Source organism: Mycolicibacterium iranicum (genome assembly GCF_002101705.1).
GTDB classification, from domain to species: Bacteria; Actinomycetota; Actinomycetes; order Mycobacteriales; family Mycobacteriaceae; genus Mycobacterium; species Mycobacterium iranicum.
This window is the reverse complement of the sequence record NZ_LQPC01000045.1, coordinates 1-57671: the sequence shown is the minus strand read 5'-3', so window position 1 is coordinate 57671 and position 57671 is coordinate 1. Positions and strand designations below refer to the sequence as shown.

Annotated in this window: 41 protein-coding genes and 1 pseudogene (1 of these 42 running past the window's edge); 20 read left to right on the top strand and 22 right to left on the bottom strand. The window is 67.6% G+C overall.

What is annotated here, in order from left to right; all coding sequences use genetic code 11:
* The 9 genes in view from AWC12_RS20995 to AWC12_RS20955 are tightly spaced (at most 52 nt apart) and all read left to right on the top strand, a layout consistent with a single transcriptional unit that may run on beyond the window.
* Positions 1 to 644, top strand: partial view of an HNH endonuclease signature motif containing protein gene (locus tag AWC12_RS20995; protein ID WP_085176779.1) — the 3' end only. 1078 nt of this gene lie to the left of the window's left edge; the window shows 644 of its 1722 coding nt (coding positions 1079-1722); its start codon lies beyond the left edge, outside the window; the stop codon is at positions 642 to 644.
* Positions 645 to 687: 43 nt separating this feature from the next.
* Positions 688 to 1086, top strand: a complete 399-nt coding sequence (locus tag AWC12_RS20990; protein WP_036463539.1) for a GtrA family protein — start codon at positions 688 to 690, stop codon at positions 1084 to 1086.
* 20 nt (positions 1087 to 1106) lie between these two features.
* Positions 1107 to 2495 (top strand): decaprenylphosphoryl-beta-D-ribose oxidase, encoded by a 1389-nt coding sequence (locus tag AWC12_RS20985; protein WP_085176791.1) that lies wholly within the window; start codon positions 1107 to 1109, stop codon positions 2493 to 2495.
* Complete coding sequence (locus AWC12_RS20980; protein WP_085176777.1) at positions 2496 to 3278, top strand: decaprenylphospho-beta-D-erythro-pentofuranosid-2-ulose 2-reductase; 783 nt, start codon at positions 2496 to 2498, stop codon at positions 3276 to 3278.
* Complete coding sequence (locus AWC12_RS20975; RefSeq protein ID WP_085176775.1) at positions 3278 to 5140, top strand: galactan 5-O-arabinofuranosyltransferase; 1863 nt, start codon at positions 3278 to 3280, stop codon at positions 5138 to 5140. Before AWC12_RS20980 ends, AWC12_RS20975 begins: the two co-directional genes overlap by 1 nt.
* A gap of 4 nt (positions 5141 to 5144) precedes the next feature.
* Positions 5145 to 8372 carry an arabinosyltransferase domain-containing protein gene (locus tag AWC12_RS20970; RefSeq protein ID WP_085176773.1) on the top strand — a complete coding sequence of 1076 codons (3228 nt, stop codon included), beginning with the start codon at positions 5145 to 5147 and terminating at the stop codon, positions 8370 to 8372.
* Between the two features lie 52 nt (positions 8373 to 8424).
* Entirely contained in the window at positions 8425 to 11691 is a 3267-nt protein-coding gene (locus tag AWC12_RS20965; protein WP_085176771.1) for an arabinosyltransferase domain-containing protein, read from the top strand.
* A gap of 32 nt (positions 11692 to 11723) precedes the next feature.
* Positions 11724 to 14933, top strand: coding sequence for an arabinosyltransferase domain-containing protein (locus tag AWC12_RS20960; RefSeq protein WP_110808705.1), 3210 nt, complete (start codon positions 11724 to 11726; stop codon positions 14931 to 14933).
* Positions 14930 to 15808: an MBL fold metallo-hydrolase gene (locus AWC12_RS20955; protein WP_085176769.1), complete on the top strand. Its 879-nt coding sequence runs from the start codon at positions 14930 to 14932 to the stop codon at positions 15806 to 15808. Before AWC12_RS20960 ends, AWC12_RS20955 begins: the two co-directional genes overlap by 4 nt.
* Here AWC12_RS20955 and AWC12_RS20950 read toward each other — a convergent pair.
* The 15 genes from AWC12_RS20950 to glf all read right to left on the bottom strand — a co-directional run bounded on the left by AWC12_RS20950 (position 15805) and on the right by glf (position 39949).
* The gene (locus AWC12_RS20950; RefSeq protein ID WP_085176767.1) at positions 15805 to 17208 is read right to left on the bottom strand and encodes a serine/threonine-protein kinase; all 1404 of its coding nucleotides are present in this window, start codon (positions 17206 to 17208) and stop codon (positions 15805 to 15807) included. The genes AWC12_RS20955 and AWC12_RS20950 overlap by 4 nt on opposite strands.
* Before the next feature lies 1 nt (position 17209).
* The gene (locus tag AWC12_RS20945) at positions 17210 to 18112 is read right to left on the bottom strand and encodes a DUF4331 family protein (protein ID WP_085176765.1); all 903 of its coding nucleotides are present in this window, start codon (positions 18110 to 18112) and stop codon (positions 17210 to 17212) included.
* A gap of 72 nt (positions 18113 to 18184) precedes the next feature.
* Complete coding sequence (locus AWC12_RS31180; protein WP_085176763.1) at positions 18185 to 20080, bottom strand: YncE family protein; 1896 nt, start codon at positions 20078 to 20080, stop codon at positions 18185 to 18187.
* Between the two features lie 338 nt (positions 20081 to 20418).
* Positions 20419 to 21993 carry an acyl-CoA carboxylase subunit beta gene (locus tag AWC12_RS20935; RefSeq protein ID WP_024444086.1) on the bottom strand — a complete coding sequence of 525 codons (1575 nt, stop codon included), beginning with the start codon at positions 21991 to 21993 and terminating at the stop codon, positions 20419 to 20421.
* Positions 21990 to 27404 carry a polyketide synthase Pks13 gene (pks13, locus tag AWC12_RS20930; RefSeq protein ID WP_085176787.1) on the bottom strand — a complete coding sequence of 1805 codons (5415 nt, stop codon included), beginning with the start codon at positions 27402 to 27404 and terminating at the stop codon, positions 21990 to 21992. Before pks13 ends, AWC12_RS20935 begins: the two co-directional genes overlap by 4 nt.
* 55 nt (positions 27405 to 27459) lie before the next feature.
* Positions 27460 to 29349, bottom strand: a complete 1890-nt coding sequence (fadD32, locus tag AWC12_RS20925; RefSeq protein WP_024444088.1) for a long-chain-fatty-acid--AMP ligase FadD32 — start codon at positions 29347 to 29349, stop codon at positions 27460 to 27462.
* 136 nt (positions 29350 to 29485) lie between these two features.
* Positions 29486 to 30496, bottom strand: a complete 1011-nt coding sequence (gene culp6, locus AWC12_RS20920; RefSeq protein WP_085176761.1) for a carboxylesterase Culp6 — start codon at positions 30494 to 30496, stop codon at positions 29486 to 29488.
* Positions 30497 to 30514: 18 nt separating this feature from the next.
* A complete protein-coding gene (locus tag AWC12_RS20915) occupies positions 30515 to 31003 on the bottom strand; it encodes a DUF732 domain-containing protein (RefSeq protein WP_412098595.1) in 489 nt (162 codons plus the stop codon).
* A gap of 35 nt (positions 31004 to 31038) precedes the next feature.
* Complete coding sequence (locus AWC12_RS20910; RefSeq protein WP_024444091.1) at positions 31039 to 31920, bottom strand: alpha/beta hydrolase-fold protein; 882 nt, start codon at positions 31918 to 31920, stop codon at positions 31039 to 31041.
* A gap of 143 nt (positions 31921 to 32063) precedes the next feature.
* A complete protein-coding gene (locus AWC12_RS20905) occupies positions 32064 to 33113 on the bottom strand; it encodes an esterase family protein (protein WP_024444092.1) in 1050 nt (349 codons plus the stop codon).
* A 252-nt stretch (positions 33114 to 33365) separates the two neighbouring features.
* Positions 33366 to 35339, bottom strand: a complete 1974-nt coding sequence (gene aftB, locus AWC12_RS20900; protein WP_272937894.1) for a terminal beta-(1->2)-arabinofuranosyltransferase — start codon at positions 35337 to 35339, stop codon at positions 33366 to 33368.
* On the bottom strand, positions 35317 to 36246 hold the full coding sequence (locus tag AWC12_RS20895) for a decaprenyl-phosphate phosphoribosyltransferase (RefSeq protein WP_024444094.1): 930 nt from the start codon (positions 36244 to 36246) through the stop codon (positions 35317 to 35319). Before AWC12_RS20895 ends, aftB begins: the two co-directional genes overlap by 23 nt.
* Before the next feature lie 28 nt (positions 36247 to 36274).
* A complete protein-coding gene (locus tag AWC12_RS20890; protein WP_085176759.1) occupies positions 36275 to 36814 on the bottom strand; it encodes a phosphatase PAP2 family protein in 540 nt (179 codons plus the stop codon).
* Positions 36807 to 38747: a glycosyltransferase gene (locus AWC12_RS20885; RefSeq protein WP_085176757.1), complete on the bottom strand. Its 1941-nt coding sequence runs from the start codon at positions 38745 to 38747 to the stop codon at positions 36807 to 36809. The genes AWC12_RS20890 and AWC12_RS20885 overlap by 8 nt, the downstream gene beginning before the upstream one ends.
* Positions 38744 to 39949, bottom strand: a complete 1206-nt coding sequence (glf, locus tag AWC12_RS20880; protein WP_085176755.1) for a UDP-galactopyranose mutase — start codon at positions 39947 to 39949, stop codon at positions 38744 to 38746. The genes AWC12_RS20885 and glf overlap by 4 nt, the downstream gene beginning before the upstream one ends.
* A gap of 266 nt (positions 39950 to 40215) precedes the next feature.
* Here glf and AWC12_RS20875 point away from each other — a divergent pair, with 266 nt between their 5' ends.
* A complete protein-coding gene (locus AWC12_RS20875) occupies positions 40216 to 41157 on the top strand; it encodes a hypothetical protein (protein ID WP_085176753.1) in 942 nt (313 codons plus the stop codon).
* A gap of 131 nt (positions 41158 to 41288) precedes the next feature.
* Positions 41289 to 42902, top strand: coding sequence for an N-acetylmuramoyl-L-alanine amidase (locus AWC12_RS20870; protein WP_085176751.1), 1614 nt, complete (start codon positions 41289 to 41291; stop codon positions 42900 to 42902).
* Here AWC12_RS20870 and AWC12_RS20865 read toward each other — a convergent pair.
* From AWC12_RS20865 to AWC12_RS20850, 4 genes are all read right to left on the bottom strand, one after another.
* Positions 42899 to 45649 carry an AAA family ATPase gene (locus tag AWC12_RS20865; RefSeq protein ID WP_234814110.1) on the bottom strand — a complete coding sequence of 917 codons (2751 nt, stop codon included), beginning with the start codon at positions 45647 to 45649 and terminating at the stop codon, positions 42899 to 42901. The two genes, AWC12_RS20870 and AWC12_RS20865, sit on opposite strands and share 4 nt — an antisense overlap.
* Positions 45650 to 45720: 71 nt before the next feature.
* The gene (locus AWC12_RS20860) at positions 45721 to 46533 is read right to left on the bottom strand and encodes a Cof-type HAD-IIB family hydrolase (RefSeq protein ID WP_085176747.1); all 813 of its coding nucleotides are present in this window, start codon (positions 46531 to 46533) and stop codon (positions 45721 to 45723) included.
* A complete protein-coding gene (locus tag AWC12_RS20855; protein WP_085176745.1) occupies positions 46530 to 47267 on the bottom strand; it encodes a lysophospholipid acyltransferase family protein in 738 nt (245 codons plus the stop codon). The genes AWC12_RS20860 and AWC12_RS20855 overlap by 4 nt, the downstream gene beginning before the upstream one ends.
* A gap of 4 nt (positions 47268 to 47271) precedes the next feature.
* Positions 47272 to 48027, bottom strand: a complete 756-nt coding sequence (locus tag AWC12_RS20850) for a lysophospholipid acyltransferase family protein (protein ID WP_024444103.1) — start codon at positions 48025 to 48027, stop codon at positions 47272 to 47274.
* 36 nt (positions 48028 to 48063) lie between these two features.
* Between AWC12_RS20850 and AWC12_RS20845 the strand changes: the two genes are divergently transcribed.
* The 3 genes from AWC12_RS20845 to AWC12_RS20835 are packed head-to-tail and all read left to right on the top strand — an operon-like array spanning position 48064 to position 50739.
* Entirely contained in the window at positions 48064 to 48783 is a 720-nt protein-coding gene (locus AWC12_RS20845) for an aminoglycoside 3'-phosphotransferase (RefSeq protein ID WP_024444104.1), read from the top strand.
* A gap of 50 nt (positions 48784 to 48833) precedes the next feature.
* Positions 48834 to 50387, top strand: coding sequence for a Rieske 2Fe-2S domain-containing protein (locus tag AWC12_RS20840; RefSeq protein ID WP_024444105.1), 1554 nt, complete (start codon positions 48834 to 48836; stop codon positions 50385 to 50387).
* 1 nt (position 50388) lies between these two features.
* Complete coding sequence (locus AWC12_RS20835; RefSeq protein ID WP_024444106.1) at positions 50389 to 50739, top strand: hypothetical protein; 351 nt, start codon at positions 50389 to 50391, stop codon at positions 50737 to 50739.
* On the opposite strand, the gene serS is transcribed toward AWC12_RS20835, so the two are convergent.
* A complete protein-coding gene (gene serS / locus AWC12_RS20830) occupies positions 50736 to 51995 on the bottom strand; it encodes a serine--tRNA ligase (RefSeq protein ID WP_085176743.1) in 1260 nt (419 codons plus the stop codon). The two genes, AWC12_RS20835 and serS, sit on opposite strands and share 4 nt — an antisense overlap.
* A 121-nt stretch (positions 51996 to 52116) precedes the next feature.
* Here serS and AWC12_RS20825 point away from each other — a divergent pair, with 121 nt between their 5' ends.
* From AWC12_RS20825 to AWC12_RS20815, 3 genes are read left to right on the top strand one after another with little or no spacing between them, the layout of a single operon-like run.
* Positions 52117 to 53505 (top strand): septum formation family protein, encoded by a 1389-nt coding sequence (locus AWC12_RS20825; RefSeq protein ID WP_024444108.1) that lies wholly within the window; start codon positions 52117 to 52119, stop codon positions 53503 to 53505.
* A 4-nt stretch (positions 53506 to 53509) separates the two neighbouring features.
* Entirely contained in the window at positions 53510 to 53860 is a 351-nt protein-coding gene (locus AWC12_RS20820; protein WP_024444109.1) for a metallopeptidase family protein, read from the top strand.
* A gap of 59 nt (positions 53861 to 53919) precedes the next feature.
* Complete coding sequence (locus tag AWC12_RS20815; protein ID WP_024444110.1) at positions 53920 to 54129, top strand: hypothetical protein; 210 nt, start codon at positions 53920 to 53922, stop codon at positions 54127 to 54129.
* Here the strand turns inward: AWC12_RS20815 and AWC12_RS20810 are convergent.
* The gene (locus AWC12_RS20810; RefSeq protein ID WP_024444111.1) at positions 54109 to 54801 is read right to left on the bottom strand and encodes a histidine phosphatase family protein; all 693 of its coding nucleotides are present in this window, start codon (positions 54799 to 54801) and stop codon (positions 54109 to 54111) included. The two genes, AWC12_RS20815 and AWC12_RS20810, sit on opposite strands and share 21 nt — an antisense overlap.
* Entirely contained in the window at positions 54798 to 55718 is a 921-nt protein-coding gene (gene pheA / locus AWC12_RS20805) for a prephenate dehydratase (RefSeq protein ID WP_024444112.1), read from the bottom strand. Before pheA ends, AWC12_RS20810 begins: the two co-directional genes overlap by 4 nt.
* 112 nt (positions 55719 to 55830) lie before the next feature.
* On the opposite strand from pheA, the gene AWC12_RS20800 reads away from it, so the two are divergent.
* The 3 genes and pseudogenes from AWC12_RS20800 to AWC12_RS31380 form a co-directional block, all read left to right on the top strand.
* Positions 55831 to 56631, top strand: a complete 801-nt coding sequence (locus AWC12_RS20800; protein ID WP_024444113.1) for a DUF2470 domain-containing protein — start codon at positions 55831 to 55833, stop codon at positions 56629 to 56631.
* 28 nt (positions 56632 to 56659) lie between these two features.
* Positions 56660 to 57451 (top strand): CPBP family intramembrane glutamic endopeptidase, encoded by a 792-nt coding sequence (locus AWC12_RS20795; protein ID WP_412093717.1) that lies wholly within the window; start codon positions 56660 to 56662, stop codon positions 57449 to 57451.
* A gap of 18 nt (positions 57452 to 57469) precedes the next feature.
* Positions 57470 to 57671, top strand: a pseudogene (locus AWC12_RS31380) (hypothetical protein); the annotation flags it as partial.

Below are 57671 nucleotides of genomic sequence, written 5' to 3'. Positions count from 1 at the left end.
TGCCGGCAACCCTGTTCGCGGCGATGCTCGAGCGCGGCAGCACAGTGCGCGCCCTGGTCCACCCCGGACAGGCCGGGCCAGAATGCGGCCGTTTCCCCTCGCGGGCCCTGGCCGCTTTCGTGCGCTGCCGCGATCTGACCTGCCGCTTCCCCGGGTGCGACAAACCCGCCACCGAAGCCGACATCGACCACACCGTCGCGCACCCCGTCGGTCCGACGCACGCCTCAAACCTGAAGTGCCTGTGCCGTTTTCATCATCTCCTGAAAACCTACTGGGGCGGGCCCAACGGCTGGCGCGACCGCCAACACCCCGACGGCACCATCGTCTGGACTGCGCCCAGCGGCCACACCTACACCACCCACCCGGGCAGCAGACTGCTCTTTCCGATGCTGTGCCTGCCCACCGCCACCCTCTGGAGCGGCGATCCACCCCAGGTCCCCGACAGCGCGCACAAGAACGACATGATGCCCCGGCGCACACGCCCCCGAGCACAGACACGCGCCGCCTACATCGCCGCGCAACGACTGCGCAACCGCACCGAACGCCTCACCCACAACGCCCTGGACAACGGCGAAGTCCCTCCACCCGATTACGACTTCACCACCGACCCCCGCGAATACGGCAACGATCCACCACCGTTCTGAACGTGGATCGTCACAGTAAGCTGCGCGGGTGGCCGAGCCCCCGATGTCACCGCAGCTGAGCCTGAAGACGCAGATCTGGCGCTTCGTCGTGACCGGTGGCCTGTCTGCGGTCGTGGACTTCGGCCTCTACGTGCTGCTCTACAAGGTCGCCGACCTGCAGCCCGACGTCGCCAAGATCCTCGGCTGGATCGCCGGGACGACCACGGCCTACCTACTCAACCGTCGCTGGACCTTCCAGGCGCCGCCCAGCACCCGACGACTGGTCGCCGTCTGGGCGCTCTACATCACCACGTTCGTCGTCCAGGTCGGCCTCAACCACCTGCTCCTGCGCGCGTTCGACTACTCCGCGACCGGCGTCGTCGTCGCATTCGTCATCGCCCAGGGCACCGCGACGGTCATCAACTTCATCGTCCAACGCGCGGTGATCTTCCGGTTGCGGTGAACCCGGTACCCTCTGTGACGATGTTGAGCACCGAGTTTCCGACCACCGCGAAGCGGCTGACCGGCTGGGGCCGCACCGCTCCGTCCGTCGCGCAGGTGCTGTCGACACCGGACCCCGAGGTGATCGCCGAGGCCGTCGCGCGGGCCGCCGAAGAAGGACGCGGAGGCAGGGGCGTTCTTGCCCGCGGCCTGGGCCGCTCCTACGGTGACAACGCCCAGAACGGCGGCGGCCTCGTCATCGACATGAATGCGTGCAACCGCATCCACTCGATGGACGCCGACAGTCACCTCGTCGACGTGGACGGCGGCGTGAACCTCGACCAGCTGATGCGCGCTGCCCTGCCGCTGGGCCTCTGGGTCCCGGTCCTTCCCGGCACCCGTCAGGTCACCATCGGCGGCGCGATCGCGTGCGACATCCACGGCAAGAACCATCACAGCGCCGGAAGCTTCGGCAACCACGTGCGCTCCATGGACCTGCTCACCGCCAACGGCGAGATCCGCACCATCACCCCCGAGGGACCCGACCGCGACCTGTTCTGGGCCACCGTCGGCGGCAACGGGCTCACCGGCATCATCCTGCGGGCCACCATCGAGATGACGCCCACCGAGACGGCATATTTCATCGCCGACGGCGACGTCACCGCGAGCCTCGATGAGACCATCGCCTTCCACAGCGACGGCACCGAGGACAACTACACATACTCCAGCGCGTGGTTCGACGCCATCAGCCCGCCGCCGAAGCTCGGCCGCGCAGCCATCTCCCGCGGATCGCTCGCCACGATCGACCAGCTACCCAAGAAGCTGCAGAAGAATCCGCTGAAATTCGATGCGCCGCAACTGCTCACGTTCCCCGACGTGTTCCCCAACGGACTGGCCAACAAGTACACCTTCGGGCCGATCGGCGAGCTGTGGTACCGCAAGTCGGGCACCTACCGCGGCAAGGTGCAGAACCTGACGCAGTTCTATCACCCGCTCGACATGTTCGGAGAGTGGAACCGCGCCTACGGGTCCGCCGGGTTCACTCAATACCAGTTCGTGGTACCCACCAGCGCCGTCGAGGAATTCAAAGCGATCATCGTCGACATCCAGCGCTCCGGCTTCTATTCGTTCCTCAACGTGTTCAAACTCTTCGGACCGGGAAATGAAGCACCGCTGAGCTTCCCGATCCCCGGGTGGAACGTCTGCGTCGACTTCCCCATCACCGCCGGGCTCAACGAGTTTCTCAACGGCCTCGACAAGCGGGTCCTCGAATTCGGTGGCCGCCTCTACACCGCCAAGGATTCCCGCACCACCGCCGAGACCTTCCACGCCATGTATCCCCGCATCGACGAGTGGATCGCTTTGCGCCGCAAGGTGGATCCCGACGGCGTCTTCGCCTCCGACATGGCCCGACGACTGGAGCTCCTCTAGATGGTTTTCGATGCGACCGGCAATCCCCAGACGATCCTTCTCTTCGGCGGCACCTCCGAGATCGCCCTTGCGATCGCCGAGCGCTACCTGCGCAACGCCCGCGCCCGCGTGATCCTCGCTGATCTGCCGAACCACCCCCGCAAGGACGCCGCCATCGCGCAGTTGCACGCCGCAGGCGCCAAGGCCGTCGACTGGATCGACTTCGACGCCCTCGACACCGACAGCCATCCGGCAGTCATCGACGCGGCTTTCCACGATGGGGACGTGGATGTCGCCGTCGTCGCGTTCGGCCTGCTCGGCAACGCCGAGGAACTCTGGCAGGATCAGCGCAAGGCCGTGCAGATCGCCGGGATCAACTACACCGCAGCGGTTTCCGTCGGTGTGCTGCTCGGCGAGAAGATGCGCGCGCAGGGCTCCGGCCGCATCATCGCGATGAGTTCGGCAGCAGGCGAGCGCGTGCGCCGGTCGAACTTCGTCTACGGCTCCACCAAGGCCGGCCTCGACGGCTTCTACCTCGGCCTCGGAGAAGCGTTGCGGGAGTTCGGTGTTCGCGTTCTCGTCATCCGGCCCGGTCAGGTGCGCACGACGACGACGATCGAGCACTGGAAGTCCACCGGCGCCAAGGAAGCCCCGTTCACCGTCGACAAGGAAGACGTCGCCGAACTCGCGGTGACGGCGTCGAACAAGGGCAAGGAGCTGATCTGGGCCCCCGGACCGTTCCGGTTCGTAATGATGGTGCTGCGCCACATCCCGCGCCCGATCTTCCGCAAGCTGCCTATCTGATGCGCACAGCGCTGGCCGTTACAGGCCAGATGGTCGCCGCCACGGCCGTCGCCGCCTTCGTCGCGGTCGTCAGCTTGTTCGCCATCGCCCGCGTCGACTGGCCGGCGTACAACTCGTCCAATCAACTGCACGCCCTGACCACCGTCGGCCAGGTGGTCAGCCTCATCGGGCTTCTCGCGAGCGGCATCGTCTGGCGCAGGGGCAGGCAACTGATCGCCCGCATCGCCGCGGTGCTGTTCCTGTCCGCGTTCTCGGTCGTCACGCTCGCGATGCCCCTGGGCGCCACCAGGCTCTACCTGTTCGGCATCTCGGTCGATCAGCAATTCCGCACCGAATACCTGACCCGCCTCGCCGACCAGCCCGGCCTGCACGACATGACCTACATCGGCCTGCCGCCGTTCTACCCCGCCGGCTGGTTCTGGATCGGCGGCCGGCTCTCGGCGCTCACCGGCACACCCGCCTGGGAGATGTTCAAACCGTGGTCGATCATCTCGATCACGATCGCCGTCGCGCTCGCATTCGTGCTGTGGGCGAGCATGATTCGCTTCGAGTACGCGCTCGTCGTCGCCTCGACCACCGCGGCGGCGGCACTGGCATACTCCCCCGCCGAGCCGTACGCGGCCATCATCGCCGTGCTGCTCCCGCCCGTGTTCGTGCTCGCGTGGTCAGGGCTGGGCGGACGCACCCGCGCCGGCGGGTGGGCCGCCGTCATCGGCACCGGCATCTTCCTCGGCATCGCGGGCCTGTTCTACACACTGCTCTTCGCCTACGCCGCATTCACCCTCGCAATCATGGCGGTGCTGCTGGCCGCGGCCCGCCGGCACTGGGACCCGCTGCTGCGGCTGGCCGTCATCGCCGTCATCTCCGGGCTGATCATGCTCATCACCTGGGCCCCGTACCTGCTCGCGGCGGCGCGCGGAACCCCGGCCGAATCCGGCACCGCACAGCACTACCTCCCCAAAGACGGCGCTGAACTGTCCTTCCCGATGATGGACTTCACCCTGCTGGGCGCGCTGTGCATGCTCGGCACGATCTGGCTGGTGGTCCGCGCGCGCAGCTCGACAAGAGCAGGCGCGCTTGCCGTCGCGGTGCTCGCCGTCTACGCGTGGTCACTGCTGTCGATGCTGACCACACTCGTGGGCACCACGCTGCTGTCGTTCCGCCTGCAGCCCACGCTGACGATCCTGCTCGCCGCCGCGGGCGCGTTCGGCTTCATCGAGGCCACCCGCATGGTCGCGGCCCGAGTCACCCAGCCCAACGCGCGCCGCGTCGTCGCCGTCGCCACGGCGGTCGGCTCGGTAGGCGCCGTCACCTTCGCCCAGGACATCCCCGACGTGCTGCGCCCCGACATCGTCGTCGCCTACACCGACACCGACGGCTACGGCGAACGAGCCGATCGGCGGCCACCCGGGGCAGAGCAGTACTACCGGGAGGTCGACGCCCGCATCCAGGACATCACCGGCCGGCCGCGCAACGAGACCGTGGTCCTGACCGCCGACTACAGCTTCCTGTCCTACTACCCGTACTACGGCTTCCAGGGCCTGACGTCTCACTACGCCAACCCGCTCGCGCAGTTCGACCAGCGCGCGGGCGCGATCGAGAGTTGGCAGATGCTCACCACTGCCGACCAGTTCATCGAGGCGCTCGACACGATGCCGTGGGAGCCGCCGTCGGTGTTCCTGATGCGTCGCGGCGCCAACGACACCTACACGCTGCGCCTGGCCGAGGACGTCTACCCCAACCAGCCCAACGTGCGGCGATACCACGTCGCCCTCGACGACGCGCTGTTCGACGATCCACGCTTCGACGTGTCCACCGTCGGACCGTTCGTGCTGGCCATCCGCAAGCCAATTACCATCTAGCCCCGTGGTCGAGCAGCCGAGGAACCACCGCACCGCGCGCCTGATCGCGATCATCGCCGGGCTGCTCGGTACCGTGCTGGCCGTCGCCACCCCGCTGCTCCCGGTCAACCAGACCACCGCGCAACTGAACTGGCCGCAGAACGGTGTGCTTCAGAGCGTCGACGCCCCGCTCATCGGCTACGTCGCCACCGATCTCGACATCACGATCCCGTGCAGCGCCGCGGCGGGCCTGGACCGGCCCGGCCGCACCGTGCTGCTGTCCACTGTGCCCAAACAGGCCCCCAAGGCCGTCGATCGGGGCCTGCTCATCGAGCGCGTCAACAACGACCTGCTCGTCATCGTCCGCAACACCCCCGTGGTCAGCGCGCCCCTGGACCAGGTGCTCAGCCCGCAATGTCAGGAGTTGCGCTTCACCGCGCACGCCGACAAGGTGACCGGCGAGTTCGTCGGCCTGCAGGCCGAACCCGACGTCAACGATCAAGAAAACCCGGCTCAGCCGCGCGAGCCGCTGCGCGGCGAACGCGGCGGATACGACTTCCGGCCCCAGATCGTCGGCGTCTTCACCGACCTGTCCGGCCGCGCACCCCCCGGCCTGGAGTTCTCGGCCACCATCGACACCCGCTACAGCAGCTCGCCCACGGTGCTGAAGCTGCTCGCGATGATTCTCGGCGTCGCGATGACGATCGTGTCGCTCGGTGCGCTGCACGTCCTGGACAGCGCCGACGGACGACGCCACAAGCGCTTCCTGCCGCCCCGCTGGTGGTCGATGTCCCCGCTGGACGGGCTCGTGACGGCAGTGCTGGTGTGGTGGCACTTCGTCGGGGCCAACACCGCCGACGACGGCTACATCCTCACGATGGCGCGGGTCTCCGAGAACGCCGGCTACATGGCCAACTACTACCGCTGGTTCGGCACCCCCGAGGCGCCGTTCGGCTGGTACTACGACCTGCTCGCGCTGTGGGCGCACGTCAGCACCACCAGCGTGTGGATGCGGCTGCCGACGCTGCTGATGGCGCTGGCCTGCTGGTGGGTCATCAGCCGCGAGGTGATCCCACGGCTCGGCTCGTCGGTCAAACACAGCCGCGCCGCGGCGTGGACGGCGGCGGGCCTGTTCCTTGCGTTCTGGCTTCCGCTCAACAACGGCCTGCGTCCCGAACCGATCATCGCCCTCGGCATCCTGCTGACGTGGTGCTCGGTGGAGCGCGGCGTCGCGACCAGCAGGCTGCTTCCCGTCGCCGTCGCCATCATCATCGGCGCGCTGACACTGTTCTCCGGACCGACCGGCATCGCGGCCATCGGCGCGCTGCTGGTCGCCATCGGACCCCTGAAAACCATTGTGGCCGCCCATACTTCGCGCTTCGGTTACCTCGCGCTGCTGGCGCCCATCGCCGCGGCGGGCACGGTCACGATCTTCCTGATCTTCCGCGATCAGACGCTGGTGGGCGAGCTGCAGGCCAGCAGCTTCAAATCCGCCGTAGGCCCGAGCCTGGCCTGGTTCGACGAACACGTCCGCTATTCGCGGCTGTTCACGACCAGCCCCGACGGTTCGGTGGCACGGCGGTTCGCCGTCCTCGCCGTCCTACTCTCCCTGGCCGTCGCGGTAGCGATGACGTTGCGCAAGGGCCGAATTCCCGGCACGGCCGCCGGTCCCGGACTGCGCATCATCGGCATCACCGTCATCGCGTTCCTCGCCATGATGTTCACGCCCACGAAGTGGACCCACCACTTCGGTGTGTTCGCCGGCCTGGCAGGCTCCATCGGCGCGCTGGCGGCCGTCGCGATCTCCGCGGCGGCGATGCGCTCACCGCGCAACCGATCCGTCTCTACAGCCGCCGTGCTGTTCGTGACGGCATTGTCGTTCGCGACGGTCAACGGCTGGTGGTACGTCTCCAACTTCGGCGTTCCGTGGTCAAATGCCTTCCCGGAGTGGAAGTTCGGCTTCATGACGGTGCTGCTGGGCCTGTCGGCCGTCGCACTGCTGGTCGCCGCATGGTTGCACTTCTCCGGCCGCGACAAGCCACCACCACCGGGCACCCAGCCGCTGTGGAAGCGGATCGCCCAGTCGCCGTTGGCGATCGCCACCTGGGCCCTGGTGATGTTCGAGGTGGTGTCGCTGACCGTGGCGATGGTCGGCCAATACCCGGCGTGGACCGTCGGCCGGTCCAACCTGCAGGCACTGACCGGCAAGACCTGCGGGATGGCCGAGGACGTCCTGGTCGAACAGGACGTCAACGCCGGCCTTCTGTCGCCCGCACGCAACGTACCCGTCGGCGAGGCACTCGGCGACGTCACCGCGGAAGGCTTCAGCCCCAACGGCATTCCGTCGGACGTCTCTCCCGACCCCGTCAGCGAAGAGCCGGGCGCGGGCAACTTCGCCGACAGCGACAGCGGCGTCGTCACCGGCAGCGAGGCCGGCACCGAAGGCGGCACCACTTCGGCTGCGGGCGTCAACGGCTCCCGAGCACGCCTCCCCTACGGCCTGGATCCCGCCCGCACGCCGGTGATGGGCAGCTGGCGCAGCGGCACCCAGCAGCCCGCGTTCCTGCGGTCGGCCTGGTACCAGCTGCCTGCCAGCTGGAGTGAGCAGGATCGATCCGACTCGCTGCTCGTCGTCGCGGCGGCGGGACGCTTCGACCCGGGCGAGGTTGTCGTGCAGTGGGCCGGCCCCGACGGCGAACCGTCGGGCAACCTCAGCTTCGGCGACGTCGGCGCCGCACCGGCGTGGCGCAACCTGCGGGCGCCGCTGTCGTCGATCCCGTCCGACGCGACCCAGATCCGACTGGTCGCCACCGACGACGACCTGAGCCCCGACCACTGGATCGCCGTCACGCCACCGCGCATCCCCGAACTGCGCACGCTCCAGGACGTCGTCGGTTCGACCGACCCGGTTCTGCTGGACTGGCTCGTGGGGCTGGCCTTCCCGTGCCAGCGCCCGTTCAATCACCGCAACGGCGTCGTCGAGGTGCCGAAGTGGCGGATCCTGCCCGACCGGTTCGGCGCCGAAGCCAACTCGCCGGTGATGGACTACCTGGGCGGCGGTCCGCTCGGCATCACCGAGCTGCTGCTGCGCGCGGTGACCGTGCCGACCTATCTGAAGGACGACTGGTTCCGCGACTGGGGTGCGCTGCAACAGCTCGTGCCGTTCTATCCCGACGCCGAACCGGCCCGGCTGGATCTCGGCACCGCAGAACGCAGCGGACTGTGGAGTCCCGCGCCACTTCGCCTGAGCTAGACCCGGCACGCCGAGACCGTCGGCATAGGAACGTCGCCTACCATCGAGCCTCGTGCCTGCCCCGACCGCCCGACTCGTCGCCGTCATCGCGGGGCTCGCCGGGCTGGTGCTGTGCGGGCTCACGCCGCTGCTCCCGGTCAAGCAGACGACGGCCACGATCATGTGGCCACAGTCGGGCGGGCCCGACAGTCAGACACAAGCGGTCAACTCCGACGGGTTCGTCAGCGACATCACCGCGCCGCTCGTCTCGGGCGCGCCCCGCGCCCTCGACGTGACGATCCCCTGCGCGGCCATCGCCACGCTGCCCGAGGACGGCGGTCTGGTGTTCTCCACCAACCCGCCCGGCGGCATCGACGTCGGCCGCAACGGGCTGTTCGTGCGCGCCAACGCCGACGTCGTCTACGTCGCGTTCCGCGACACCGTCGCCGCGGTCGCGCCCCGCGAGGCGGTGGACTCGGGTGCCTGCAGCGAACTCCGGGTCTGGGCCAACGTCGGCGCGGTCGGCGCCGACTTCGTCGGCATCCCCGGCGCCACCGGCACCTTGGCACCCGACAAACGTCCGCAGGTGTCGGGGGTGTTCACCGACCTCGAGGTGGCACCTGATGCCGGGGTGAACGCCCGCATCGACATCGACACCCGATTCATCACCACCCCGACCGTGCTGAAGCTGGCCGTGATGGTGCTCGGGGTGATCTGCGTCGTCGCTTCCATCGTCGCGCTCGCGATGCTCGACCGGGCCTGCAGCCGACGCGTACCGCGCGAGGTTAGGCGCCGCAGCCGCGCCGGACTGTGGACGTGGCTCACCGACGCCGCCGTCATCGGCAGCCTGCTCATCTGGCACGTGGTGGGCGCACCGTCGTCCGACGACGGCTACAACACCACGATCGCCCGCGTATCCGACGAGGCGGGCTACATCGCCAACTACTACCGGTACTTCGGCGCCTCGGAGGCGCCGTTCGACTGGTACCAGAGCGTCCTCGCGAATATGGCGTCCATCAGCACCGCAAGCGTCTGGCTGCGACTGCCCGCCACAGCCGCGGCGATAGGGACCTGGCTGATCCTGTCGCGCTGCATGCTGCCCCGGCTCGGCAGGCGGCTGTCTGCCAACCGCGTCACAGTGCTCACCGCAGGTGCGGTCTTCCTCGCGGCATGGCTGCCGTTCAACAACGGTCTTCGGCCCGAGCCTTTGATCGCGTTCGCCGTCGTCGCGGTCTGGATGCTCACCGAGACGACGTTGCGCACGCGCCTCCTGTGGCCGTTCGCGGTCGCGATCGTCGTCGCCGTCTTCTCCGTTACGCTGGCCCCGCAGGGCCTCGTCGCCGTGGCGCCGCTGCTCGTCGGGGGGCGTGGGGTGACGCACATCGTCTCCGTGCGCCGTGCGGCCGACGGTCTGATGTCGGCACTCGCCCCGTTCGCGGCGGCCGCCTCCCTCGTCTTCGTCGTCGTGTTCCGCGACCAGACCCTGGCCACCGTCGCCGAGTCCGTGCGCATCAAGTACGTCGTCGGACCGACCGTGCCCTGGTACCAGGAATTCCTGCGCTACTACTACCTCACCGTCGAAGACAGCGTCGACGGCTCCCTCACCCGGCGCTTCTCGGTGCTGATCCTGATGCTCTGCCTGTTTGGCGTGATCGCGGTGCTGCTGCGCCGCGGCAGCGTTCCCGGCGCCGTCAACGGTCCGGTGTGGCGGCTCGTCGGCGCCACCGCGATCGGGCTGCTGTTGCTGACCCTGACACCGACCAAATGGGCGGTGCAGTTCGGTGCGTTCGCCGGCCTTGCCGGCGTGCTCGGCGCCGTTACCGCGTTCGCGTTCGCGCGCGTCGGCCTGCACAGCCGACGCAACCTCGCGCTGTACGTGACGGCGCTGCTGTTCGTGCTCGCGTGGGCGACCTCGGGCATCAACGGCTGGTTCTACACCGGCAACTACGGCGTGCCGTGGTTCGACAAGCAGCCTGTGATCGTCGGCTACCCGGTGACGACGATCTTCCTGGTGCTGGCCATCGCGTGCGGCCTGCTGGCGGGCTGGCTGCACTTCCGCATGGACTACGCCGGACACACCGAGGTCGCCGACACCGGCCGAAACCGGGCGCTGGCCTCCACCCCGCTGCTCGTCGTCGCGGTGATCATGGTGGTGCTCGAGCTCGGATCGATGCTGAAGGCCACCGCCGGGCGCTACCCCATCTATACGACGGGGTCTGCCAACATCAACGCATTGCGGGGCTCCGGCTGCGCGATGGCCGACGACGTCCTCGTCGAGGCCGACACCAACGCGGGCATGCTGGCACCCGTCCCGGGCCAGCGGTTCGGCGAGTACGGCCCCCTCGGCGGCGAGGACCCTGTCGGCTTCACCCCCAACGGCGTCAGCGACACCCTCGAGCCCGCCGAACCCGTGGCCGCCAACCCGGGCACCGTCAACTCCGACGGACCGGTCGACAAACCGAACATCGGCGTCGGCTACGCGGCGGGCACCGGCGGCGGATACGGCCCCGAAGGCGTCAACGGCTCGCGGGTGTTCCTGCCGTTCGGGCTCGACCCAACCACCACCCCCGTGATGGGCAGCTGGGACGAGAACACCGTGGCCGCCAAAGCGACGTCGGCGTGGTACCAACTGCCGCCCCGCAGCCCCGACCGGCCCATCGTCGCCGTCGCCGCGGCGGGCGCGATCTGGTGGTACAACGAGGACGGTTCGTTCAACTACGGGCAGTCGCTGAAACTGCAGTGGGGCGTGCACCGCCCGGACGGGTCCTACCAGGAGCTCAACCAGGTCGACCCGATCGACATCTTCCAGCAGAAGGCGTGGCGCAATCTGCGTTTCCCACTGTCCACGGCACCGCCGGAGGCCAACGTGGCGCGCATCGTCGCCGACGACCCGAACCTGTCCGAGGACCAGTGGTTCGGGTTCACACCCCCGCGCGTGCCCGTGCTGCAGACCGCCGGCGAGTTCCTGGGCCGCGACACCCCGGTCCTGATGGACATCGCCACCGCCGCGAACTTCCCGTGCCAACGCCCGTTCGCCGAGCACCTCGGGGTGGCCGAGCTGCCGCAGTACCGGATCATGCCGAACTTCAAGCAGATCGTGGTGTCGTCGAACCAGTGGCAGGCCGCCGAGGACGGCGGGCCGTTCCTGTTCATCCAGTCGCTGCTGCGGACCGAGTCCATCCCGACCTACCTGGACGGGGACTGGTACCGCGACTGGGGATCGCTGGAGCGCTACCTGCGTGTGGTGCCCGCAGACGAGGCACCCGACGCGGTGATCGAGGAAGGGTCGACACGAGTGTTCGGCTGGAGCCGCGGCGGACCGATCCGGGCCCTGCCGTGAACGAAGAGAACGGCAGCAAAGTCGCAGGAGCCGTGAACGAAGAGAACGGCAGCAAAGTCGCAGGAGCCGTGAACGAGCGTGCGAGCGACGTAAGGATTGCGCGCCTGGTCGCAACGATCGCCGGCCTGCTCGGCTTCGTGGCCGCGGTCGCCGTCCCGCTGCTGCCGGTCACCCAGACCACGGCGACGCTGAACTGGCCGCAGAACGGGCAGTTCGCGAACGTCACCGCGCCGCTGATCTCGCAGGCTCCGGTCAGCCTTGAGGCGACGATCCCGTGCAGCGGCGTCGGCGACATGCCCGCCGACGGCGGACTGATCCTCGGCACCGCACCCGAGCAGGGTCGCGACGCCGCGCTGAACGCGATGCTGGTCACCGTCAGCGAAGAGCGCGTGGACGTGATCGTGCGCAACGTCGTCGTCGCCAGCATCGAACGTGAGCGGGCCGCCGGATGTTCCGACCTGCGCATCACGTCCACCATGGAGGGGACCTACGCCGAATTCGTGGGCCTGACCCAGGACGACGGCACCCCGCAGCGCACCGGGTACGCCGACCCGAACCTGCGGCCCGCCATCGTCGGCGTCTTCACAGATCTCGTCGGCCCTGCCCCGCCGGGACTGTCGTTCTCCGCCGACATCGACACCCGGTTCACCACGCACCCGACCGCACTCAAGCTCGCCGCGATCCTGATCTCCATCGTGTGCACCGTCATCGCGCTGCTCGCGCTGTGGCGCCTCGACCGGCTCGACGGCAGGCGGATGCACCGCCTGATCCCGACGCGCTGGCGGACGTTGACCGCCGTGGACGTGACGGTGCTCGGCGGGTTCGCGATCTGGTACGTCATCGGAGCGAACTCCTCCGACGACGGCTACATCCTGCAGATGGCCCGCGTCGCCGACCATGCGGGCTACATGTCGAACTACTTCCGCTGGTTCGGCAGCCCCGAGGACCCGTTCGGCTGGTACTACAACCTGCTGGCCCTGATGACCCATGTGAGCACCGCCAGCCTCTGGATACGGCTGCCCGACATGGTCTGCGCGGTGGTGTGCTGGCTGCTGCTCTCCCGCGAGGTGCTCCCCCGACTCGGGCCCGCCGTGATCGCCAGCCGCCCCGCCCTGTGGGCTGCGGGCCTGGTGCTGCTGGGCGCGTGGATGCCGTTCAACAACGGGCTGCGCCCCGAAGGTCAGATCGCCACCGGGGCGCTGATCACCTACGTGCTGATCGAGCGGGCGGTGACCTCGGGCCGGCTCACACCCGCCGCGCTCGCCATCACCACCGCCGCGTTCACGCTCGGCATCCAACCGACCGGGCTGATCGCGGTCGCCGCGCTGGTCGCCGGCGGACGTCCGATTCTGCGGATCGTGATGAGACGAAGGCAAAGCGTCGGATTGTGGCCGCTGCTCGCACCGCTGCTCGCGGCAGGCACCGTGATCCTGGCCGTGGTGTTCGCCGACCAGACCATGGCAACGGTGTTGGAAGCGACCAAGATTCGCACCGCGATCGGCCCGAGCCAGGAGTGGTGGACCGAGAATCTGCGCTACTACTACCTCATCCTTCCGACCACCGACGGCGCGATCGCCCGCCGGGTGGCGTTCCTGTTCACTGCGCTGTGCCTGTTCTCGTCGCTGTTCATCATGTTGCGGCGCAAGCGCGTTCCCGGTGTTGCCCGCGGGCCCGCGTGGCGGTTGATGGGCGTCATCTTCGCCACCATCTTCTTCCTGATGTTCACCCCCACCAAGTGGATCCACCACTTCGGCCTGTTCGCCGCGGTCGGCGGCGCGATGGCCGCGTTGGCGACGGTCCTGGTGTCACCGCTGGTGCTGAGGTCCGCGCGCAACAGGATGGCGTTCCTGTCCGGGGTGATGTTCGTCCTTGCAATGTGTTTCGCCTCCACCAACGGCTGGTGGTACGTCTCCAACTTCGGTGCGCCCTTCAACAATTCGGTGCCGCAACTGGGCGGGGTGACCGCAAGCGCGGTGTTCTTCGTGCTGTGCGGCATCACCGCGCTGTGGGCCTTCTGGCTACATCTGCGCAACAAGCAGCAGTCACGCGTCGTCGACGTGCTCACCGCGGCACCCATCCCGATCGCCGCCGGATTCATGGTGCTGTTCATGGTGGCGTCGATGGCGATCGGCGTCGTGCGCCAGTACCCGACCTACTCCAACGGCTGGGCCAACATCCGCGCGCTGGCCGGCGGTTGCGGCCTCGCCGACGACGTCCTCGTCGAACCCGACTCCAACGACGGCTTCCTCACGCCGGCACCCGGACGGTACGGCCCCCTCGGGCCGCTCGGCGGGACCGACCCGACGGGCTTCTCCCCCAACGGTGTTCCCGACCGGATCATCGCCGAGGCGATCCGGCTCAACAACCCGCAGCCGGGCACCGACTACGACTGGAACCGGCCGATCAAGCTGTCACGGCCCGGCATCAACGGCTCGACAGTGCCGCTGCCCTACGGCCTCGATCCCGCCCGCGTCCCGGTCGCAGGCACGTATTCCACGGAGGCGCAACAGGAGAGCCGCCTAGCGTCGGCGTGGTACGAACTGCCACCCGCCGACGAGGCGCACCCGCTCGTGACCATCACCGCGGCAGGCACCATCACGGGTACCAGCGTCGCCAACAACGTCACCACCGGGCAGACCGTCGAGCTCGAATACGCCACCCGCGGCCCCGACGGCACCCCGGCGCCCGCTGGCCGCGTCACTCCCTTCGACATCGGCCCCACCCCGTCGTGGCGCAACCTTCGCTACCCGCGCTCACAGATCCCTGACGACGCCGTCGCGGTGCGGGTGATCGCCGAGGATCTGTCTCTGGGACAGGGTGATTGGATCGCGGTGACGCCGCCGCGGGTTCCCGAGGTCCGATCCGTGCAGGAGTACATCGGCTCCACCGAGCCTGTGCTGATGGACTGGGCGGTCGGGCTGGCGTTCCCCTGCCAGCAGCCGATGCTGCACGCCAACGGCGTCACCGATATCCCCAAGTTCCGCATCTCGCCGGACTACTACGCCAAGCTGCAGAGCACCGACACCTGGCAGGACGGCATCAACGGCGGCCTGCTCGGGATCACCGACCTGTTGTTGCGCGCGTCGGTGATGTCGACCTACCTGTCCAACGACTGGGGCCAGGACTGGGGTTCGCTGCGCCGCTTCGACACGATCGTCGACGCCGAACCGGCGCAGATCCAGCTCGGCGAGACCACGCATTCGGGGCTCTACTCACCCGGGTCGATGCGCTTCCAGCCGTGAGCGATTCGGTGAGGCTCGGCCGCGCCGTGCTGTCGCGGGTGGTCGAGACGCGAATCCAGCTTCGGACGGCGCTGTTCGGTGAGACGCCACCAGAAGCCTGGCGGGACAACGCAGAACTGCTCGAACCGCTGTTCTGGGACCGCGGCGCCGACGAGTGGAAGATCGTGATGCAAACGTGGGTGCTGCGGGTCGACGGGCTGACCGTGCTGGTCGACACCGGCGTCGGCAACGACCGCGACCGCCCGCACATGCCACCGCTGGATCACCTCGACACAGGGTTTCTCGATGCGCTGGCCGGTGCCGGTGCGCGACCCGAGGATGTCGACGTCGTCATCAACACCCACGTGCACACCGATCACGTCGGATGGAACACGCGCCTGGTCCATGGCACCTGGGTGCCGACGTTTCCCAATGCCCGCTACCTGATGCCCGAGCTGGACTACCGGCACTTCGCCCCCGGCGGCGCCGGTGACCGGGAACAGATGCGGATTGTGTTCGCCGACAGCATCATTCCGGTCGAATCGCAGATGGAGCTCTACTCAGGCGATCACCAGGTCAGCGAATCGCTGTGGCTGCGTCCCGCCGCGGGCCACACGCCGGGATCCTCGGTGGTGTGGCTGGATGCCGGAGTGCCCGCGGTGTTCGTCGGCGACCTCACCCACTGCCCCATCCAGTTGCCGCGCCCCGACGATCCGTGCGCGTTCGACGAGAATCCCCACGAGGCCGCGGTCACCCGCAACCGCGTCCTGACCGAGGCGGCGCGGCGCCGCGCCGCAGTGATCCCCGCGCACTACCCAGGGCCCGGCGGTGCGACTGTGGTCGCGCGCGGAGACGAGTTCATCGTCGACGACTGGCTGGGACTGCCCGCGATCTAGCCCGTGGACTGCTGGTTGTCGTTGGCGCTGGGATCGGTGTTCTCCTGCAGGATGTCGTCGTGGCAGTCGGCCTGGTTCTGCCCCGTCTGCTCCATGCACACCAGCACCGGCGTATCCGGTGGCGGTGAACCCTCCACCGGTGCGGGGGTGCTGCTCGGGTGCGGAATCTCGCCCGGGTAGAGCGACCACAGCGGTTCACCGGACGACGCCAGCCGGGCACAGTAGGCCGGCTCACCGCTTTCGGTGATGCCCGCCCCACCGAGGGTCGCACAGTCCGCGCCGACCACCACGACCGGCAGCGCGACCGCCCCCGACGGCGCCGCACTGGACGTGGGCTCCTTTGCTTCCGAACGGATTTCGTCTTTCTCGAACACCGCGAGCAGGACGACCGCAGCGACGGCCACCAGGGACAGAACGAGCGCCGCGACGACCAGGATGCGACCCCGGGCCCTGCTGGAGGCCGCCCCCGACTTCGACGGTGCCTTGGCGTGCCGAGGGGCCGCGGCGGCACCCGCGTGCCGTGTCGCGTCCGGGTCGTCGAGTGCACCCTGCTGGATCGCCGCACTGCGGTTGGCCAGCGCGCGCGCGAAATCCACACACCTGTCGAACCGGTCCGCCGGCGACTTCGCCAGCGCCTTCTCGAAAGCCTGGCCCAGGCCCGACAATTCGGGCCGGTGCACCGCGATCGACGGAGGCTGGGCGGTGAGGTGCTGGCTGATCACGATAGCCGGATTGGAATGCTGGAACGGCGGAGTCCCGGTCAGCAATTGAAAAGCGGTGGCGGCCAACGCATATTGATCGGCGCGGCCGTCGATACCCTCATCGGCGGTCAGCTGTTCGGGCGCCGAATACGCCACCGTGCCCACCGTCATGTTCGTTCCGGTGAGCGCGCTGACCTCCCCCACGCGGCGGGCGATCCCGAAATCCGCCAGCATGATCCGCTCGTTCTCGGTCTCCGGGTCGGCGATCAGGATGTTCGCGGGCTTGACGTCACGGTGCAGCAGCCCGCGCTGATGAGCGTAGTCGAGCGCCTCCCCGACGGCGATGACCAGCCGGATCACCAACGCCGGCGGCATGCCGTTCGGATACCTCTCGGCAAGAAGACGCGCCGCATCGGTTCCCTCGACATGGTCCATCGAGATCCACAGCCGGCCTTCGAATTCCCCACGGTCGTGCACCTGGACGATGTGCGGGTGCCACAGCGACGCCGCGATGTCGGCCTCCCTGTTGAACCGCTCGCGATACTCGCTGTCGGTCGACACTGCCGCCGACAGCACCTTGAGCGCGTCGTAGCGGGGCAGCCTCGGGTGCTTGGCCAGATAGACCTCGCCCATGCCGCCGGAACCCAACATCCGCGAGATCGTGTAACCCGAGATCACCTCGCCGTCGCTCAACGGCATATCAACGCGGCGGAGCGAGGTAGGGGAACTCGGGGAGCAGACCGGACGGCGCGTGGAAACCCGGCAGTCCCTTCTTCCCGTTGGTCAGGAACTTGGACCGGAAATCGGCGACGTCGTCGGTCAGCGCGCGGCCGTTCGGATACCGGGCCGGCTTGGACGGGTTGTAGGTCAACACGTCCGGCAGCGTGCCCTCGGACTCGATCGCATCGATCGCCTCGTTCCTGGAGTAGCCACCGGTCTCGGCCATCAGCTCGATGAGATGGCCCATCCAGTGCGCCTGGTCCCGGTTCGGCTCTCCGGAACTGAATTCGGCAAGTTCGTCATCGGTGCCGAAGAACCCGCTGATCCACGGGTGGGCGGCGCGGTCGGCGTGCACCCATTTGCCGTCCTTGACCAGACTGCAACGGGCCCACAGGCGCACGTCGGGCTCGGCGCCGAGATAGGTGGTGGGCAATTCCACGGCCATCGCGATGACGTTGGAGTCCGGAAACGACGGATCGCTGCGCGCTCCGGCGAAGAACACGAACGCGCCGCCGCGGGACCGCCAGACGTGCGGCTCGTCGTCGAAGGACACCTCGACGCCGCCGAAGATCTCCGACCCCGACGCGGAGTCGACGCGCGCCTCGGCCTGAAGACCGAGCCGGACGTCGACCCGCTGCCGACCGTCCACCACCTCAGAGAATACGAAGTTGAACGCGATGTCGTTGCGCAGATCGCCGTCGTTGTCGATGCCGATGCGGTAGACCGCACCGGGATACAACGCGTCGGCCTTCGGGTTCGCCGTCAGGATCAGCGTGGTCCGCGCGGAGTCGTTCGGCGACTCGAACACGAACAGATCGCACAGGTCCAATCGTGAATCGCCGAGCGGGGCATCCCGCCTCAGCCCGGTGAAGTCAGTCGACACAGGCCCTATTCAATCGCACCGACCGTCGGTTAGTGAGCCAGCCCCGGCGTTTCCGCGGAACCGGCCACTCCCTCACACGTTGACAAGCACGGTTCTCGCTCGCCGCTCCCACCAGGTGTCGATTATCCAGTCAGCGATCGAACCACCAACGTTTGCCACAGCGTCACCGAAAACCTTATTGATCTTCGTCAGCTGTCGCCCGAACGGAATCAGGCCGATCAAGTCGTTGACGATATCCCCGATCTCTTCGGTGAAATCGTCGGCATCTCTCTTGTTCCAGGCGTTGACCGCCTGTCCCAGATCGATCACCAGGCTAGCCGCGTTGAGCAGACTTCCCACGCCGGGAATGAAGCCGGCCCAGAACGTAAAACCCTCCCATATCGTCTCTATCTTCTCTTCGACGCTGGGCTCCTCCGGCTCCTCCGGCTCCTCCGGCTCCTGCGGCTCCTCGGGCTCTTCCGGTTCCTGCGGCTCCTCTGGTTCCTCACCGTGGGAAACGCCCGCATCGAGCACAACGAGACCGGCACTGCCGATGACGTACAGATGGGTGCCGTTCGGGCTGACGATGATGTCAGTCGGGTACGTGCCGACGCCGGACAGCACGGTGTTGACGATCGTCTTCGTCGCGGTGTCGATAACCCAGACGCCGCCGGTGGTCCCGTCGTCCCCGACCACGTAGACACGTGACCCGTCAGGGCTCACAACCGCTTCCCACGGCGTAAAGGCCCCCAGCTCGATCGGCGCACCGACCACAGTCCGAGTGGCCGTGTCTATGACCCAAACCCCTCGGCCCACCAACTCGCCGGAGGTGTTGTCGAAGGTTCCGCGGGTGGGCACGTAAAGCCTCGAGCCGTCGGGGCTGACCGCCACACCCTCGGGATCCCAACCCACGGAGATCGGGGTGCCGATGACGGAGTTGGTGCTCGTGTTGATCACCGACACGACGCCGGCGCCGTATGTCCCGATGACGGTCCCGGTCACATATAGGCGGGAGCCGTCTCCGCTGGCCGCCATGGCCAGTGCCGGATGCGGGAGCTCGATTGTCTTGACCAGCTTGTTGGTTGCGGTGTCGACCACCGCCACGCCGTACTTTCCCGTCCTGAAGTCGGTAATTTTTGCCACGTAAACGCGCGAACCGTCACGGCTGACAACGACGTCACCGACCATGCCCTCGAAGCTGATCGGTGTGCCGACGGCGGTACCGGTGGCGACGTCGATGACCGACAGTGAGCCGCCGTTGATCGTGCCGTCGTGATAGTTCGTGGCATATACGCGTCTACCGTCCGGGCTCACCCCTAGCCCGAATCCCAACCCGCTCAACGGTATCGGTAGACCAACGGTGGTGTTTGTGGCGGTGTCGACCACCGACAGAACGGCCTTTTGCGACGCGTAGTCATAGCTGATCACATACACGCGCGTGCCGTCGGGACTCACCGTCACACTGCTCGGGGAGCCAACATCGGTGACGGTCGTGATAACTGACGGGTCCGGTGTTCCGGCGGACGCTACGGTCGCAGCGACCGCCCCCGCGGATGTGTCCTCGTCCACTTTCCGCCCGGGAGCCTCGCTAGCGAACTTGGCGCGCGCCGCACCAGCGGTCAGTACATTTGCAGCAACAACGGTTGGCGAAGCGGGTTCGTCGAGCAGATCCGCCGCGGACGCGTACTCCGAGGTCCCCTCGACCGAGACCGTTGCGAGTCCCACGTCTTCGCTGGCGGACTCGGCGTCTGCAGCCTCCTCGTCGTCGAAGGTAACGGATTCCTCGTCGTCGACCGCCGCGTTGACCTCTGTCCGAGACTCCAGGTTGACCTCACCTTCAACCTCGGCGTCGGGATCGTCAGCGTCTACGTCCTCTGAATCATCTGATTCCGCTGCGCTCTTGTGGCTTTGTCGTACCTCCGGCGAGGACGTCGGCGAGGAATTGGTCTCCGACGTGGAATCCGACGGCGAGTCTTCGGCGCTGGCCACACCACATCCCGTCACCACCGCGATGCCGAGGCCAAACGTGACTGCGCCGGCTCCCAGCCATGCGTAGGGCTCTCGACGGTGCGTCGTCTTCGCTCGGTGCCGGCCGCGCGGCCTCGTGGATGAACTTGCCCGAGACCTCGTCAACTCATAGTTGGACACCCGCGAAATACCCCCAGATCTTGATCAGCGTTTGCCGAGGAGGCCCCGGCAGGTCCCGGCAGCAGCGAGACAACGATTTTTACCACGCCGTCACCCGACTCGGTGGTCCTGACGAAGCAAATCAGACGTTCGGCTTACGCCGGATTACCGCAAATCAAGAAATCGAGGAAAGTCCTTCGCTAGATGGGCGTCAGGCCGTGCTTACGCTGCACGCGGTTGATCTGCTTGTCCCGCAGCAGTCGCATGCAGTTGCGCAGCAGCAGCCGGGTCTGATGCGGCTCGATGACACCATCGATGAAACCTCGCTCAGCGGCGATCCACGGCGTGGCCAGGCTCGTGTTGTAGCCCTCGATGAAGTCGGCACGGATCTTCTGCACCTCGGGGGCGGTCGGATCGGGGAACCTCTTGACCAGAAGCTGGGCCGCACCTTCGGCGCCGATCACCGCGATGCGGGCGGTCGGCCAGGCGAAGTTGAAGTCCGACGTCAGCTGCTTGGATCCCATCACGGCGTACGCGCCGCCATAGGACTTGCGGATCGTGATCGTCACCTTCGGCACGTCGGCCTCGACGACGGCGTTGAGGAAGCGGCCGCCGCGCTTGATGATGCCGCCCTTCTCCTGCTCCACACCGGGCATGAAGCCGGGGGTGTCCACGACGAACACCAGCGGAGTGTTGAACGAGTCGCAGAACCGGACGAAGCGGGCCGCCTTGTCGGATGCCTCGTTGTCGATCGCGCCCGACATGTACATCGGCTGGTTGGCGAGGATGCCGACGGGACGGCCGTCCACCCGGGCGAACGCGGTGATGATCGCCGGTCCGGACTGCTCGCCGACCTGGAAGACGTCGCCGTCGTCGAAGATCCGCAGCAAGATCTCCATCATGTCGTAGGCCTGGTTGTCGGCGTCCGGCACGATCGCATCGAGCTCGAGGTCGTGCGGGGTGACCTCCGGCTCCAGCCCAGGGTTGACGATCGGCGGATCGTCGAACGTGTTGCCCGGCAGGAAGCTGAGGTAGTCGCGCACGTACTGGAACGCCGCGGCCTCGGATTCGACGACCTGGTGGATGTTGCCGTAGCGCGCCTGCGCGTCCGCGCCACCGAGTTCGTCGAGCGTGACGTCCTCGCCCGTGACGTCCTTGATGACGTCGGGGCCGGTGACGAACATGTAGCCCTGGTCGCGCACCGCCACGACGAGGTCCGTCTGGATCGGCGAATAGACGGCACCGCCCGCGCACTTGCCGAAGATCAACGAGATCTCGGGCACCAGGCCGCGCAGTAACTCGTGGCGGCGGCCCAACTCCGCGTACCAGGCCAGCGAAGTCGCAGTGTCCTGGATGCGGGCGCCCGCGGAGTCGTTGATGCCGATGATCGGGCAGCCGACCATGGCCACCCACTCCATCAGGCGGGCGACCTTGCGGCCGAACATCTCACCGACCGAGCCCTGGAACACCGTCTGGTCGTGGCTGAACACGCCGACCGGGCGGCCGTTGATGGTGCCGTGGCCGGTGACCACACCGTCGCCGTAGAGCGCCTCGGGATCACCAGGGGTCTTGGCGAGCGCACCGATCTCCAGGAAGCTGCCCGGGTCCAACAGCGCGTGGATGCGCTCCCGCGCGCTCGGGATCCCCTTCTTCGCCCGTTTGGCGACTGCTTTCTCACCGCCCGGTTCTTTGGCCAGCTCCAGCTTCTCGCGCAGTTCGGCGAGGAGTTCGGCAGTCGTTCGCGCCGGGTGGTCGGTGGGAGATACGTCGGTCACTTGCTCTCGCTCTCGGCCTCGATGGCGTTGATCGCCTGGCTCATGTGGGCGCCCACCTTGGCAATGTACGGCTCGTCGATGGCCTGAATGTGCTCGCCCCCGATGGGCACGATCTCCAGATCCTCGACGAATTCACCCCAGCCGCCGTCGGGCTGGCGGATGGCGTAGCGCGGCTCGAAGAAGATCGCGTCGTCGTGGTAGCGGTCGGCCATGTAAAGGGTGACGTGGCCGTCGTACGGCTGGATCTCCGCCGTCTCGAGCAGGCGGTTGTCCAGATAGGACGTGCGCTGGTGCTCGATGATGCCGCCGGGGATGTCGACCCCGCTCTCCTTGACGGCGTCGAGGATGAACTTCACCTGGCCCGCGTCGTCGAGAGCCTCCAGCTCCTCGTACGGGATCGGCGGCACCTCGACATTGAAGGTGCGCTGGGCGAACAGCGCGTAGCGATCCCAGCGGGCCCGCGTCTCCTCCTGCGTCTGCGGGATCTCCTCGCCGGGACGCACCATGTCGATCAGCCCGACGAACCGGACGTCGGCGCCCTCACGCTTGAGCCCGATCGCGCAGGCGTACGCGAGTGCGCCACCCAGCGACCACCCGACCAGGATGTAGGGGCCGTCGCCCTGGATCTCGCGCAGCTTCGGCAGGTACTCGGCGGCCCGTTCCTCGACCGAGCCCTCGACCCGCTCGAAGCCGTACATCGGGGTGTCCGGCGGAAGCCGCTTCAGCAGCGGCTCGTAGACCACGGTCGATCCGCCGGCGGGATGGAACACGAACACCGGGATGCGGTCGGAGCCCTCCTTGCGGGCCCGGATGGTGCGGACGAACCCGTCGAGCTCACCGGCGTCCATCTCGTCGCGCACGGCGACCGACAGATCCTGGATGGTGCGAGCGGACTTCACCTGCTCGGCGGTGATGGTCCCGTCGGCGCGCTCGGAGAGGCGCTGGGCCATCTTCTCGGCGACGTCGTCGGCGATCGTCGGCAGCTCGTTGAAGATGCCGCCCGGCGACTTGCCGGTCACGATCGCCCACGTGGCGAACGTGACGCGCTCGGCCGCATCGCGCGGTGGGACGTCGGCGCCGAGCGCCTCGGTGACCGCCTCCTGCGTCAGCACCTGCGCGGCAAGGCCGGCCGCGCTGGACTTCGCCGGACCGGAGGGACCGCTGGGGTCCGTGGGAGGCGGCGGGATGCTTCCCGGTTCGGAAACGGCCGGGGCCGCTTCGCTTCCCGCGGCGACCGCCGTCTGGTCGGCCTCGTCCACGGTGCCGGTCTGGTCCGCAGTGCCGGTCTGGTCCGCGGCGATCGGATGACCGGCCTCGGCCAGCTTGGCCTCCAGCTCGGCGACCGTGCTGGCACCGCCCATCATCTCGGCCTGCTCGGCGGCGATCTCCTCGGCGGTCTTGCCCTTCTGCGCCTCGGCCAGCTGGTCGACCTGGTCGCGGTTCTCGACCGCGTACGCGATGAGCTTCTCAACGGCGTACAGGTTGGCGTCGCGCACGGCGGTCAGCTGGATCGGCGGCAGGTCGAAGTCGTATTCCACCCGGTTCTTGATGCGCACTGCCATCAGAGAATCGAGACCGAGCTCGATGAGCGGTACCTCCCACGGGAGATCCTCGGGCTCATATCCCATCGCGGCGCCGACGATCGTGCCTAGGCGCTCACCGATCGTCTCACCCGACTCCGGCGACCACTTCGCGAAATCCGCACCGAGGTTCGCGCCTGCGGTCAGGTTGTCCGCCTCGAATGCCGGTGTCTGCTCGGGCTCCGCTTCCGTTGTCGCTGTTGCGATCTCGGCGATCGTGCCCGCCCCGACTGCCGTCGGCAGCGCGGCTTGATGGCCACCGCGGGTCACGATGGCGTCGTAGACCAGCGTGAAAGATTCCTCGATACGAGCGTGCACCTGCACGCCGGCGCCGCCGGGGTGGCGGGTCAGCGTGGTCACCAACCGAGAGCCCTCGGCAGGCGCCGCGCGCTGCTCCGACGCGGTCAGCGAGGCATCCGGAAGAACCTCTGCCGCAGCCGCTTTCACTAACGCCGCCAGATCGGTGGTGCCGCGACCGGCGTACTCCCACACATGCCTGCCGTCCGGGGTGGCGACATGGCTGCCCGGCATGACGGTCGAGTTGCCGCCGCCGAAGTTGACCTCGAGCCAGTGCGGCTTGCGCTTGAAACGCGTCGGCGGGATATCCGCGTAGTCCTCGGCGCTCGACGCGCGCGAGAACAGGGTGCGGAAGTCCAGATCGTGACCGTGCACGAACAGGTGCGCCATCGCCGAGGTCATCGAATCGACCTCGTCCTGCTTGCGGGCCAGCGTCGGGATCAGCTGCGCGTCATGCAGACCGGCGTCAGCCGTGGTCAGCCCAACCTGCATGAGCGCCACCGGATTCGGCGCCAGCTCCAGGAACGTGGTGTGACCGTTGTCCACGGCGTTGCGGATGCCGTGCGTGAAGTAGACGCTGTGGCGCAACCCCTTCTTCCAGTAGTCGACATCGTGAATCGCGTCCGACCCGGCACGGATGAGGCTGCCCTCGTGCACCGTCGAGTAGTACGGGACCTGCAGCGGATGCGCCTCGATGCCCTGCAGTTCGGCGGCGAGCTCGCCGAGCAGCGGATCCATCTGCGAGGTGTGGCTGGCGCCCTTGGTCTGGAACTTGCGGGCGAACTTGCCCTCCGATTCCGCCCGGGCGATGATCGCGTCCACCTGGTCCGGCGGGCCGCCGATGACCGTCTGGCTCGGCGCGGCGTAGACGCAGACCTCGAGGTTCTTGAAGTCTGAGAAGACCGTCTCGATCTCCTGAGCCGAGTACTCCACCAGCGCCATCAGCCGGATGTACTCGCCGAACAGCATCGCCTCGCCCTCGCCCATCAGGTGGGCGCGCGAGCAGATGGTGCGGGTCGCATCCTCCAGCGACAGGCCGCCGGCGAAGTAGGCGGCGGCCGCCTCGCCCAGCGACTGGCCGATCAGCGCACCGGGTTTCGCCCCGTGCGCCTTGAGTAGCTCTCCGAGCGCGACCTGGATCGCGAAGATGACCAGCTGCACCTTCTCGATCGGGAGCTCGGTGGTCTCGTCGGAGTAGTCGATCGCATCGTCGAGGATCAGCTCGAGGATCGAATGCCCGCGCTCGTCCTGGATCAGGCTGTCCACCTTGTTGATCCACTCGGCGAAGATCTCGTCGCGCAGATACAGGCTCTTGGCCATCTTGCGGTGCTGGGCACCGAATCCTGCGAGCACCCACACCGGCCCGTTGGTGACCGGGCCGTCGGAGCTGATCACGATCGGGTTCGGCTTGCCGTCGGCGATGGCGCGCAGACCCTTGACCGCTTCGTCGTGGTCATGGGCGAGTACCACGGCGCGGGACCGTCCGTGGTTGCGCCGCGACAGCGAGCGGCCGATCGACTCCAGCGACGACGCGCGGCCCTCGGGGCTGTCGACCCAGTCCGCCAGTTCTGCCGCGGTCGCCCGCTTACGAGAGGTCAGGAAGCCCGAAACGGCAAGGGGCACAATCGGAACCGGCGGATTGTCGGCATCCGCGGCGGCCATCTTCTCGCGGGCGAGCTCCAGCAGGCGCAGCGCCTCGTCGGTCAGTCCCGGAAGCTCCGGTTCACTCTCGGCGATCTGGCCGTAGAACTCCGGGTCGCGAGCGCCGCCGAGATCGTCGTCAAGGTCGTCGTCGTCCTCGACGAGCATGCCGCCCACGTACACCGCGGGCTTGGCTTCGCTCGCCGGCGTCACCACGGCCACATCGGGTTCCGGTGCCGGCTCGACCAGATCGGTGGGCAGTACCTCACGCAACACCAGATGCGCGTTGGCGCCGCCGAAACCGAAACCGGACACACCGGCGACGGCGTGGCCGCTGTAGCGCGGCCACTCGGTGACCGTATCGGCGACCTTGAGGTGTTCCTTGTCGAAGTCGATGTAAGGGTTCGGACCCGTGTAGTTGATCGACGGCGGAATCTTGCCGTGATGCAGCGCCAGCGCCATCTTCGCCAGGCTCGCCGCGCCGGCAGCCGACTCCAGGTGCCCGACATTGGATTTCACCGCACCCAGCAGCGCCGGCCTATCCGCGGCGCGGCCGCGACCGACCACCCGGCCGAGCGCGTCCGCCTCGATCGGATCGCCCAGGATCGTGCCGGTGCCGTGCGCCTCCACGTAGTCGACGTCACGAGGATTGATACCGGCGTCCTTGTAAGCCTTGCGCAACACCGATTCCTGCGCATCGGGGTTCGGTGCGAGCATGCCGTTGGAGCGACCGTCATGGTTGACAGCGCCGCCGGCGATAACGGCGAGAATCTGATCGCCGTCGCGGCGGGCGTCGGCCAGACGCTTCAACACGATCATTCCGCCACCCTCGGAGCGGGCGTAGCCGTCGGCGTCCTTGGAGAACGACTTGATCCGGCCGTCCGGCGCCAGGACACCGCCGACCTCGTCGAAACCGACTGTCACCAAGGGAGTTACGAGCGCGTTCACACCGCCCGCCAGCACCACGTCGGCGTCGCCGGCGCGCAGCGCCTTGACCCCCTCGTGGACGGCGACCAGTGACGACGAGCAGGCGGTGTCGATCGTCATCGACGGACCGCGGAAATCGTAGAAGTAGGAGACGCGGTTGGCGACGATCGCGCTGGAGTTACCGGTGATCGCATACGGGTGCGCGACAGCCGGATCGGCCACCGACATGAACATGTAGTCGTTGGTGGAACTGCCGATGTAGACGCCGACACTCTGGCCGCGCAGGCTCGACGCCGGAATTCGGGCGTGCTCCAACGCTTCCCAGGTCAACTCGAGCGCCATCCGCTGCTGCGGATCGATGTTGTCGGCTTCCATCTTCGACAACGCGAAGAACTCGGCGTCGAAACCCTTGATGTCAGAGAGGTAGCCACCGCGGGTGCGCGCCCTGCCGACCCGCTCGGCCACGCGCGGGTCCGACAGGAACTCCGACCAGCGTCCCTCGGGGAGATCGGTGATCGCGTCGCGGCCCTCAAGAAGGGCCTGCCACATTTCGCCGGGGGTGTTCATGTCGCCCGGGAAGCGGGTGCCGATACCGACGATGGCGATGTTGGTGAGGTCTTCGTCCACGTCGCGCGACCAGTCTTCGGCGTCCAGCGCCGCAGTATCCTCTTCGGGTTCACCCTCGATGATGACCGTCGCGAGGGACTCGATCGTCGGATGGCGGAACGCGACCGTCGCGGTCAGCGTCACCCCGGTCAGGTCCTCGATGTCGCTGGCCATCGCGACCGCGTCACGGGACGACAACCCGAGCTCGACCAGGGGCGCGGTCTCATTGACCGAGTCCGGCGACTGCCCCGTCGCGTTGCCGACCCAGTTGCGCAGCCATTCGCGCATCTCGGCGACGGTCATATCCGGCCCGTTCTTGGGAGCCGCAGGCGACACCGAATCGTCTTGTGCTTCAGCCATGTTCACTCAACCTCACGATCGCGGAGCGACCGGCACGGCCGCCGAAATTTGAGTTTCAGTCCGTTTCATCAGGGAAGGCGTTGGCCACCTTGCCGCTGCGGAGGCTGCCGTCCAGGTACGCAGACCGGCACGCGCGGCGGCCGATCTTGCCGCTGGAGGTGCGCGGGATCGCGCCAGCCGCAGTCAGCAGCACATCGCGCACCGTCACGCCGTGGCGGACGGCGATCGCCGCGCGGATGTCGTCGACGATCGGACCCATGTCGAGCTTGTGCGCACCGGGCGCACGCTCACCGACGATGACCAACTGCTCGGAGGTGTCGTCCGGGTCGCGCTTGAGTCCGGCGTGGGAGTTCTCGAACACCTCGTCGGGAAGCTGGTTGGCGGGCACCGAGAACGCCGCGACGAAACCGGTACGCAGCGCCTTGCTGGCCTCCTGCGCCGAGTACTCCAAGTCCTGCGGGTAATGGTTGCGGCCATCGACGATCACCAGATCTTTGACGCGACCGGTGATGTAGAGCTCGCCGTCGTGGTACGCACCGAGGTCGCCGGTGCGCACCCACGTGGCATCGTCGGCGGCACCTTCGGCATGCGAGGGCGTCGTGCGGGACTTGAGGATGTTGTGAAATGTGGCGACCGTCTCTTCGGGCTTGTTCCAGTAGCCGGTGCCCATGTTCTGCCCGGAGATCCAGATCTCACCGATCTGACCGTCCGGAAGTTCGGTCGCGGTCTCGTGGTCGACGATGACGGCCCACTCGGCCAAGCCGATCTTGCCTGCACCCGCCTGCGCGACAGCCTTCGGTGAGTCGTCGGGCACCTGGACGAACCGGTTGTTGTTCAGCTCGTCGCGGTCCACCGAGATGATCCGGGGTGACTCGTGGATCGGCGTGGTCGACACGAACAGCGTCGCCTCGGCCAGGCCGTACGACGGCTTGATCGCCTCCGGCTTGAAGCCGTACGGGCCGAAGGCCTCGTTGAAGCGGCGCACCGTGGCCGCCGAGATCGGCTCGCTGCCGTTGAGGATGCACTTGATGTTCGACAGGTCCAGGGGCTCTTCACCGTCTTTGGGCACACCGCGGGACGCGGCGTGGTCGAAGGCGAAGTTCGGTGCCACCGAGATGGTGCCGCCGGTGTCGTCGGGCTTGCGCGCCATCTCGCGGATCCACCGGCCGGGGCGGCGGACGAATGCGGCCGGCGTCATGAAGGTGATGTAGTGGCCGAGCATCGGCGAGAGCAGAACGGTGATCAGACCCATGTCGTGGAAGAAGGGCAGCCACGAGACGCCGCGATCGCCCTCCTGTCCGTCGAGCGCTTCGATGACCTGGACGACGTTGGTGGCCAGGTTCAGATGGGTGATCTGCACACCGGTCGGGATGCGGGTGGACCCGGAGGTGTACTGCAGGTAGGCGATCGTGTCGTGCTGGACGTCGACCGGCTCCCACGTGGCGCCGACCTCATCGGGCACGGCGTCCACGGCGATGACGCGCGGACGCTGATTGGCCGGGCGGGTGCGGAAGAACTTGCGGACGCCCTCGGCGGCGGCAGTCGTCGTCAAGATCGCCGACGGCGTGCAGTCGTCGAGCACCGCGTGCAGTCGCCCGACGTGCCCTGGCTCGTTCGGATCGAAGAGTGGCACCGCGATGCGGCCCGAATACAGCGTGCCGAAGAACGCGACGAGGTACTCGAGGTTCTGCGGGCAGAGAATGGCAACTCGGTCACCGGGCTGGGTGACCTGCTGCAGACGCGCGCCGACGGCCTTGTTGCGGGCGCCGAAGTCGGCCCAGTTCAGATCCCGCTGTACGCCGTCGCGCTCGGTGGAGAAGTCGATGAACCGGTAGGCGACTTTGTCGCCACGCACCTTCGCCCACCGCTCGACGTGACGCACCAAGTTGCCGTTGTCGGGGAACTTGATCAATCCGTCCTTGATGAACGGGTTGTGGAAGGCCATCTGCTACTCCAATACGTCACGAAACCCCAAGGGTCGCGACGGGGTAGACGCCCCCACCCGTCAACCGCCGGCGACCGCTCTTAAAATTTCCTTAAACTACCGCAATGCTAGGCGACCTGCGCGGTCGCGCCAAATCTCAACCGTGTTTCGGCTGCGGCGCGTTGCTCACCAGACTTTGCGCCCAGTTCAGTGTCCACCCTGTTGCTGGGAGACCATCGAGATTCCAGAAGTCGGGCGTGGCGTACATCGCGTGCACGGGCTGACCCGCACCACCGGAGAGCACCTGCAATGTCTGCGGCAGCTGGGTGATGTTGAACGCCGACTCCGGGGCGGCGCAGATCAGGTCGCCGCGGGCGCAGATCTCGTTGGTGCGGTCGTTGAGCGCGCCGAACCCACCGGGGCGCGGGCCCGTCATGCTCAGTCCCAGCGCCGACAGCGTCGGCACCTCGTGCAGCGTGATCTCGGCGCCCTGGCCGGGCGGATTGGGCCCGACATCCTGACCGACGCCGTCCTGCCGGCGGCCGTCCGCGATGAGCGTCACCCCGAGCACGAGGTCCTGGTCCACCGGGCCGCGGCCGTTACCGATGTCGGAGGCGATGTCCCCGGCGATCACCGCGCCCTGGGAGAACCCGATCAGGACATAGCTGGTGAGCGGGCAGCGGTTGTTCATGTCGGTCATCGCCTTGACCGCGGCGCGGGTGCCCTCGGCGCGGCTGTCGTTGTAGGACATCTGCCGGTCGGCCGAGAGCGGGTTGTGGAACTGCGCGGTGTACGGGACGGTGAACACCTCGAGCCGCTGGTTGTCGAACTGGCCGCGGATCGGGTTGGTCACATTGAGCAGTAGCGCCGCCGGGAACTGCACCGGGTTGAACGGATCCAGTGCCACCGAGGACTCCCACGTGCCCGGGATGGAGACCAGCTGGACGTCAGGGCAGCTGGCGTCCTGGAACTCCGGACGCGGCTTCGACGTGGGCGGGACACCCGCTGTCGGCGGCAGCGCCGTGGGCGGGATCGCGGTCGGCGGAGCGTCGGGCCTGCGCAGCACCACGATCACGATCGCCACGATCAGCACCACGACAAGGCCCACCGCTCCGGCCGCGAACAGCGCCAGAATGCGGTGGCGTTTCCGCCTGTTGGTCTTCGCCATCGGTGTTAAGGGCTCCTGCTAGCAGAGTCGTTCGGTCGCGATCCGAATGTAGTCGGCTGTCGCGGAGTCGATGTCGCCCGCAGACGGCGCCTGCGCGCGTGCACCATCGGTGTCGTCGGAATCGCTGACGTCGTTACGCACGAGTGGCGCGACGAAGTCCCACACCGCCTGATCGGTCTGCTTGGCCGCGCGCGCCTGGCACACGTAGGAGCCGATGCTCAGCGCCGAGAGGTCACTGGACGGCGCCACCCCTGCGGCGTGCAGCGCATCGAGATAGGACTGCTGGTGGGGGGTGACGACGAGCGCGTTCGACTTGGACCGGTGGTCGTGGGGGCCGGGAAGCTGGGCGGTGGACAGACCGTGCGGGGGTGCGGTCTCCACCTCGGAGCCCATGCCGGCGATCATGTCGTCACCCAGCGAACAGCCGGTGAGCCAGGCCGCGGGGATCGCGAGCAGCGCGGAAAGTCCTGCCACCCCTGCGATCGACGAACGTGAGCCGTAATGCACGACTCCAAGGTACCGGGCCCGCGAACTGCGCCCCGTCAGCGAATCGTCGCGACGAGTTCGCCGGTCATCGCCGCCAGCTGCCCGCTCCACGAGCCCCAGTCATGATTGCCCGAGGTCGGGAAGTCGAAGTGGGCATTACCCCCACCCACCGAGCGGTAGTGCTGATAGAAGGAGCGGTTGCTGCCCTGCGCCTGGTCGCAGTACCCGATCATCGCGGGTACGTCGGTGCAGGTGGTGGTGGCGGGGCTGTAGACCCAGAGCCGGGTGTTGTTGTTCGCGAGCAGCTGGACGTGCACGTCCGGGTCGTGCCACTTCCAGCGACCCAACTGTGGCAATCCCCACATGTTGCGGGTGTCGGCGCCGCCGAAGCGGGCCAGGCCCGCGGTGATCGCACCGTTCATCGCGGTGGCCGACGGCGTCAGGAAGCCCGACAGTGAGCCGGCGAACCGGTAGCGGTCCGGGTGGAAGGTCGCCATCGTCAGCGCTCCGGTACCGCCCTGGGCGGCGCCGACGATGCCGTGGCCGCCGGGGGCGAGACCCTTGTTGGCGGCCAGCCAGTTGGGCAGCTCGTCGGCCAGGAAGGTCTCCCACTGCTTACTGCCGTCGGCCTCCCAGTTCGTGTACATGCTCCAGGCGCCACCCGCCGGGGCCGCCACCGAGATGCCGAGCCCGGACAGAGTGTTCATCGCGTTGCCCGCCGTCACCCAGTTGCTGACGTCGGGGGCGGCGTTGAACGCGTCGAGCAGGACCACCGCGTGGGGGCCGCCGCCCTGGAACGCCACGGGAATGGCACGCCCCATCGCCGCCGAGGGCACCATCAGCATCTCGACGCCCTGCGCCTGCGCGGGCACCGGCGCGACGGACAGCCCGGCCGCGACCAGTACCGCGGCTGCCACCGCTCGAATCAACCCGCGCATCTGCCACCCTCTTCTCGCGATCTGGTCCCTGAAACCCAGCAGTAGTGAATCACATCACCGCGACGGCCCGGAGGCTAAAAACGATTGACGGCGGTGACCCCGATTAGGGATCACCGCCGTCAATTTCAGCTGTTGCCGAGCGATTAGCCGCCCGCGACCTCAGCCGGCGCGTCGACCGGAGCCGCCGGGGCCGAAGGCTGCGGAACCGCGCCGAGCACGCGCTGGATGTCAGGCTTCATCTGCTGAAGCTGCTGACCCCAGTAGGGCCAGTCGTGCGTGCCACCCGCCGGGAAGTTGAACACACCGTTCCTGCCGCCCGCCGCGATGTACTCCTCCTGGAAGGTCCGGTTAGTGCGGATGGTCAGGCCCTCCAGGAACTTGGCGGGCAGGTTGTTGCCCGCGACGTTGCCGTTGACCTCGGCCGGCTTGCCGTCACCGCAGTAGACCCAGATGCGGGTGTTGTTGGCGACCAGCTTGCCGATGTTGACCATCGGGTCGTTGCGCTTCCATGCGCTGTTCGGGTCCTCGGTGCGGCCCCACATGTCGTTGGCGTCGTAGCCGCCTGCGTCACCCATCGAGATGTTGACCAGGGCCGGCCACCAACCCTCGGACAGGTTCAGGAAGCCCGACATCGAACCGGCGTACTGGAACTGCTGCGGGTAGTAGATCGCCAGCGTCAGCGCGGCCGAACCGGCCATCGACAGACCGACGGCGGCGTTGCGGTTGGGGTTCACACCCTTGTTCGCCGCGAGGTAGGCGGGCAGCTCCTGCGTCAGGAACGTCTCCCACTTGTAGGTGCTGCAGCCGGCTTTACCGCACGCCGGGCTGTACCAGTCGCTGTAGAAGCTGGACTGTCCGCCGACCGGCATGATCACCGCGAGGCCGGAATCGAGGTACCACTCGAACGCCTGGGTGTTGATGTCCCAGCCGTTGAAGTCGTCCTGCGCGCGCAGACCGTCGAGCAGGTACACGCCCGGCGCATTCGGTCCACCACTTTGGAACTGAACCTTGATGTCGCGTCCCATCCCTGCGGACGGAACCATCAGATATTCGACCGGCAGACCCGGGCGCGAGAACGCACCTGCGGTAGCCGAACCGCCCACTGCGCTGACCAGGCCAGGCAGCACGATCGCCGCGAGCGCGACCACCGTGAGCCGGCGGGCCGCCACGCGCAGCTTCCCAACGAGCTTCATGCTTGAGTTTTTCCCATCTGTCGTAACACGGGCAGCAGGCCGTACTCACGACCAGGCTTCATCGAAGCGATCCCCGAGTCCGGCCCAATTGCCCTGTAGTCAACCACACCTTTGTGGTGATCTCTCTTTCCGTGACGCCGCTCAAGTACTGCTCGCGTTCACCGTCACATGCCTTATCTGAACGACATGGCTGCAGCGTTACGAAAGCAGAAAACCCGTGCTGCCAGCAAATCGCCTAAAGTCAGCGCCCTGTCAGGGACCCTCTGCCGGCATTCCGGCGTAAGGCGGATTCACCGGTTCGGGCAAGGGCAGACCGCACCTGGCGAGTTCGTAGAGCGGCACCCGGTCGATGCGATAGCGGGTGAACTCCGCCGCGTGGATCAGGTTCGACAGGAACCGCCTCGGGCTCATCGGCGCGCGGATCGCGTTGAGCACGGCCTCGGTGTCCGGACATTTCAGCGCGGCCGCTGCCTGCCGGATCCAGTCCTCGTCCAGATAGTCCGGAATGTAGGGCTCCTCCTTGAAGAACGGCCCTTCGGCGACGGCCCAGTCCGGGAACAGGTTCTTGTCGTGGCCGATGCGACCGTCCTCGATCCTCGCGGTGTGCGCGGCCAGTGGGTTGGCCAGGCCGATCTGGTCGATCACCCGGACGTCGAGACCGACGTTCATCCCGAGCATGCCCAGGTTGGTGAAGAACACCGTGTGCGGACCGATGTAGTCCCTCGGGGCGTCCGGCGGCGGCGGATAGGCGGGCACGACGTCCCACATGTCGTAGGGGCCGGCCGGGAGCAACAGTGCGCCGTCGGGAGTGTTCTCGATCGCCTCCAACACCGCACGCATCCGCGGATAGTCCAGATAGTCCGCCGCGGTGAGCGGATGGGCGTGGCCAGTGGCCTGCGCGTAGAAACGGCGCTCGTCGACGATGCCCGTATAGGTGACGCGGGTCGCGTCGGCCCCCATCCCGGGCGAGTTGGCCGCCCACAGCGCCCAGCCTGCCACCGCGAACCACAGCAGCGCCGCCGCGCCCGCATACAGATAGCTTGCGCCCCTGGCCATCCGGCGGACGTCGGGCAGCATCAACGGAATCACCGAGACCGGAGCGATGAGGCAGAACAGCGGCGTCAGCAGCACCCGCCCGTGCATGAAGTCACCGCCCTGGCGAATCCAGTACACCGCCTGCAACACGCCGCTGACGAGCATGAAAACGACTACCGCGGAAGGACTTTGCACCGTCCGTGCGAGCCAGCCCGAACCGGCGGGCGCTCTCCGGTTCACCGATGCCGGCCGTCCGCACAGCAGCATCACCATGATCGCCAAACCGATCAGCAGCACAGCGGGAGCCCACAGCAGATAGGGCTGGTTGAAGTTGGCGAGATAGATGAAACCCTGCTCCCACTTCGCGCCGGTCGCGTCCTTGGCCAGTGCCGTTCCGGGAAAGAGCAGGCCGTAATAGCCCATCCGGAAGATCTGGTAGGCCACCGGCAGCAGGCCGCCCGCGACGACGATCAACGCGCGCCGACGCCAGCCCTTCGTGGCAATGAGCATCATCACCAGCGCGAGACCGCCGATGAGTGCGAGCTCGGGCCGCACGAGCACGCTGAATCCGGCGACGACAGCAAGAATCAGATCGAAGGCGCCGGACGTGCGCTCACTCCGCAGCGACTGCGACCAGACGACCATCATCCACCACAGCAGGCCGAGATAGGCCAGCACCAAACCGTTTTCGAGGCCCGAGGTGGCGAAGTCGCGGGCTGGCGGCAGCGCGATGTACACCAGGGCACCTGCGGGCAGCAGCAGTGCCTGACGACCACGCAGCGTGGGCGCGTAGAGCCTGGCCGTACCCAGCATGACCAGGACGATGCCCAGAACACTGAGTAGCAGCGCGAACGTCAGCGCCACATACTCCAGGCGCGCCGGCCCGGAGATCAACCCGCCCAGGTACATCAGATACGACCACGCCGTGGATGTGTTCGCCTCCACCCGCTCACCCGCGTTGAAGACGGGGCCGTTGCCCGCCAACATGTTCCGCGTGGTGCGCAACACGATGAGGCCGTCGTCGGCGATCCAGCGGCGCTGCCAGGCGCCCCAGCCGAACAGCACCGCCACCACGGTGACGCTCAGCCACAGGCTGAGCCGCACCCACACGCCATACGGGAAGGCGGGCCAGCGCGTCAGCCGGCCCGCCGCGACAGCAGAGAGCGTGTCAGCCGAGGAAGACTGCTGCACCGATGGTCCCGATCCACGCCAGCAACAGCAGCTGCAGGACGCGGTCCTTCAGCGCGATCTCTTCGGGCTCGCCGGCAAGTCCACCGTCGACGTCGACGGCGTAACGCAGGATGGCGATGGTGATGGGAATGATGGTGACCGCATACCAGGACGCGTTGGCGCCGTCGCGCTCGAAGGCCCACAGGCTGTAGCAGACCACCATGGCCGTCGCCGCCACCGTCCACACAAATCGCAGATAGGACGCCGTATAGCTTTCGAGTGACTTGCGGATCTTGGCGCCCGTACGTTCGGCCAGTTGCAGTTCGGCGTAACGCTTTCCGGCGACCATGAACAGCGAGCCGAACGTCATCACCAGCAGGAACCACTGTGACAGCGGGATGCCGGCGGCCGCGCCGCCCGCGATCGCCCGGATCAGATACGCCGACGAGACGATGCAAATGTCAAGCACCGCTTGATGTTTGAGTCCAAAGCAGTACGCTAGCTGCATCGCGATGTAGACCGCGATCACGACGGTGAGGTTAGGCGAGGCGATCAACGAGATCCCCAGCGCGGCGAGGCCCAGGACCACCGCAATCGTGTAGGCCAGCCATTCGGGCACCACGCCCGCGGCGATCGGCCGGAACCTCTTGGTCGGGTGTTGACGGTCGGCCTCCACGTCGCGGGAGTCGTTGACCAGATAGATGCAGGACGCGGCCATCGAGAAGGAGACGAATGCGATCAGGATGTTGATCGCCATCTCGTCGTAGTCGTAGGGGACCTCGGCACCCAGAGCGGCGATCGGTGCCGCGAGCACCAGAAGGTTCTTGACCCACTGCTTGGGGCGGATCGCCTTGATGATCCCGGTGACGACGTTCTTCGGCGGGCCGGCCGCCGAGTTCGTCGCGGATGCGACTTCCGATGTGCTCATCGCCACCCTCTGCTCTTCGCGCAAGCGCTCATCGCGCAACTCCTCTGCTCTTCGCGCAAGCGCTCATCGCCACTCCTTCGACGACCTTCGCAACAGCCGTCCCGACCGCGACACCCGCGAGTACGTCAGTCGGGTAGTGCACGCCGACCACCAGGCGGGACAGCACCATCGGCGGCACCAGCAGCGCGGGCAACGGCAGACCGGTCGGCCGCGCCAGCAGCACCGCGGCCGCCGTCGTCGACGTGGCGTGGGCGGACGGGAAGCTCAGCCGACTCGGAGTGCCGACGTTGACCGCGATCGCCGGGTGGTGAGGGCGTTCGCGCCGAACCACCCGCTTGATCACGACGGCGGCGGCGTGGGCCAGGAAGGCGCCGGCACCGGCGGCGAGGTACTCCCGCCGCTTGGTCGGCGACAGCAGCGCGCCGAGCGCGGCCAGTGCCAGCCAGCCAAGACTGTGTTCACCGAAGTGGGAAAGTCCACGAGCGGCAGGCAAAACCCCGGGCCGTTGCGCCAGTGCGGACTGCACGGCCACCAGCACGGCGTCTTCGCCGCGCGGTTGCTCAGCCATTGCCTGCTTCTGCGTTGAGGACGCTCTCCCACCTCTGCGTGCTGGTCAGCGTCGGCAGGGCGGCCCGATACACCTTGCGCATGCGGTTGAACTTGCGCGCCAGCAGCGCCTGGCGCTTCACCGACTCGCGCAGGAGCTCGAGCATCTTCTCCCGGTCACGCTGCCGGTACACCACGCCCCTGCCGTCGGCGGTCGTCACCGTCACGCCGTCGACGTTGCACAGGGAGAACCAGCGCGCGTCCTGCGTGGCGACGTTGATCTGCGGGCGCTGGTGGTGCACCGGATCATGCTGCTTGAGCTGGTGCATGACGCCGCGGGTGAGTCTCATGGAGATCGCCACCGGGTTGGTCGGGATGTTGACTTTCTTCCGCCACCGCTTGTCCGACGGGGCGGGCAGCGCGGTCGCACTTTCCAGCACCACCGCGTCGGGGAACTCCTGGCGCATCTTTCGCACGTCCGGCAGGGCGGACTCCAGGATCGAGAAGATGTGCTCTGGCCCGGCCAGGAAGTCGTCCATCGCCTTGTTCTGGATGGCGACGGTCGAATACTCAAGGCACAAAAGGTGTTTGAGAGTGGCCTTCATGTGGCTGGCGAGTAGACCGCTGATCTTGCCGTCCCAGTGCAGCGCGGCGACGACCAGCCTGTTGCGCAGATGGAAGTAGGCCTGCCAGTCAATGGCATCGTCCTTGTCGCTCCACGCCATGTGCCAGATCGCCGCGCCGGGCAGCGTGACCGTCGGATAGCCGTGCTCACCGGCGCGCAGTCCGTAATCCGCGTCATCCCACTTGATGAACAACGGCAGCGGCTGACCGAGTTCCTCGGCGACCTGGCGGGGGATCATGCACATCCACCAGCCGTTGTAGTCGACGTCGATGCGCCGGTGCAGCAGGCGGCTGCGGTATTCGTCCTCGTCGTTGAGTGGGTACTTCGCGAAGTTGTGGTCGTATTCGGTGTTGACGGCGCCGGTCCACATGAAGTTCTCGGAGTCGACCATCTCGCCCATCACGTGCAGGTGCGACGGTTCCTGCAGGTTGAGCATCTGGCCGCCGACGAGCGTCGGCACCTTCGCGAACCGGTTGAGTGCCAGCGCACGCAGGATCGAGTCGGGTTCGATGCGAATGTCGTCGTCCATGAACAGGATCTGTTCGCAGTCGGTGTTCTTCAGTGCCTCGTACATGACGCGGCTGTAGCCGCCCGAGCCACCGAGGTTCGGCTGGTTGTGGATTGACAGTCGGTTGCCCAGCGCCGACGCGGCCGCCTCGAAGCCGGGATGGTCCTTGGCCTTCTTGGTGCCCTGGTCGGAGACGATCACCGCGCTGATCACCTCGTCCACGAACGGATCCGAGGTCAGCGCGGCCAGTGCGTTGACACAGTCCGACGGCCGGTTGAACGTAGGGATTCCGACGGCGATGCTGGCCCGTCCGGGTGCCGCGATCGGCGCGTACCAGCCCGCGTGGTGCAGTGTGGACTTCGCGTCGGTGGTGATGTCGAACCAGATCCAGCCGCCGTCCTCGAACGGGGTCAGCTCGATCTCGAACTCGCACACTGCGGGGTCCGGCGATCCCTCTTCGCTGTGAACAGGGGCGCCGCCGACGGTGATGCGGGCGCCGGTTGCCTTGGACCGGTAGACGTCGACGCGCGCGCTTCCGGTGAGCTCGACGCGCAGCACCACCGACTCGAGGATCGACCACCGCCGCCAGTAGCTGGCCGGGAACGCGTTGAAGTAGGTGGCGAAGGACACCTCGGATTCGGCGCCTATCTCCAGCGAGGTGCGCGTGGGCGCGTGGGCGCGCCGCGCGTTGGTATCCGATTCCTCTATATAGAGCTTGCGGACGTCGAGCGGTTCACCCGGCCGCGGCAGGATGACGCGGGTCAGGGGGCTGACCGCCCGCGACTGCCCGGGCTGCAACGCTCCGGACGGGATGTCACTCATGCTCGGTTGCTTTCTGTGTTGGGCTCGACCAGCGGCGCCCCGTCGCGCAGATGGGGCGCGAGGGTGTTGTCGTACATATTCAGCGCGCTGGCGATCGCCATGTGCATGTCCAGGTACTGGTAGGTGCCCAGTCGGCCACCGAACAGAACCTTCGATGACGCCGTCTCGGCTTTGGCCCGCGCCCGGTAGGCGGCGAGCACCGCGCGGTCGGCGTCGGTGTTGATCGGATAGTAGGGCTCGTCGTCGTTCTCGGCGAACCGCGAGTACTCCCGCATGATCACCGTCTTGTCCGTCGGGTAGGCCCGCTCCGGATGGAAGTGCCGGAACTCGTGGATGCGGGTGTAGGGCACGTCGGCGTCGTTGTAGTTCATCACCGGGGTGCCTTGAAAATCTCCGGTGTCCAGCACCTCGAGCTCGAAGTCCAGGGTGCGCCATCCCAGCCGGCCTTCGGCGTAATCGAAGTAGCGATCCAGTGGGCCGGTGTACACGACGGGCGCGTCGGGACTGTCGGCCCGCAGCTGATCCCGGACGTCGAACCAGTCGGTGCCCAGACGCACCTCGATGCGCTCGTCGGCGGCCATGTTCTCCAGCCAGGCGGTGTAACCGTCGACGGGCAGACCCTCGTACGTGTCGTTGAAGTAGCGGTTGTCGAAGGTGTAGCGCACAGGCAGGCGCGTGATGTTGCTCGCGGGCAGCTGCTTGGGGTCTGTCTGCCACTGCTTGGCGGTGTAGTGCTTGACGAACGCCTCGTACAGCGGGCGCCCGATCAGCGAGATGGCCTTTTCTTCCAGATTCTGTGCATCGGCCGTCTCGATTTCGGCGGCCTGCTCTTTGATCAGCGCGCGGGCCTCGTCCGGGGTGAAGTAACGGCCGAAGAACTGGCTGACCAGACCAAGGCCCATCGGGAACTGATAGGCCTGCCCGTCATGCAGCGCGAAGACGCGGTGCTGGTAGCCGGTGAAGTCGGTGAACTGCCGCACGTAGTCCCAGACTCGCTGATTACTGGTGTGGAACAGATGCGCGCCGTACTTGTGGACCTCGATGCCGGTCTGTGGTTCGGCCTCCGAGTAGGCGTTACCGCCGATGTGCGGGCGCCGGTCGACGACGAGGACGCGCTTGTTGAGCTGCGTCGCCGCCCGCTCGGCAATCGTGAGGCCGAAGAACCCGGAGCCCACGACGAAAAGATCGAATCCAGAGTTCATCGGCAGCAAGGGTATCGGACCAAGGCGGTCCGACCCGAGTTGGCGGGGCCGGGGCCTGGGCGAGCGAAGCGACGGGAAGAGGCAAACAGGGCGAGCGAAGCGACGGGAAGAGGCAAACAGGGCGAGCGAAGCGACGGGAAGGTTCGACAGGTCGCGATTCGCTCACGATTCAGTCTCATCACTCTGGACTCACCAGTCACATCAGTAACATCGATCGCGAACGACTAACCGATTTCTACACAACCCCCTGTATCGAGGAGACTTCCGTGCCGAACCGACGTCGCCGCCGGCTCTCGACAGCCCTGAGCACAGTCGCCGCTCTGGCAGTCGCGAGTCCTGTTGCTGTTATTGCTGTTTCAGAGCTTTCCGCCCAGGCTGGGACCCAAGGCGCACCCCAGCACCGTGAGTTCGTCCAGGCCGCCACCATCACAGACCTACCCGGCGAGCTGATCACCGCCCTCTCCCAGGGTCTTTCGCAGTTCGGGATCAATCTGCCGCCCATGCCCACCGGCCTGCTGACCGGAACGGGTGCCTCGGCTCCGACCACGCTCACCAGCCCGGGACTGGGCACCGCCGGCCTGATGCCGGGGTTGTCCGCGGCACCGTCGCTGACCGACCCCAGTCTCGCCAATCCGGCCCTGACCACGCCCGGCCTCACCGCGCCCGGCCTGACCACGCCGGGACTCACCACGCCCGGTCTGACCACACCTGGTCTGACCACTCCGAGCCTGACCGATCCGGCGCTGGCTTCCCCCGGACTCACAACGCCATCCCTGACCGACCCCGGACTCGCATCTCCTCTCACGCCTGGGCTGACCACGCCGCCCGCCTTGACGGACCCAGCCCTGGGAGCAATGCCGATCTCCACGTCCGGACTGCCCGCCACCGGTGAGATCCCGATCTCGGCACCGATCGGGCTGGACCCAGCACTGGGTTCGTATCCGGTGCTCGGCGACCCGACACTGGCCGCGACCCAGCCGGCCGCATCCACCAGTGGTGGACTGCTCGGCGATCTGACCAGCGCCGCCAACTCACTGGGCGCCGGCGAGGCGATCGACCTCCTCAAGGGCGTCCTGATGCCCGCAATCATGTCCGCAGTCAAGCCGCCGGTGCCCGCGGCACCCCTGGCGACGGCCGCCGGGGACGTCGCCGCCCCCGTGGAAGCGGGCCTCGGCGCCGCCGAAGCCGCGGTCGAGCCGGGCGCGTAATTCCGGTCCTGTCACGGAACGGCACCGCAGAAGCGCTGAGGCGCTCTGCGGTGCCGTTGTGGTGACGTCGCGATACGCGCGCTCGCGTGTCGCAACACGAGTATCACCTGGCACATACGTAACATCAGTCCGTGCTGTATCGTCGCCCCGCACCGTCGATACTGTTCACCGCGCTTGCGGCGACAGTGGTGCTGCTGCCGTGGGCGATTTCCGGCGTCCCCGGCGAGGCGGAGGACGCCGCAACCGCCGCTCCTCAACTCGTCCAGCAGCCGCTGACCGACCTCGGCGCCGGCGAGACGATCCGCGAACTACACCAAGACACGCCCTTCTCTCTGGTCGCACTGACCTCCGACGACCTCCGCGGGACGTCTGCGCGCGTGCGTGCGAAGAAGGACGACGGCTCGTGGGGACCCTGGTACGAGGCAGAGCCGCTGGAGGGTGTCGGCGCGGACCTGCCGGGGCCACGCGGCACCGAGCCGGTGTTCATCGGGCGCACTCACACCGTGCAGATCGCGGTGACGCGCCCACCCGGCGCGCCGACGACACCGCCGGCCGCGCCACGCAAGCCCGACGACAAACCACCGCTGGGATACGTACCGGCCAACGTCGAGCAGCCGTTCGCACAGAACGTCACCGCTGTACTCATCAGCCCGCCCGAGGCGCCGCCGGATCTCGGTCCGCTACCCAGCGCCGCGACCCCCGCCGGCCAGCCACCGCAGATCATCAACCGCGCGGCGTGGGGCGCCGACGAGGGCATGCGATGCGGAGAACCACGCTACGACACCAGAATTCGGGCCGGCGTCGTTCACCACACCGCCGGTAGCAACGAGTACGCGCCCGGTGACTCCGCCGGCATCATCAGATCGATCTACGAGTACCACACACGCACTCTGGGCTGGTGCGACATCGCCTACAACGCGATGGTCGACAAGTACGGTCAGGTCTTCGAAGGCCGCGCAGGAGGCATGAATCGGCCCGTCGAAGGCGCCCACACCGGCGGCTTCAACCACAACACGTGGGGCGTCGCGATGCTGGGCAACTTCGAGACCGTTCCCCCCACCCCGATCCAATTGCGCAACACCGGAAGACTTCTCGGCTGGGTGCTGGGCCAGGCGGGTGTCGATCCGCTCGGCGCGGTGGTACTGCCGTCAGAAGGTGGTTCGTTCACCAAGTTCCCGTTCGGCGCGTCGCCGACGCTGCCGACGATCTTCACGCACCGCGACGTGGGTATCACCGAGTGCCCAGGCGCCGCGGCCTATGCGCTGATGCCCGAGATTCGCAACATCGCTGCGCGGTTCAACGATCCGCCCGGCCCCGAGCAACTCGCCGAGAAGCTGCGCGGCGGTGCGATCTTCGCGAAGTGGGAGTCGCTCGGCGGAGTCAACAGCTACCTGGGCAGACCCACCTCCCCCGAGGCGTCTGGTCTGGGTTCGACGCGCTACGTGACCTTCGAGCACGGCGCCGTGTACTGGTCGCCCGAAAGCGGCGCCGAGCCCGTCACCGGTGAGCTGTACAAGGCGTGGGGTGCGCTGGGATTCGAGCGCGGAGCACTGGGCCTTCCGACCAGTGCCGAGATCGCGACCCCGCTGTGGATTGTGCAGAACTTCCAGCACGGCACGCTCAACTTCGACAGGGAGAAACAGACAGTGACACGGGTGTTCGACGGCGTCCCCGTTGAATTGCCCCCCGCCGACCTCAATCCGGTTCAGCTGGAACGCTTCACACCCGCTACCAACCCGGTCTAAGACTGCCGCAATCGCTTGCCCAGCTGCGCCCGGGACCGGATCCCCAGCTTGCGATACACGCGGGTGAGATTGGTCTCGACCGTCTTGACACTCACAAACAGGGCCTCGGCGACCTCGCGATTGCTCATCCCTGAAGCGACGAGCTCGGCGACGCGACGTTCGGAGTCGGTGAGCTCCGAGGTCTCGGTGCGTGCCGCCGCGATCCCCGACAACTGCTGTCGAGCCCGATTCACCCACAGCGGAGCGCCCAGCGACTCGAACTCGCGCAGCGCCTCACGCACACACTCGACTGCCGCATCGCGGCGCCGCAACCGGCGCCGCACCTCGCCGAGTACCAGCAGTGAGCGGGCACGCTCGAAAGGCATGGGCAGCCGGTCGTGTTCGGTCATCGCGCGTAGCGCCGCCTGCTCGGCGCCGTCGAGATCACCCTGATCGACGGAGACCAATGCACGGCAACGGCTTCCCACAGCCAGCATCCACGGGCGGTCCAGATGCCGGCCGTTGCGCTCAAGGGCGTCGGTCAGCTCCTCCGCATCGGATCGCCGTCCCACTGCGATCAACGCCTCGACTGCATCGGGCATGAAGCTCGCCGACATCAGTTCCGTGCCGTCGAACGGCCGATACACGTCGATCAGAGGCGCGACGGCTTGTACTGCCGCGTCGTAATCGCCCAGCGACACTTCGAGAAACGCGAGCGCCGTTCTCGCCCATATCGTCAGGGCCGAGTAGCCGGCGCCCTGCGCAAGGGCCCGGTCGACGTGGCGGCGGGCCTGCGCCTCCTGTCCGCGGTAGGCGGCCGAGGCCGCATAGAAGCTCGATGCGATCACCATCGAACCGCCGAGTTGTTCTGCACCCGACAGCATTTCGGTGGCATGCGCATTCGCCTCGTCGTAGCGTCCGCGCCAGATCGCGACCAGGGTTCGGTAGCCCAGAATCGCCACCACATCGTGCTCGGCGCCACGTAGCCGGGAGCGCTCGGCGACCTCGGTCAGCTGGTCGTCGGCCTCTGCCAGTCTGCCCGCGACGCCGAGAGCGAAGCCGCACGTCGCACGGGCATTGAAAGGAATCGGCACATCCACATCAGGATCCTGCAATTCGACCGCGCGCCGCATGACCTCCTCGTCGAGCCCGTCGCCGGCCCGCGCAGCGACGAGCACCCAGAGCGCCAACGCCTGGCTGGTCAGCGCGGATACCCCGGCCCGCTCGGCGATCTCGACTGCCCGTCGCCCTGTGGAGATCTGTTCGTCGAAGCGGCCCGCCATCCCCTGCGCGAAGCACAGCGACACCAGGGAGGCCACCAACACCGCATCGTCGTCCTCGGCGTCACCGCGCGCCTGCTCCAGAAGATCCACCGCCGCGGCGTAGTTGTCCTCGAATGTCCGCACGGCTGCAAGAAGATTGAGGGCGACCGCCCGCAGAACGCCGGGCCGCAGTTCGGCGATCACACCGTCGAGCAGAACCGCGGTTCGCTGCATGTCACCGGCGACGAAATGGTGTTCGGCCGCCCGGATCCTGCGCGACACCTCGCCACCGCCCAGCTCGATCGCCAACTCCACGAGCTCGGCGGCCGCCGCGGGAGCACCGCGCGTCCGCGCGGATTCGGCCGCAGCGTCCAGCGTCGACAGTGTCGCCTCGTCGGCCTCGGTCGTCGCCAACGCCAGATGACGGGCCCGCAATTCCGGTTGGGTGTACAACTGCGCGAGCCGACGGTGAAACTCCCGACGCAGTTCGGGCTCGGCGTTTTCATAGATCCCGCTGGCCAGCAGCGGATGGGTGAACCGAACCCGATTTCCCTCGATGGTGACGATGCCTTCGACCTCGGCGACCTCGAGCATGCCGGTGATCTGCGCCGCGCCGACCCCGATGACGCCGGCCAGCAGATCGACCGTCGGGACGTTGACCGAGGCCGCGACGAGCAGCACGTCGCGCACCTCATCGGAGAGACCGGCGACCCGCAGCCTGACCACATCGGCCAGGGTCTCGGGGAGACGCTGCCCGCGGCCGAGAGGTCCATCGTCGACCACCCGCGCCAATTCCAATGCGTACAAGGGGTTTCCGCCGGATACCTCCGCGATCCGCACGATGGCCGGGCGTGAGAACCGCTTGCCGAGACGGGCCGACAGCATCGTGTGCAACGCGCCCAGACTCATCGGCGGGACCCGCACCCTGACAACTCCCGCGGTGCCGACCTGCAGCCACGACGCGGCACGCTCTCCGAAGTCCTCGCCCGACCGTTCCGTGACCACCACTCCGATCGGCCCCTTCAGCCGCCGCGCGACGAACGCCAGCACCGCGACACTGGAAGGGTCGAGCCACTGGACGTCGTCGATGGCGATGAGCACCGGCGCCTGCGCAGACATCACGTGCACCGCGCTCAGCAGTGCTGCCGCCGTCACCCGTTCGTCGGTAGGCCGACCCCCGGTCGGCTCGCGCAGCATCACCCGGTCGGCGGCCAGGCGCTGCATGTCGGGAAGTCCGGCCAACACCCGTGAATCGATCTTCTCGAACAGATCGGCGACCGCGGCATTGGCCAGTCCGGACTCGGCCTGCGCGGTGCGTGCGGACAGCACCAGGAAGCCGGCACCCTCCGCACGGTCCACGACACCGTTCCACAACGTCGTCTTGCCGATCCCGGCTTCACCCTCGATCAGCAGCCCAGCCGGCTGGCGACCAGCCGCGACAAGGAAATCCTCCACGGCAGAGGCTGGCCCCGCCGGGGAATCGTACGTGCCCCCCACGCCCACCATCATGACAGCGAGCAAATTTACTGGTCCGTCGGTACAGACTGTGTTGCTGGGAACTCCCTGTGGAAGAGCTGTTATAGCCACCAACGCTCGAGCACGCGCGCCACCCCGTCCTCGGCGTTGGTCGCCGTCACCTCGTCGGCGGCGGCGACGGCGTCGGGGTGCGCGTTACCCATCGCGACACCGAGCCCCGCCCACCTCAGCATCGGCACGTCGTTGGGCATGTCCCCGAACGTCACGACGTCGGCGGCCTCGATGCCCAGCGGACGGGCCAGCTCGTCGATGCCGGTGGCCTTGCTGATGCCCAGCGGCACGATCTCGATGAGACCGTTGTTGGTCGAGTAGGTGATGTCACCCTCGACGCCGATGTGCTTGGCGAGCTCGGCGGCCATGTCGGCACTGCGCGCACCCGACTTCCGGATCAGCAGCTTCACCGCGGGTGCGCTGAGCAGATCGTCGATGGACACCTCGGTGTTGTCGGGATTCAGCCAGGCGTGCTCATACCCCGGCGAGCTGACGAACTGGGGTGTGGCCGCATCGTGGGCACTGCGGCCCACCCGCTCCACGGCCAGCCCCGCACCGGGGATCACCCGGGTCGCGATCTCGGCGAGTGCGGCGAGCACGTCGGCCGACAGCGTGCGCGCCGAGATGATGCGGTCCTCCGACGGGTCGTAGATCACCGCGCCGTTGGCACACACCGCCATTGGCGCGAAGCCCAGCTGGTCGACCACCGGTTGCACCCAGCGCGGTGGACGCCCGGTGGCGAGCACGAACTGCGCTCCCGCGTCCACCACCGCGCGCACCACCGAACGCGTTCGGGGGCTGACGTTCTCGTCGTCGTCGAGCAGGGTGCCGTCCACGTCGGTCGCGATCAGCAACGGCGTCATCGGCGATCTCCCCGCCTGCGCGCACGTTCAGCCAACTCGGCCTCCTCCATCACTGCAGCTTCCTCGGGTGTCGGGGCGCTCCCGCCGAGGCGGCGGGGCAACCAGAACGCGCCCGCTGGTTGCTCATACCCGGATTGCGCGTCGTGCAGTAGCTGCGTCATCGACGCACGCAACGTGTCTGCGGCAGCACCGTGGGCCGCGATCGGTTCCCCCGCCGCGACGGTGACCGGAAACTTCTTGCGGCCCAGGGCTTTCGGATGGTCCTTGGTCCACAGACGGTGGGCTCCCCACACGATCAGCGGGACGATCGGCACGTCGGCCTCCTTGGCCATGCGGACCGCGCCGGTCTTGAACTCCTTGAGTTCGAAACTGCGGCTGATCGTCGCCTCCGGGTACACACCCACGATGTTCCCGCGTCGTAAAGATTCCACCGCGGCGGCGTAGGCGCCGGCACCGGCCCGGCGGTCCACCGGGATCGTCCCCGTGTGCTTGATCAGCCAGCCGACCACGAGCACGTCGGTCATCTCCGCCTTGATCATGAACCGCATGCGGCGGCCCCGCCGGGTCGCAGCCAGCGCCGCCGGAAGGAAGTCGACATAGCCGGTGTGGTTGATCGCGATGACGGCTCCGCCGCTGGCCGGGATGTTCTCCAGCCCGCGGAAGGTGATCGTCGTCCCGGTAGCACTCACCGCCAACTTCGCCGTGATCTCCAGCGCGCGGAAGACCGGTTCCATGTGACTATCCCGGCGACTCGCGGCGCGCGGCCTTCTGCTTGGCCTCTTCGGCGTCCATCAGGTTCGCTTCGGCGAGGGTCGGAGCGCCGCCACCCAACCGGTGCGGCACCCAGAACTCTCCGGGCGGGTGCGGCCCGTAGGCGTCCTGCACCTGCTCAAGGAGGTGCTGCATGCGCGAATGCAGCACCGTGGTCAACTCTGCTGCGGGCAGGGTCGGCTCGATCGGCTTGCCCACGGTGATGAAGATCGGCACCTTCGGACGCTTCATGTTCCTGGGGTGGCCCTTCGTCCAGACCCGCTGGGCACCCCAGATGATGTGCGGCACGATCGGCACGCCGGCCGCGATCGCCATCCGAGCGGCGCCGGACTTGAACTCTTTGATCTCGAAGCTGCGGCTGATCGTGGCCTCGGGATAGACCCCGACGAATTCACCTGCGGCGAGTCGCCGGCACGCCTCTTCGAACGACGCGGCACCGCTGGCCCGGTCCACCGGGATGTGTCGCATGCCGCGCATCAGCGGGCCCATGACCTTGTGGTCGAAGACTTCCTTCTTCGCCATGAACCGCACCTTGCGACCCAGATGCTGCTGATAGGCGGGCAGACCGGCAAACGTGAAGTCGAAGTAGCTGGTGTGGTTGATCGCGATCACCGCCCCGCCGGTGCGGGGTAGGTTCTCGACCCCGGTGACGGTGAACTTCAGGCCCTGGAATCGCCAGACCAGCCGGGCAAGCTGGATGGCCGTGCCGTATACCGGTTCCACAGTCGCCAGCGTAGTGCGCGCACAGGAGGGGCCGCGATGAGTGCACCTACCGGATCCCAGCCGGTGCCCGACGTGGTCGCCGACATCGCCGCGGGCAGGCCGGTGACGGCGGTGTGGGTCAACGAACTCGACGGGGTGACCTTCGCCATCGGGTCGACGCCCGCTACCGAGTTCGTGAAGGTCTACCCCGACGCCGTCGCCGGTCTGCTGGCCGCCGAGGTGCCGCGGTTGCGGTGGGCTGCGCTGTACACGCCGGTGCCGGCGGTCCTCGGATCCGGACCCGGCTGGTTGCACACCGCCGCGCTGCCCGGTCGAAGCGCCGTGGACCCGCTGTGGTCGGACGACCCGGAGTCCGCCGCCGTGGCCATCGGGACCGGTCTGCGTCGGCTGCACGACGCGCTGCCCGTCGAGAGCTGCCCGTTCCCGCCACCGTCCTGGGTGGGCGGGCAGTCCCCGACAGGCGCTCCGCCGCCGTCAGACCACCTCGTGGTGTGCCATGGAGATGCGTGCGCGCCGAACACTCTGATGGCCGACGACGGCACCTGGTGCGGGCACGTCGACCTCGGTGACCTGGGTCCCGCGGATCGCTGGGCAGATCTCGCGGTCGCGACCATGTCGCTGGACTGGAACTATCCGAGCGAGGACGACCCGAGCTGGGAGGCCCTGCTGCTGGACGCGTACGGGGTCGCCCCGGACCGGGAGCGCATCGCCTACTACCGCGCTCGGTGGAACGAAGAGCAGCCGGTGCCCGGCTAAACTGTCCGGCGGGCGCGCAGTCGCAACGGTCGTGTCCGGAAGGGATATCTGTGCAGGTCACAAGTGTCGGGCACGCCGGCTTCCACATCGCCACCAAGGCCGGAAGCGTCTTGTGCGACCCGTGGGTGAACCCCGCCTACTTCGCGTCGTGGTTCCCATTCCCGGACAACACGCAACTCGACTGGGCCAGCCTCGGCGACGTCGACTACCTCTACGTCTCACACCTGCACAAGGACCATTTCGACCCGAAGCACCTCGCCGAGTACGTCAACAAGGACGCCGTCGTCCTGCTGCCGGACTACCCCGTGCCCGATCTTCGACGCGAGCTCGAAGAGCTTGGCTTCCACGAGTTCTTCGAGACGACGAATTCCGTCAAACACCGCGTCAGCGGACCCAAGGGCGACCTGGACGTGATGATCGTCGCGCTTCGCGCCCCGGCCGATGGCCCGATCGGGGACTCCGGCCTCGTCGTCGACGACGGAGAAACCGTCGCATTCAACATGAACGACGCGCGGCCCGTCGAGCTCGACATGGTCCACGCCGACTTCGGCCAGGTCGATGTCCACATGCTGCAGTACTCGGGCGCGATCTGGTATCCGATGGTCTACGACATGCCCGCCCGCGCCAAGGAAGCGTTCGGCACCCAGAAGCGTCAGCGCCAGATGGACCGCTGCAGGCAGTACATCGCGCAGGTCGGCGCGACGTGGGTCATCCCGTCGGCCGGACCGCCCTGCTTCCTTGATCCGGAGTTGCGCGATCTCAACGACGACCACGGCGATCCGGCCAACATCTTCCCCGACCAGATGGTCTTCCTCGACCAGATGCGCCGCCACGGCCACGACGGCGGTCTGCTGATGATTCCCGGGTCGACAGCGGAATTCGCTGGCTCGCAATTGACTTCGTTGACCCACCCCCTTCCCGACGATGACGTCGAGGCCATCTTCACCACCGGCAAGGCGGACTACATCGCCGATTTCGCCGAACGCATGGCGCCTGTCCTTGCGGCCGAGAAGGCCGGCTGGGCGCCCGCCGAGGGAGAGCCCCTCCTGGAGCCGCTGCGGGAACTCTTCGAGCCCATCATGATCCAGTCCGACCAGATCTGCGACGGCATCGGGTACCCGGTCGAGCTGCGGCTGGGGGCAGAAACCGTGGTGCTCGACTTCCCGAAAAGAGCTGTCCGCGAAGCAGTTCCGGACGAGAAGTTCCGTTACGGGTTCGGCATCGCGCCCGAGTTGGTGCGCACGGTACTGCGCGACAAGGAACCCGACTGGGTCAACACGATCTTCCTGTCGACGCGGTTCACCGCGTGGCGCGTCGGGGGTTACAACGAATACCTCTACACCTTCTTCAAATGCCTCACCGACGAACGCATCGCCTACGCCGACGGCTGGTTCGCCGAGGCGCACGACGACAGTGCGTCGATTACGCTGGAAGGCTGGGAAATTCAGCGCCGCTGCCCGCACCTGAAGGCCGACCTGTCGAAGTTCGGGGTAGTCGAGGGCACCACGCTGACATGCAACCTGCACGGGTGGCAGTGGAACCTCGACACCGGGAGGTGCCTGACCACCAAGGGACACGAACTGCGCTCGGCGAAGCTGGAGTGACATGACGAACCCGAACGAGCAGCGCCACCCCAAATACTACGACGACGGCCTGATCCAACTGGATCGGGAAGCACTGACGTTGCGGCGCTACCACTTTCCGTCCGGGACCTCCAAGATCATCCCGCTGCGCGACATCCGGGGATACCGTGCGTCTGCACTGGGGCTGGTGCTGGAGCGCTTCCGACTGTGGGGCAGCACCGATCCGCGCCGGTGGATGCCGTTGGACGTCCGCCGACCGCTGAAGTCGACGCTGGTGACCATCGACATCGGGGCCACACCCAACCCGGCATGCACCCCGGCGCGTCCGAATCAGTTCATCCAGCTGCTCGACGAATTTCTCAGTAGCCGTTAGCTTTTGGGCTTGAGCACGTCAACACCGACGTAGGGCACCAGCGCGTCGGGGATCCGCACGCTGCCATCGGGCTGCTGATGGTTCTCCAGGATGGCGACCAGCCAGCGAGTGGTGGCAAGCGTGCCGTTGAGCGTCGCCGCCGTCTGAGGCTTGCCGTTCTCGTCGCGGTAGCGCACGGCGAGCCTGCGCGCCTGGAAGGTTGTGCAGTTCGAGGTGGAGGTCAGCTCGCGGTACGTCTGCTGGGTCGGCACCCATGCCTCGCAGTCGTACTTGCGGGCCGCCGAGGAACCGAGGTCGCCCGCGGCGATGTCGATCACGCGGTATGGCACCTCGATGTGGCCGAGCATCTGCCGCTGCCAGCCCAACAGCCGCTCGTGTTCGGCCTCGGCGTCTTCGGGCTTGCAGTAGACGAAGCCTTCGACCTTGTCGAACTGGTGCACCCGGATGATGCCGCGGGTGTCCTTGCCGTAGCTGCCCGCCTCGCGACGAAAGCACGACGACCATCCGGCGTAGCGCAGCGGGCCCTCGGAGAGATCGAGGATCTCGTCGGAGTGATAGCCCGCCAGCGGCACCTCGGAGGTGCCGACCAGATAGAGGTCGTCCTCGTCGAGGTGGTAGATCTCGTCGGCGTGCGCCCCGAGGAACCCGGTGCCGCGCATGATCTCGGGCCGCACCAGCACCGGCGGGATCATGAGGGTGAAGCCGTTCTCGGTGGCCGTGCGCACGGCGAGCTGGAACAGACCCAGCTGCAGCAGTGCGCCGAACCCCGTGAGGAAGTAGAACCGCGAACCCGAGACCTTGGCGCCGCGCTCCATGTCGATCAGGCCCAGCGCTTCGCCGAGCTCGAGGTGATCCTTCGGATTGTCGAGCGCGGGCGGCTGCCCGACAGTGTCTAGGACCACGAAGTCGTCCTCGCCGCCGGCCGGGACCCCGTCGATGATGACGTTGGAGATCGCCATGTGCGCGGCGGTGTACGCGGCTTCGGCGTCGCTCTGCGCAATCTCAGCGGCCTTGACCTTCTCTGCCAGCTCCTTGGCAGCGGCGAGCAGCCCTGGCCGCTCGTCGGGCGAGGCTTTGCCGACCAGCTTGCTCGCCGACTTCTGCTCGGCGCGCAGGTTGTCAGCGGCCGAGATCGCGGCCCGACGCGCGGCATCGGCGTCGGCGAGCGCGTCGACGAGACCGGGGTCCTCGCCCCGCGCTCGTTGTGATGCGCGGACGGCGTCGGGGTTCTCTCGCAGCACCTTGGGGTCGATCACGCGCCAACCCTACGGGGTCAGCCCGTGACGCGGCTCGGCTGTCAATGTCGCCGCCGACGCGGCTCGGCTGCATAACGTTACAGCTGCATCACTTGTCACAGCACCTGACACGCCTGTCACAATGGACCGGATGTCTGATTCACCCGCATCGACCCAGGGGCACTGGTGGAGGAGCCTCCAGTCCTCGTCGACCCGTCGCGCGCTGCTGCTGACGGCGCTGGGTGGTCTCCTGATCGCCGGCGTGATCACCGTGCTGCCCCAGACGGATCCGTCGGGCGGTCTGACCGCCAACTCGATCTCCCTGGGTCCCCGCGGCAACGACACCTTCGACCACGCCAAGAGCGGGGACTGCCTCAACTGGCCGGACCGCACACCCGATGCCGCCGAGATCGTGGACTGCGCAGGCGAGCACCGGTTCGAGGTCGCCGAGTCCGTCGACATGCGCGCCTTCCCCGGCAGCGAGTACGGTCCGGACGCCGCGCCTCCGTCACCCGCACGCATCCAGCAGATCAGCCAGGAGCAGTGCTCGGCGGCCGTGAAGCGCTACCTCGGTCCGCGCTACGACCCCAACAGCCGCTTCACCGTCAGCATGCTGTGGTCCGGTGACAAGGCCTGGCGCCAGTCCGGCGAGCGGCGCATGCTGTGCGGCCTGCAGCTGCCCGGCCCGAACAATCAGCAGCTCGCGTTCGAGGGCAGGGTCGCCGAGATCGACCAGTCCAAGGTGTGGCCGGTCGGCACCTGCCTCGGCATCGACCCCGCGACCAACCAGCCCACCGACATCCCCGTGGACTGCGCGGCCCCGCACGCCATGGAGGTGACTGGCGCGGTCAATCTGGCCCTGAAGTTCCCCGATGTCCTCCCTCCCGAGACCGAGCAGGACACCTTCATCAAGGACGAATGCACCAAGATGACCGACGCCTATCTGGCGCCGATCAAGCTGCGCGACACGACGCTGACACTGATCTACAGCACGGTGTCGCTGCCCAGCTGGGCGGCGGGCAGTCGTCAGGTGTCGTGCAGCATCGGCGCCACCCTCGGCAACGGCGGCTGGTCGACCCTGCTGAACACCGCCAAAGGTCCGCTGATGATCAACGGTCAGCCGCCGGTTCCGCCGCCGGACATTCCGGAGGAGCGGTTGTCGCTACCCCCGATCCCCGTGCCGGACTCCTCGGCCGACAGCTCTTCGTCATCGAGTTCGTCCTCCTCGGACAGTTCGTCGAGCAGTTCGTCGTCCTCGTCCTCCGACGACAGCCAGCAGCAGACCGTCCACGGTCCGCAGCCGACGACGGCGCCGACGCAGTCCGAGCCGGCGCCCGCCACCGATGTGCCGCCGGGACAGGGCAACACGTTCCTCAACGGTCCTCCGCCCCCTCCGGGCGCCCCACCGGCCGACCAGTTGCCGCCGCCTCCGGCTCCCGCGGCGCCGCTGCTGCCACCGCCGCCTCCGGCTCCCGCACCGCCACCGGCTCCCGCACCGCCGCCGGTCGCGCCGCTTCCACCGGGGCCGTAACCGCGTGACAGTGCGGATGAGCCCGCACCGGTTCGACGAGTTGGTCGGCGACGCGCTCGACCAGATTCCACCGCAGCTGGCGTCGGCGATCGACAACGTGGTGATCCTGGTCGCGGACCGCAACGAGGAGGAGCCCGACATTCTCGGGCTGTATGAGGGTGTCGCGCTCACCGAGCGCGATTCCTGGTATGCCGGGTCGCTGCCGGACACCATCACGATCTATCGCGAGGCGCTTCTCGAGGTGTGTGAGAGCGAGGCCGAGGTGGTCGACGAGGTGGCCATCACGGTGATCCACGAGATCGCCCACCACTTCGGTATCGACGACGACCGGTTACACGAACTCGGGTGGGGCTGAGGCGATCGCACACCGCGCGGCAACCCGATCCTGTCGCCGCCCAGTGCTATGAACGGCACATGACCACTCAGTGCCGCGCCTGCCGTCTGGGCTTGGAGCACTGCCACGGCGCGCTGATCCACCATTCCTTCTCCAGCGCCATCGCCGCCGAATGCACGGAGGACGACTGCTTCGTGGCGTACAACGAACACGAGCTGCACATCGACTGCCGCGCCGTGGGATGTCGCTGCGATGAGGCAGTGGCCGGCTCAGCCCATCGGGTCGGCTGACCGCGACGCGTCAGCTCCCGTCGTCACAGGAGTCTCCGGCCCGAACGGCGGCAACAGCTTTCCCCACTGCAGGCAGCTCCACCGCCCGTCGGTGATCGGGGCAAGGACCACCGATTCTGCGTTGGCCAGGTGGTGGTCGATCGCGAAGTGGTGATCGACGCCGGCGAGGACAGCCGAGACCAGCCTGATCGCCGCGCCGTGACTCACGACGACGATGTCGCCCTGCCAGGCGGCGTCGTCGAGGTAGCGGACGCGGAGCTGGTCGAGAACCGGGACGTAACGATCGAGAACCTGCTGTGCCGTCTCGCCGCCGGGAAGCGCGAGATCGAACTCACCGGCGTGCCAGCGCCGATAGACGGCGTTGAACTCGTCGTGGGCCGCCTCGTCGGAGCGGCCTTCCAGGTCGCCGACCTGAACCTCGTGGATTCCTTCGAACTCGTCGGTGGCGTGCGCCGGACCGAGCTCTGCGGCGATGTGGCCCGCCGTCTGCACGGCGCGGGTGGCGATCGAGTGCGCGATCATCGCGGGCGGGCGCGACAGTCCGCGCGCGAACACGACGGCCTGCTCGCGGCCCAAATCGGTCAGCTCGGCGCCGGGGGGCCGGGTGTCGAGACGGCGACCCACGTTGCCGTGCGACTGCCCGTGCCGCACGAGGACCAGCCGCCCGCTCACGGTTTCCCCTCCCGAAGTCGGTCAAGCCAGGCAGCTGCTTCGTCCAGTGGCGGGGGCGCCGCGCCCACCACGTCGCCCGTCGGCCACGATCCCAGGTAGCGCACGTCGGCGCAGCGCCGGTGCAGCGCCCGCAGTGCCTCGGCCACGGAATCGTCGTCGATGTGCCCGACGAAGTCGAGGAAGAACTTGTACGTGCCCAAGCCTGTCCGCGTCGGCCTGGACTCGATCCGGGTCAGGTCGATGTCGCGAACCGCGAGCTCGGTCATCGCGGCGACGAGTGCTCCGGGAACGTTCTCGAGCTGCAGGACGACCGACGTCCGGTCGGCACCGGTGCATTTCGGCGGCGGGCCCGGGGCACCGACGAGAACAAACCGCGTGCGGGCGTTGGCCTCGTCGACAACGTCGGCGGCCAGGGTGTCCAGGCCGTAGCGCTCGGCGGCCAGGGCGGTGGTGACAGCAGCGTCGGCATGGCCCGCCGCGGCGTCCTGGGCCGCGGCCGCGTTCGAATTCGCCGGCACCAGTTGGGCTTTGGGCAGATTCTCGGCGAGCCAGCGTTTGACCTGGGCGGCTGCCACCGGAAATGCCGCGATCGTGTCGACATCCTCGCCGCGGGCACCCGGGCGCACGGCGATGGTAAAGGCGACGTCGAGCGTCAGCTCCGCGTAGACCTGCAGCGGCGCCCCGTCGGCCAGGCTGTCCAGGGTCGGGATCACCGAGCCGTCGATGGAGTTCTCGATCGGCACGCAGGCGAAGTCCGCCTCGCCCGCGCGGACCGCGGCCAACGCCGCGACCGTGCTCTCGGCCGGGATGGGGGTCACCGGTTCGCCGCCGGACGGGATCAGGCCGTTGGCCGCCAGTGCGCGCAACGCTGCCTCGGTGAACGTCCCCTCGGGGCCGAGGTATGCGATGCCGGGCACCGCACCACACTAGCGGTTGGCGTGGTAATCGCATTCCGCTGCGGAGAAGCCTTGCGCTTCGCGTGAGATGCTAGTTAAGTTAGGCTCACCTTACCAACCGAAAGGTAGCGCGATGGCATCACCAGCACTGACTGCAGCACCCACGACCGCGGAGCGGATCCGGAGTGCGTGTGTACGTGCCGGCGGCGCAATGCTGGCCGTCGAGGGACTCGATCCGACCACCACGCCCGTCCATCACCTCCTCGACGACGGTTCGTTCGCCATCACCGTTCCGGCGGGCGGCACACTGGCGACGACGGTGGTCTCGGCGGGCATCGCAGGCATCCAGGCCGTCCTGGAGATGACCGATTACGCGCCGCTGCCACTACGCGAACCGGTGCGTTCCCTGGTCTGGATTCAGGGCAGGCTTCGGGACGTCCCGATGAGCGAAATCCCCGAACTGCTCGATTTGATCGCCGCTAGCGAACCCAATCCAGCACTGCTGCAAGTGAACTCAGGTCCGGCCCGAGCCGAGGGCGATACCCGCTACACCCTGATGCGCCTTGAGATCGAATCCGTCGTGGTCGCCGATTCGACCGGCGCCGAATCTGTTCCGCTCGGGGCACTACTCGGCGCGCGTCCGGATCCGTTCTGCGCCATGGAGTCCTGCTGGTTGCAACACATGGAGTCCGCGCATCGCGACGTCGTCGAGCGGCTGGCCACGCGGCTGCCCACGTCGCTGCGCCGCGGCCGGGTCCGCCCGCTGGGACTGGACCGCTACGGCGTCCAGTTGCGGGTCGAGCGAGAGGACGGCGACCACGACGTCCGGCTTCCGTTCGCCAGGCCCGTCGACGACGTGACAGGCCTCAGTCAGGCCATCCGCGTGCTGATGGGATGCCCGTTCCTCAACGGTCTGAGAGCGCGGGGCGTCTGAGCGCTGCCGACTACCGCGTGCCGCTACCGTGGCTGCGGTGAGCGCGACCGACGCAGACCCGGCAAGCGGAGACCTGACCGACGCGCAGCGTCGCGCCCTGCGCATCGAGATCGCCGTCGTCCTGGCAGTCACGTTCGGCCTGAGCGCCTACACCGCGCTGCTGCGACTCGTCGAGAGCGTGCTTCTGGGCCTGTCCGGGCAGACGGTCGCCCTCAACCCGAAGCGTTCGCCGTTCGACACCATCGACCTCGGCCTCAACCTGGCCAGCCTGTTTCAGCTGGTGGCCTGGGGACTTCTGGCCGTCTATCTACTGTGGCGCGGCGGAGACGGTCCCCAACGGATCGGCCTCACCCGAATCCGTTGGCGCCAAGACATTCTCGGCGGTGTCGGGTTGGCAATGCTGATCGGCGTCCCGGGGCTGGCGCTCTATCAGATCGCCAGGATCATCGGACTGAACGCCTCCGTCGAGCCCGCCGAGCTCAACGACACCTGGTGGCGCATCCCGGTCCTGCTGCTGCTGGCGTTCGGCAACGGCTGGGCCGAGGAGGTCATCGTCGTCGGCTTTCTGATGACGCGGTTGCGCCAGCTGAAGGTCAATCCGTGGACCGCACTGGTCGTCTCGAGTCTGCTGCGCGGCGCCTACCACCTCTACCAGGGGTTCGGCGCCGGGCTGGGCAACGTCGCGATGGGGCTCGTCTTCGGATATGTGTGGCAGCGCACCGGCAGGCTGTGGCCACTGATCATCGCGCACACCCTCATCGACGTGGTGGCGTTCGTCGGGTACTCGCTGCTGGCGGGGCGACTCGGCTGGCTGCTCTGACGCACGTACATTCTTATGGTGACCGACAAGCGGCCGCCTTTCCCGGGGCCGGTCCCGCCGCCTCCTCCGCGCGGAAACCCCGGCCGCCGTGAGCCCTCCCAGGTGATCCGTCGCGACCCGAACTACCGGCCACCCGGGCCGGATCACTGGCCGCCCAACCCGCCGACCCCACCTCGTCGGCCCGCTCCACCGCCAACCCCACCCCAGCGCAGGCCCGCGC

Bases quoted from the DNA above. Each gene is read 5' to 3' on its own strand.
- AWC12_RS20990 (WP_036463539.1), top strand. From the start codon at position 688: ATGTCACCGCAGCTGAGCCTGAAGACGCAGATCTGGCGCTTCGTCGTG.
- AWC12_RS20985 (WP_085176791.1), top strand. From the start codon at position 1,107: ATGTTGAGCACCGAGTTTCCGACCACCGCGAAGCGGCTGACCGGCTGG.
- AWC12_RS20980 (WP_085176777.1), top strand. From the start codon at position 2,496: ATGGTTTTCGATGCGACCGGCAATCCCCAGACGATCCTTCTCTTCGGC.
- AWC12_RS20975 (WP_085176775.1), top strand. From the start codon at position 3,278: ATGCGCACAGCGCTGGCCGTTACAGGCCAGATGGTCGCCGCCACGGCC.
- AWC12_RS20950 (WP_085176767.1), bottom strand. From the start codon at position 17,208: ATGCCGTTGAGCGACGGCGAGGTGATCTCGGGTTACACGATCTCGCGG.
- pks13 (WP_085176787.1), bottom strand. From the start codon at position 27,404: ATGGCTGAAGCACAAGACGATTCGGTGTCGCCTGCGGCTCCCAAGAAC.
- fadD32 (WP_024444088.1), bottom strand. From the start codon at position 29,349: ATGGCCTTCCACAACCCGTTCATCAAGGACGGATTGATCAAGTTCCCC.
- culp6 (WP_085176761.1), bottom strand. From the start codon at position 30,496: ATGGCGAAGACCAACAGGCGGAAACGCCACCGCATTCTGGCGCTGTTC.
- AWC12_RS20910 (WP_024444091.1), bottom strand. From the start codon at position 31,920: ATGCGCGGGTTGATTCGAGCGGTGGCAGCCGCGGTACTGGTCGCGGCC.
- AWC12_RS20905 (WP_024444092.1), bottom strand. From the start codon at position 33,113: ATGAAGCTCGTTGGGAAGCTGCGCGTGGCGGCCCGCCGGCTCACGGTG.
- AWC12_RS20895 (WP_024444094.1), bottom strand. From the start codon at position 36,246: ATGAGCACATCGGAAGTCGCATCCGCGACGAACTCGGCGGCCGGCCCG.
- AWC12_RS20890 (WP_085176759.1), bottom strand. From the start codon at position 36,814: ATGGCTGAGCAACCGCGCGGCGAAGACGCCGTGCTGGTGGCCGTGCAG.
- AWC12_RS20885 (WP_085176757.1), bottom strand. From the start codon at position 38,747: ATGAGTGACATCCCGTCCGGAGCGTTGCAGCCCGGGCAGTCGCGGGCG.
- glf (WP_085176755.1), bottom strand. From the start codon at position 39,949: ATGAACTCTGGATTCGATCTTTTCGTCGTGGGCTCCGGGTTCTTCGGC.
- AWC12_RS20865 (WP_234814110.1), bottom strand. From the start codon at position 45,649: ATGGTGGGCGTGGGGGGCACGTACGATTCCCCGGCGGGGCCAGCCTCT.
- AWC12_RS20860 (WP_085176747.1), bottom strand. From the start codon at position 46,533: ATGACGCCGTTGCTGATCGCGACCGACGTGGACGGCACCCTGCTCGAC.
- AWC12_RS20855 (WP_085176745.1), bottom strand. From the start codon at position 47,267: ATGGAACCGGTCTTCCGCGCGCTGGAGATCACGGCGAAGTTGGCGGTG.
- AWC12_RS20845 (WP_024444104.1), top strand. From the start codon at position 48,064: ATGAGTGCACCTACCGGATCCCAGCCGGTGCCCGACGTGGTCGCCGAC.
- AWC12_RS20835 (WP_024444106.1), top strand. From the start codon at position 50,389: ATGACGAACCCGAACGAGCAGCGCCACCCCAAATACTACGACGACGGC.
- AWC12_RS20825 (WP_024444108.1), top strand. From the start codon at position 52,117: ATGGACCGGATGTCTGATTCACCCGCATCGACCCAGGGGCACTGGTGG.
- AWC12_RS20815 (WP_024444110.1), top strand. From the start codon at position 53,920: ATGACCACTCAGTGCCGCGCCTGCCGTCTGGGCTTGGAGCACTGCCAC.
- AWC12_RS20800 (WP_024444113.1), top strand. From the start codon at position 55,831: ATGGCATCACCAGCACTGACTGCAGCACCCACGACCGCGGAGCGGATC.